Here is a 57,200-nt window from a genome sequence, read left to right on the forward strand (position 1 = left end):
CCGGAAACTTAGCCTGCCAGAGATCGTGCACCTAAACCCCGAGCGGGACCCAGTGCCACAGGCAGCCGGATTTTAAAGAGCGAGAACTATTTCATGTGCCAACTATGTTGACAGACTCCGGTGGCGCTGGCAGCAAAATGAGCCGGCTGTTTACTCGATCCTACCAAAACGCGTAGGTCGCGGGATTTTTCTACAGCCTCAACGCCGCCAACAGTGGCCGAGCTCAGCGTGGTCCAGCGCACGCAGGTGCCAATTCAGGCTCACTGAGCCTGAAGAGCATTGGTAACTAGTTCAAAGTCGAATTCATAGTCAACAAGCGTGGTCGCACCCTTGTACCAAATCTCGACGCTTTCCGGCTGACCATAAAAATAATAAACATCTACCGGCGTTCGTTGTGGCTGATGATTGAAATAGGTTCGTTTCATGATTTCTACCAGGTAGCCCTGGCTGTCCTTTACGAATATCTGATTTCTGCGTTCATTGCGATCATCACGCACCTCTTCCACTTCCCGTGGCTCAAACACAGCATAATCGACAACTAGTTGATTTCCGTTCAGTGTCATGCCTGCCGGGAGCTCGTCTTTGGCAAAACTGTCCTTGATAAGATTCGGCGCGACAATCATCGGTAGCGTACCTTTGACGCGCGCTGGAGTCTCAGTGAATCTCTCAGGACTATAATCCAGTCGCCCAAACATGCGTGGATATACAACGCTTACCCCTCTGTCTCCCGGCTTGTACTCAAAGGCAATCACCTCACTTTCGTTCTCTCTCGGCTCGCGCGCTTCAACTCGCTCACCCTGTGCATCATAAAACTCGAATGTACCGAGCACATGCAGGGCCCCTGCCCGGTCCTCTTTTTCCATGAAAAGATCGCTTTGCACTGGTGGGTAGAACCAACCGATCTGGCCTGAGTGTTCCCTATCCGGGTCCAACCCCTCACCCTTCTCATGCCACTGGCTCATTCTGATCCGCTCTTGCATCAGCGCGTCATCCAACTCAACAGTAGGTAGCCTGTGTTCCTCACGGGTACTATAAACCGGCGCTGTAGGCGGAATTACAGGTAAAGCGTCCAGATTGCCATCATCAATTTTTAGCGGGTGCGGAAAGTTGTGCACGGGCAACTCCAGTTCATGGCTCACCGATTCGCTCTCTTCGGTATAAACCATTAGGGTAATGCGTGCCTTGTCGACAATGCCATTGAACGCGCGGCCCAAAAATAACTTACGGCCCTCCTCTTCATGCAGGGTATCGCGTAGCGCTTCAAGTTCACTACGTGCCTCGTCCTCGTCCAGACTCCCCTGTTCCGCTCGTTGGAAGAGGTCTTCCAACACCTCATCTATGCGTTGAGAGCGGCTCGTCGGTGCCCGCTCAGTTGCGCGCCAGGCAATATAATTGCCATGATCATCAACTGCTTCGGCAAGGATATCCCTATTGCCAAAATTCATAGGCGTGCCTTCCTCGGCATCTACCTCTATCACATAGCGCCCATTTTCGAACTCCAGCAGGGTCACGAAATATCCCCCCTGCTCAGCTGTTTTACCCACATCATCAGCAGTGAATTCAAACTCAAGCAAGTCGCTTGGCAAGTCCGCATGAAATTCGCCAGTCACTTTGAGTGGCTGCGGATCGCCAGCAGTAAAAGGCGCCTTGAAACAAAAACTCTCACCGGTGTACACAACATCGGCGGTTTCCCGCTGCTGGTTCGCAACCTCTGGGATCTCTATCGTGCGGCCATCCTCAAATGTAATCTGCGAAAAGTCCAAATAATGACGAAATGGAAATTCAAATCCCTGACTCAATTTAAAACCATGGTGATCTGAATACCTCATGCATGGGGGGTGGTCATAGCTACTGAACGCCAGCAAACTCTGCACATAAGCGTCCGTCAAATCAGCGATATCTGCGTAGTCCTCCATTCGCAACAACCATGGCTGAGCGTACTCAAATTGACCGGGCCCCATATGGAAAGGAACAAGATCCAACACACTGTAGTAATTGCCACTTTGCGCTTGCCCCAGCAGTTGAGCCAGCGCCTTGTCTTCAAGGTCATCTAAAATCGCAATGCGGGCTTTATGAGCGGCTTCCAACTGATCAAATTTCGCTTTCACGCCAAGTCCTTCCTGGTCTATCTCCTTCTCTCCTGCACAACCAATGACAAACATGACACTGATTAAGACACCAGAAAGCGCAACCAACTTTAATTTTTCCATCTTTGTCGACGTCCTTATCTATTATGTGCTCAACACCTGATCCACTACTTTTGCAAACTTCACACCTACACTTCGCAAAAACCATAACCCGACATACGATCAGACAGGCGGCATCTATCAATTCAAACTGTGCAATACAGGTCACCACCCCAGGTGGGAGCAACTATCCGTCAATACCAATTCTCTCAATTTTAATGGTTATTTCGTAAAATTGCGGATCAAAATTGAGACCATCAAACTTCAGATAGACTTGCTGCGCCGAACAATTTAACCCGCCTAAAACCGGCCATTCCGGAAACCGTACTGGAACAAAAAGGAGAAACGTTCGATGATTAGAGTAACGATACCTCAAGTACTGCCCCTCGCTCTTCATCACATATTTTTCGCCAGCCTCATTAACCTCAAAATAAAAATCGCCCTTAGGCTTTTCCCCAGCCTCCCTGTCAAAAGGAATACCGTCAAACAAAATATATACATTTCTCTCATACAGTCGATTACAATCAACTTTTACCTCAATCTCAAATCCATTCTCCCAGACTTTATCAGGCGACCCTTCAAAGAAAACTTTGCGCGGACTTGCAACTTCCAAGAAAATCAAGCCAACGATATAAACCACAGGTTTCGCAACAACAGAAAATAGTCCAAAAACGATAACAGCGAAGATAGAGTAAAACACCACCTTTCTTCTATTTCTTATCACAAAAACACCTTCTATGGCATCGACCAAAAGCCAGACATCGATTGACATGTAATGCTCGTACTGCGACCACAGCCTTCCCTGTGATATCTTATGGCGATGGTTCGAAACATAGTAAACTGAGGATCTTATTTACTTCATCACCCGACCCCAAACTTATATACACATCACCTCTGGAATCCACTCTATCAACCAGCATTGCGACCCCACCATTGATTTCTATAACCTTCTCCTTAAACCTCCCCCGATACCTCGCATTGAGTACAATTTCTCCACCTCGAAACTCCTTTGAGGTGACAGAGACACCACAAGTGCTCTTTCACCTGTGGCCGAGTGTTCTAACCTAGGAGATTGAGGCTCTGGACTTGACTTGCTTACAAATACCAAACACGGATCAACATTAACAACCACAGGAGATGTGGCTTTATAAAAAACAGCCACAAGGAATGAACACCCAATAACAACAAAAACAAGCACTGTGTGGAGTTCCCCCACTCCAGTGGACACGCATCGATAACTCCCCAACAGGAGAGAACCGATGCCCGAGATGATCACGGGGAAGAAAACGCAACGCTATAGCACCGAGTTCAAAGTCAAAGCGGTGGAGTGGAGCCACCAGGCCCACCGGAGCGTCAAAGGCGTTGCCGAAGCACTGGATATTCACCCCTTCATGCTGTCACGCTGGCGAAAGGAATACCGAGAGGGACAGTTCGCCATGAAACGGGTCAAGAAAGCCCCGCCTGATGCTAAGCAGAAGATCCAGGAGCAGGATGAGGTCGCTCGCCTGAAGCGCCGCGTATCGGAGCTTGAGGAGGAGAATGACATCCTAAAAAAGTTTCAACGTTTTCAGGCAGAGGAACGACGGAAGCGTTCCGGTTCGTCTGGAAGCACCGAGGACAGCACGGGGTAAAGGCGCTGTGTCGCCACCTGAACATCTCTCGGTCTGGCTACTACGCCTGGGCAAACCGGAAGCCCAGCCAGAGAGCCGCTGAAGATGCAGACCTGCTGTTGAAGGTCCGCAGCGTCTACAACGCCAGCAAGGGCCGTTATGGCAGTCCCCGGGTCTATCAGGCCCTGCGCCGAGAAGGTCTTGTGGTGGGTGAGAACCGGGTAGCCAGACTGATGAGGGAATGGGGCATGAAGGCCCGTGTCACGCGAGTCTATCGCCGCTTGAGTAAGCGTCGGGACGACCTCAAAGCCCTGCCAAATTACCGACTAGAGGCCAAAAGGCCGGTTGCGATAAACCAGCAATGGAGTAGCGACGTCACCTACATTAAGCTGGGTAAAAAATACGTGTTTCTGGCGGTGGTGCTGGACCTGTTCTCACGTCGAATCATCAGCTGGCGATTGGGCGAGAGTCTGAGCGCAGACTTTGCCCGAGCCACCCTGCGTGAGGCCTTCATAAGTCGGGATCCAACACCTGATCTGCTGTTCCATACAGATCGCGGCATCGAATACCGGGCTCACAAGACCCAGGCGCTGCTGAATCATCATCGGGTACGGCACAGCATGAACCGCCCGGGACAATGCACCGACAATGCCGAAGTGGAGTCGTTCTTCAAAACGCTGAAGGGAGAATTGCTGCACGCGACCAGCTTCATGACGTTGCGTCAGTTACGAAAACATATCAAGGGCTATATTGAGGGCTACTATAACAGCCATCGACTGCACAGTGGCCTTGGCTACCGGACTCCGATAGAGTTCGAGGAGATGAACTGATGGTGGCGTGTCCACTTTGTCGGGGGAAGTCCAGTGGAAGATTTCATAATTTTAGTCTCTAGCGCCCCTTCTAGCATCTATTCACAAGAGCACCCCCTAAACGTTGGATTCTGGCACACCCTCGTGCTCCAACCAGTCAACATCGTGGGCCTTCCAGATAAAAGATTGGCTTATCATGCTCACTCACCGCCACCGCCGCCACAATCGCCAAAATCCGACCCTGTACCCGAGCCGGAGCCGGAGCCGGAGCCGGAGCCGGAGCCGTCTATGTGAGAAGCTTCCGCCTTATTCCTTTGATCGCCGGCCACCGATAAAGCCCGCCAAAGGAATACAGTTTGCAGGATCACTGGACCTGTCGGCTGCGTTTGCCGTGCGAATTCATACCTCAGTGCAGCAATGATGCTTACCGGCCCGATCAGCGGCACCAGCCAGGCCATCAAGTAGATGGCACGCTTCTGATTTTTTTCAAGCACGTCGGCGCTGTAGGCATAGTAAGTTACGAAGGAGGCCAAATAAACAGCCAGCAGCCCAATAAGGGAAAGGAGAGCCGGGGCTAAATATTGCATGTTCATCCATGACATCAGCAGGTGAGACAAACGAGCCCGAGCTCGACGAATTGTCAGAAACAGCCTAGCCAGTCAAGCTGGAAATGGCTTTCAAAATGGCGCTAACGATGACCATGAACCCTTCTATCAGGGCTTCGAACATGGCCATGAGTATTTCCAGCATGCCGCTCTCACCCATGGCGGCCGGGATGGCGATACCAGCAGCGGCAAAGGCCATTGCCACCACAACGCCAAGCTGATAGCCCGCAAAGAGTAGGTACAGCCCAGCAAGCAGCAATACCATAGCGCACAGTGCATTGAGAGCTTTCAGCCCACCGTGCCGTTCCGTTTTTCTCTTCAGCATTGACGTATCTCGATTCAGGCTGTAACCCTTCTGGCCTGACAGCTGCTGGCGGCATGAGCGATTATAGCGCTCCACGTTTTTTTGCACTGAAAGCGTACCCATCGCAGACCGGTATGTCTGTGGCACTTCTCCGATAAATCTGTAGGAAAAAGCCTACAAAGGCGATCACCGCGACGTGCGACCGCCGAAAAAGACAACCCACCAACGTCAATGAACTAAGCCACTACCCTCGCCATCAGGTGTGCGTCCACATACTGGCCGTTGCGAAAAGCGTAGTTTCGACACGTTCCTTCAACCACAAAGCCATGCTTCTCGTAGAGGCCAATGGCAGCGTGATTGTCTGTGTAGACCTCGATCTCAATACGCGAAACGTTCATCCACTTCTCGCAGGTTTCGATTGCGGCCGCTACCAGCGAAGATCCTACGCCGGCGCCCCGGGCGGATGCCTTGACGCCCATGCCAAATGTGGCGACATGGCGTCTACGAGGAGACTGGAAGACTTCCAATCCCAGCTGCCCCACGACCTGATCGTCTTGAATGGCAACCAGGCAGACGAAACCCGGGCGAGAGTAGTCGAGCCTTTTCGCCCAGGCGGCGACCGGTTGATAAGGGAGCTGCAGCGTATCCAGGTAGGCGTGCGGCTCGGAGTACAGTGCATGCACCTGCGGAATATCGGCAGGCTCCATGTGTCTGATCATGATCGGCTGCATGGCGTCTTGTCGTGGCCTAGGGGTGTACGCACGCTGGTCTACATGCGCATGCTTATTCAGTTTTTCCTTACCCTACGCCAGCGTTGCCGGCAACGCCAACAGACACAGAGACATTTTATTGCCGCCTAACAAAGCCGGGGGCGCCTAAGCGCCCCCGGTTGCTGACCAAGTAAGAAACAGGTACTCAACTCAATGCCACTTCCCTTTGCCACCTCCAACACCAATGACGGTGGAGACTGCCCCCGACTGGAAGTGGCCCAGCAGTTTGCTGTGGCTGTCGAAGAACAGGATGCTCAGGTAGACCGGCGTGCCCTGGAACTCGAAGCTCACGGTATCGCGGTAGAGCCGCTCGAGGTCGCTCGTGTAGACGTGCCCGAAGAGTGCGCCGCCGCCCGGTGAGGAGGCGCCTCCGGCGTTGCCGTCGAAGGTCTTGCCGCCATTGGTGATATTGACCTGGAACTTCAGATAGAAGATCAGACTGGCCACGCTGCCGTTGGCAGGATAGGCCGTTTCGGAAGCGACCAGTGTCTGGGCGACATCGTCGATCTTCTCGGGCTCGAGCTTGCCATGCATGGCGACACGGAAGTCGTGGGCGATCAGCTGCTTGTCGATGGTTTGCGGAGCGTTCATGGGGTGATACCTCGTATGTTGTTCTGGAAATGGCGGTCGGACCCGACCGCGGCTTACTGCCCTAGTCATTCCAGTTGAGGAATCTCATACCGACCGCATCACCTCGGTATCACCACGAACGCCGGTATCAGCCCCGCGAAGCGCAACGGATCACTTCGGTATCACCTCGTCTCACCCCCTTGGTTGCGCCGTGCTGTTGAGGGAAGCTACTCAAAACAACGACTGGGGGCGTCATCATGGACCATGCACCGCTGCGGGTCGCCATCATTGGCGGCGGGGTTTCCGGCCTGTCGCTGGCTTACTACCTACAGAAGTTCGGCAGCGAGGCGGCCCGGCAGATCGAGGTCACCCTGTTCGAGCGCAAGGCCACCCTGGGCGGCAACGCGGAGACGGTGTGGGTCGACCTGGGCAACCGGCGCATGCCGGGCAAGCCCGAGACGCCCTACCGCCGCTGGGCCGACCTGGGGGTGAATGACGTCAACCTGGCCACTTACCACCGCCTGCGCACGATACTCGCCGAGATCGGTGAGCTGGAGCGCATGAAGCCGCTGGAAAACAGCGAGTGCTACTTCAGCCGCGACGGCAGCATGGCCCTCACCGACGACCGGGATCTGGTGCGCGGCGTCAGCGACCCGGCCCATGAGCTGAGCCTGGTCGATGGGGGCCGGCTGGCAGTGCTGATCGCCGTGGTTCACCGCAGCGCCATCAATCTGGTGGAGAGCCGACGCATTACCCCGCGCTATACGGTGGACGACTTCTTCGATGGCTGCGTGGCCGCTCCCGCCGAGATGTTGAACGAAGCGGCGGAGCAGTTGAGCGCCACCATCGACTGGGACGACCCGGAGCTATCGGCCCGGCTGGAGCGCATTCGCCACAGCATCTACTACCCGCGTATCTCGGCCATGTACTTCGCCGACGACCGCGGCCCAGGCGGCATGCCGCTGCAGGCGCCCTTCGAGTACTACCGCATTCAGGAAGGCGGCTCACCGCCGGACCGCCGCTACTTCGAGCACGGCGCCCAGCACTGGCTGGAGGCGCTGGCGGCGCATCTGGTCAATCCGCTGACACCGGGGCCGCAGGTGAAGATCCTGCGCGGTATCGACGTGGAAGCCAGCCTCTCGACCCAGGGCGTGACGCTGACGGAGCGTGCGCCCGGCGAGCGCCGCTGGGAGGCCGACCTGCTGATCATGGCCACCCATGCCGAAGACGCCCTGCCACTGCTGACCTTCGGCGACGGCCTGAGCGAGACCCAGCGGGAGCTGCAGCACATTCTCGGCAAGGTGCGCTACACCCGCAGCTTCGGCGTCTGTCACACCTCCGCCGCTCGGCTGCCGCCCAATCGCAACCTGTGGCGCACCTACAACATCGAAGTGCGCAACCCTGAAGACACCTTCTTCCCCTACCGCATCGACTACGTGGCGAATCGTCATCAGAACGATGCCGAGAACCCCTGCTACGACCGGGCAGGCCTGCCGCAGTACTTCGTCTCCCTGGTGGATGACCTGAACCGGATTCCCCGCAGCGAGATGCTCGACCGGCACCCCGCGCCGCTGGATGCCCCGGTAGCGTTGGCGGGTGTCGCCCCCGGCGAGTCTGGCTACCGCGACCGGCTGCCGCCGATGGAGAGCGCGTTGGAAGCCAAGGCCTGGACCCTGTTCAAACACAACGTGCTGGATGCCGAGTGCCTCGAGGCGCAGGCGGAGATAGAGCGCTACAACCAGAGCACCGCGCGCAAGCGCTTCGAGGGCCGGCAGGACGTCTGCCCGCTGCTGTTCGCCGGCGGCTGGACGCGCGGTGCCGGCCTGCAGGAGCAGTGCCTGGAGCAGTCGGCGCATCTCGTCACGCTGCTGCTGGCGGCACCGGAGCGTCGCGCCAATCCGCTGCGCTTAGCGCCGCCCAGCAGCCAGACAGGGCAGGGTCATCCGCAGACCGGCGGCTTCACCCTGCTGCCAGCAAGCCTCTAGGGCGGCCTGAGCGCTCGACTCGCCGCCCCCCTGGTCATGCTCGCCCCCGCTCTCCAGGCAGGCGGCGTGGGCCTCGATCAGGGCGCGGTGGTGCTCGCCCCAGGCACAGGGCTCCGCCCCCATCAGTTGGGTCAGGCGCCGAGCGTAGTGGCGGGCCGCCTCGGGGCGCCCGTCGAGCAGACTGACCTCCGCCGCCGCGATCAGGAAGCGATAGCCGTTGTGCCCCACGCAGCCGGCATCCAACAGCGCTTCGCCCTCTTGTAGCGTCGCCAGGCGCGTCTCGAGTTCCTCTTCCAGCAGCGCCCGAGTACCCAGCACCCAGGGGCCAATAAAGGCCTTGAGACCGTGCTGCTCGACCAGCTGCCAGGCGCGCTCGATGCTGGCTCGCGCCTCGGCCAGCCGCCCGGTGATCAGCTCGACCCGGGCCCGACTCTCCAGCAGAAACGCCTCGAAGCGACCGGAGCCCAGGCCACGCGCCACCGTCAGCGCCTGTTCGATCTGCTCGTCCGCCGCATGAGGCTCGCCCTGGGAGAGCAGAATCCACCCCGCCGTGAGCCGCGCCACCACCTCGGCACGGCGATTGCCGACCCGCTTGCCCAGCTCGGCGGCATCGAAACAGTCGGCCAGCGCCGCGTCGGTCTGGTTGGCGTAAATGCGCGCGGTACCCAGCATGAACAGGTTGGAAGCCTCCAGATCGGCGTGGCCATGGGTTCGGCACAACGTTACACAGTGATCGAACAGCTCGAGGGTACTGAGCATCTGCCCCTCGGCATAATGGGCATCGCCCAGCCCGCTCAGGGCCTGGATCTCGGTGCGCACGTCGCCGCCACGGCGAGCCTGCTCCAGGGCGCGAGTGTGATAGGCGCGGCTGGTGGCAAAGTCGCCCCGGGGGAAATAGAGATTGCCCTTGAGATAGAGCGCCTCGGCCAGGGGCAAGGGGTCCTCCAGCGCCTCGGCCAGGGGCAGCAGGCCGTCGAGAATCGCCTCCTCTGCCACCAGCGCATCGAGCATGTTCAGCACCCGGGCCAGCCAGAGATCGGCCGTGATGCGCTGCCCCTCCTCCCGTGCGAAGGTACGCGCCGCCTCGAAGTGCTCCCGCGCCGCCTGGATCTGTCCGGTGGCCATCGCCACCTGGCCCTGCAGTAGCATCAGCCGGTACTCATCCTTCGGCGCGTAGTCGATGGCGCGGCAGTCCCTCAGCAGCGCCATGGCTTCCTCGTGCCGGTAGCGGGCCATTTCTGCCGCCACCGCTTGCAGGAAGGCATTCGGCGCCTCCAGCGAGCGCGCCCGATGCAGGTGGCGCGCTCGCAAGCCAGGTTCCGCCTCGCCGTAGAGCGCGGCCAGGCGCAGGTGCAGGCGGTCGCGCTGAATCTTGGGAATGCCCTCGTAGATGCCTTGCAGGATCAGGTCGTGCACGAAGCGGTAGCTGTCCTCTTCCAGCGGACGCACCAGGCTGTAGCGCTGGGGGAGTTCAGGCTGATAATCGGCCTGCCCCAGCACCTCCTGCAGCGAGGCCAGGGAGAAGCGCTGCCCCATCACCGCGGCGATGCACATGGCCCGACGATCCAGATCGGTGAGCTGATCCAGTTTGCTCTGTACCAGATTGGCGAGGCTGGCCGGCAAGCTGCGGTGAGGATGGAACAGCAGCAGTTGCGTCAGGAACAGCGGGTTGCCCTGGGCCTGGGTCACGCAGCGGGCGGCGTGCTCGGCGGGCACCGTGCCGTAGCTGGCCACCAGGGCCTCGGCCTCCTGCGGGCGCAGCGGCGGCAGCTCGATCAGGGTGAGCGGCAGTTCCGGCAGCTGCGGGCGCAGGCGGCTCTCCAGCGGGTCCTGCTCCAGGCGCGAGGTGAACAGCCAGATCACCGGCGCTTCCTGGGTACCCTGCAGCAGCCCGGTGAGCGTGGCCAGCAGCGCCTCGTCGGCCCAGTGCAGGTCCTCCACCACCACCAGTTGCGGGCGATGAATGGAGCGCGCCAGGAGCAGATCGCGCAGTGCCAGTACCAAGCGCTGGCTGCGGGTCGCGGGAGTCATGGCGGCATAGAGCGACTGCGCCTCCTCCGGCTGAGGCAAGCCCAGCAGCGGACGCAGCAGCATGGCGTGATCCATGGGCAGGCGCAGCGCCGAGAGACGGGCCAGCAGATGCGCCTCGGCTAATTCCTCTCCCTTCACCTCACCGGAAGCTTGCAGCAGCGAACGGGCGAGCTGCATCAGCGGGCCTTCATCGGCTCGGGTACCGAAATCCAGCACCTCGGCCTGGTGATGATCGGCATGGGCCGCGGCCATTTCGGCGAACTCGGCGCTGAGGCGCGTCTTGCCGATGCCGGCCACACCGCGAATGTAGATCAGATGACCAGCCTGGTAAGCCTGGGTGCTCTCCAGGATGGCTTGCAGCTGGCCCAACTGCACCCGGCGCCCTACCAGCTCGAAGCGAGCGTCATGAGCCTCGTCCCGGGGTTGGCGATAGCGCAGCCACTCCCCGCCTTCGTCATCGAAAACGAAGCGCTCCGCCAACTGCACCGCCACGCCACGCTCGACCCACACGCCGCTCTGCCCACCCGACATCGAAAGCGGCGTAGCCGTAGGCCAGTGGCCGGCCTGAAGATAAACCCCACGGGCCACCCCCTGCTCCACCAGGGTGGCAGCACACAACAGGCCGCGCTGGGCATCGCTGCGGTAAGCCCGGGGCAGCCCGAACAGCGCCGTGCCCCCTTCCTCCAGGCTACCGCCAAAATGCTGCACCCAGCTCGCCAGCGCCGAGGGGTCGGCCGCTACGGCGTGCAGCTGGATCAGTACGCGAGCGCTCTCCATCTCCTCGATATCGGAAGCGACAACGGCAGCCTCCTCGGCCTCCGCCGACAGCTCCTCGACCTCGACCTCATAGATCTCGGCCAGATGGCGCGCGGTACGATACAGCACCGCCTTGCCACTCTCCGCTCGCTTGATGGAAGCGATGGAGACGCACAAGCGACGATCAAAACAGTACTCGGCCAGCGCCTCCTGACTCAGGCCCAGCCGCTTGCGATGCTGCTTCAAGCGCTCACGATCCAGCCGCAAGCGCCCGTCTTGGGGGATGATCAATTTGGGGTCCTTTGACGGGTGGGTGGAGTATCGTGCTTGATTTCTCTTTTAGTGTTACATTTCCGATTGGAGTGTGTCATGGCACACTGGTTATTTACCGATAGAAAAGCACATCAAGAGATGGCGTGAGCACCAGAGCAATGCTATAGCGCCCTGCCATCTTATACACCAAATATTTTTGCTGCTACGTTGCTTATATTAGACCAAATCCCAGTATTTTTGTGCCACTTTTCTAAATTGTTCACTGCTGCTTTTTCAACAGCCTGATTGTAGTTGAAAGTTTCAATATGGATAGAGGATGAGCCATACCTATCATCTGCATCAGGAAAATCTTCAGCCTCTTCTTTTTGAGAGTAATCTTCAAAATGTTCAATATATCTACCGCAAGAGACGGAGAACTCAGAACTGGAAAGCTTCGAATATTCTTCCCACGCATTCCTTTCGACAAATTGTTCCATCCTATTAAACTCCGCCTCCATCCTCACCCCAATTGCAAAATAGATGGATTGCGGAACTTTTCGGTCTTTTATTTTCTCCTTCCAGCTATACCAGTCCACAGGATTACTGAATGGATACAACATATTAAACCCTATGTAATTCATACGATTCTTCGCAGTATCACCAAGCAACGTTAAGAGCACCTGGGCCTCAATAGCCATTTCGTAGAGCTCGCTGGGCCCAAAAACCCTTTCCGCCTCCTCAGAAACATACAATGGATAACATTCATTGAATTTTTTAAAATATCTCGCATCAAGCTCCTTCAATGAAGCCAAAGCACCTTTTGCTCTGTCCACAAATCAACTCCAAAAAATAATTCTCGGCCACAAAAGCGATTTCTAGACCTGAACCGGCTCTTGCTGAAGCCACTTCTCAAAAGCTCGACTCTCAGGCCTACCTTCCTTTGCTGCATAGTACACAAGACGCAGGTGGCGATCTTCATCAATAGACAATGAAGTATGCTCGAACTCTACTTGCCCAATCGTGGGTATCTGCAAATGGCGAATGCCTTGGCATGGACCATGAATGTCCTGCTGCTGCCACCAGGCCTTGAAATCAGGCGATACGTTTTCTAGCTCCGCCACCAAGTCGGTGATATCGCTATCATGAATGGCACGAACGAAGTCACGACGGAAGCTCGATAAAATCTGTAGCGCTTGCTCATCCCAAGGAGAGAAAAGCTCACGCATGCCGGGGCTAGTAAACAGCATCCATAAAAGATTTCGCCTATCGGCGGGGCGACTTGAAAAACCAAACACCCGGTCTGCGGCTGAATTCCAAATCAACACATCCCAGCGCAGATTAAGTACATAGGAAGGTCGTGAAGGGATGTCATTTATCAACCGATTTATCAACGGTGGAACCACACAAATGGCATGGCCTAGCTCCGGTGGCAGCCGCTGATGAGCTAGCAAGAAAAGGTGACGGCGCTCGGTCTCATCCAACTTGAGCACTCGTGAGAGGTTATCGAGAAAAGCAGAAGATGCCTTAATATCCCGCCCTTGCTCCAGCCACGTGTACCAAGACAAGCCAACCCCAGCCAAGGCTGCCACCTCTTCGCGGCGCAGCCCCGGTGTGCGCCGCCGGCCGCCAGCAGGCAATCCCACCTCTTTCGGTGAGATTCGCTCGCGGCGGCTACGAAGAAATTCAGCCAGCTCTGCCCGGGTGTGCTGGGAGGGTGTCTGAGGTGCGCTCATAGGGTTACCTCAAGTAATAGCATAAACGGTCAAATTGTACCCTTCGAGAAACCGAAGAAGAATACCCATTCCTGGCTGACGAACCTGGGCCAGGACTCTTGCTTGATTAAGAGTTTACACATTGATGTGTCATCAATCTGCAAAGGGGTCAACAGGATGTACCAGTCACTTCTTCGCGATCAGCTAGAGACTCTGAAGTCCTCCAACCAGTATCGAACCTTCACCACCCTCAGCCGTCTCTGCGGCCAGTACCCGTTAGCCAAGCTGAGCGATCATCACCCAGAGCCCGTAGTCATCTGGTGCAGTAACGACTATCTAGGCATGTCCCAGCATCCGTGCGTACTTACCGAGATGCACAGGGCGCTAGGGGTCTATGGCGCCGGCTCAGGCGGGTCACGCAATATTGGTGGGTCTCACGAAGTGTACGCACGCCTGGAGGCAAGCCTCGCCGACTGGCACGGTAAGGAAGCTGCTCTGGTTTTCCCTACCGGCTTCGGCTCCAACGACGCAACCATCCAATGCCTTCTACGCCGCATTCCCAACTGCGTGGTGATCAGCGACGAACTGAATCACGCCTCTATCGTGAACGGCATCCGCTCTACGCCCAACGAGCGCCAGATATTCCGTCATAGCGACGTAGCCCATCTAGAGCAGATACTGTCCAGCTATCAACTGGATCGACCAAAGCTTGTGGTGTTCGAGTCAGTTTATTCGATGGACGGAGACATCGCCCCCATCGAAGAGATCGTCGCCGTTGCCAAGCACTACAACGCGCTCACCTACCTCGACGAAGTACATGCCGTTGGCATGTACGGCCCTCGTGGCGCGGGCATAGCGGCTGAACGCGGCCTTACCGATCAAGTAGATATTATTCAAGGCACCATGGCCAAGGCCATTGGGGTAATTGGTGGCTATATCGCCTCGACTCATGTGCTTGTCGATGCCGTGCGCTCCTTCGCTACCGGCTTCATTTTTACCACCTCGCTTCCTCCGGCAATAACCGCTGGTTGCCTGGCCAGTGTCGAGCATTTGAAGGCCAACAGTGCGGAGCGGGAGCGGTTGCACGCTCAAACGGCCAAGCTGCGCGCATACCTCCAACAACATGACATCCCAGTCATGCCCTGCTCACAGACGCACGTACTACCGGTGCTGGTGGGCGAGGCGAAGCGCTGCAAATCTGCGGCTGAACGCTTACTGCATACCCACGGTGTGTACTTGCAGCCGATCAACTATCCATCGGTACCGGTAGGTACCGAGCGCTTCCGCGTGAATGCCACACCGAACCACAGCGACGCTCAAATCGAGCATTTGGCGGTATCACTACGCGAGACATTCGAACATTTCTCCATTCCGCTTGCGTCCCAAGTGTTCAGCGCGGAGGTGGCCTGATGGATCTGCCCTTCCTTATCGTGCGCCCTGCGATGGTGGCCGACCTGAACAGGCTAGTGGAGCTGCGTGCTTACTTGCTGGATGGCACTGAAGCCATGTATTCGAGCAAGACACCAGAAGACTCAATGCGCTGGCGCGCGGCTTACCGCACTTGGCTGAGCAGCCACTTAAACACAAGCAATTGCGTGCATGTTCTAGCCGCAGAACACAAGGAAACTGGTGAAGTGCTTGGCTGTGCAACCGCGATTATCGATCAACGTGCACCAGCTCCCGGATGCCTTAACGGCTTGTCCGGCTGGGTACAGTCGGTGGTGGTGGAGCCGCAATGGCGTAACCGTGGCATAGCCCGGCAATTGATGCAGAACCTGCTGCGCTGGTTCGCCAGCTGCAGCGTAGGCTCCGTGGTGCTTCAGAGCACCGAGGCTGCCGACAAGCTGTACCAGACACTGGGCTTCGTCATCAGCGACGAGCGCCTGCTGATCCGTCAGGAGGCCTCGGCATGAAAATTCTGATCATCGGTCTAGGTTATGCCGGCAACCGCTACCGACGCGCCTTCGAACATATCGCCGCGAGCACTGGCTTGCCACTGTCGCTGGCCTACGTCGGGCGCCAGCAGAAGCCGACCGAGCTGCCCTATTTCGATAGCGTCGGCCGGGCGCTGCAGGAGTTCGCACCGGATATCGTCGTGGTCAGCGTCAACGATCACAGCCATGCGTCAGTGCTGCAACAGCTGGCCGGTTACCGGAGCTTCGTGATCTGCGAGAAGCCGCTGGTTACGCCGCAGGACAATCTGGACCAGCTGCTAGGCGCACTGGAGCACATCAGTGGCTTTGCCCTGGATCTAGTGGAGCGCTACTCGGACGTCAGCCGGCAATTGCGCGAGTGGGTCGAACGCAACGACTGGCAACTGGTGCGCGCCAGCTTCCACTGGGGCAAGGATCGCATCAACGACTACCGCCCCACCTGCGGTGTGACCAGCGAAGTGATCCATGCACTGGATCTACTCGGCTGGATCTGCCCACGCGCCGGCCAGCTCAAGTTGCATGGCGTACTCGGTGTGCGCTCGGACTTCTCGATCTCCGGCAGCGAGGTGCTCGACACCGTGCAGCTCACCGCCAGTCTGGGTGAGGCGCAGGTCACCGGCTACGCCAGCTTCGTCAACATCGCACGCCAGCGCACGGTGGACTTCAGCTTCGTCGATCGCGATACCCGGCTAATACACGCACGCCTAGTGTTCGACACGCCGCGCTGGGACCACGACCAGCTTCGAATCTGGACACGCAACGCCAATGGAACCGAGGACTTGCTGCACGAGTTCGCAGCCGCCCCTGACAAGCCTGGACTCGACACTCTGCACAAACTCTCGCGTCTATGCCGGCAGGTGGTTCACGCAGTGGCACTCAAGGAGCAACCACCCCAAGTCTTCGCCGATCTCGAAACCGCCATGGAGCTACAGCGCCTGCTTAACGAGCTCGACAACCACGCCCAAACCCCACCACCGGTTCGCTACGTCCATGGCGAAACGCGCGTGCTGCTGGCCGAGGACAGCGACTTGGAAAGCCTTGGATAGCTCACTCACAAGGAGAAAGACTATGTGTGGAATCACTGGATGGCTGTCCTACAGCCAGAACATGGAAACGCAACGCGGCACCCTCCAACGCATGACCGACACTATGGCCCTGCGCGGACCGGATGCCGGTGGGCTGTGGATCGACGGTCCAGTCGGCCTAGGACACCGACGCCTGTCGATCATTGACTTGGAAGGTGGCCGTCAACCAATGACAGCCATGCACGGCGGCCTGCGCGAAGTGGCCGCTATCACCTACAGCGGCGAGGTCTACAACTTCCAAGAGCTGCGCACCGAGCTGCAGCAACTCGGACACCAGTTCGAGACCCGCAGTGATACCGAAGTGGTTCTACGCGCCTATGTGGAATGGGGCGAAGCCTGCGTGGATCGTCTCAATGGCATGTATGCCTTCGCCATTTGGGATCTGCGCATCCAAGAACTACTGCTGATTCGCGATCGCATGGGTGTCAAGCCGCTGTACTACTTCCAAACCTCCGACGGTGTGGTATTCGGCTCCGAGCCCAAGGCTCTGCTGGCCAATCCCCTGGTGCCGCGTAAAGTGCGCGCCGATGGCCTGCGAGAAATTCTGGAAATGGTGAAAACGCCGGGGCATGCCGTATTCGCCGGCATGAACGAAGTGATGCCAGGCGAGGTAGTGCGAATCAACCGCCAAGGCCTATACCGCCGCCACTATTGGAAGCTGGAAGCACGTGAGCATAGCCACTCGTTGGACGAGACCATTCGCCATACCCGCGACCTGCTGGAGGACATCGTCGAGCGCCAGATAATCGCTGACGTACCGCTATGCAGCCTGCTCTCAGGCGGGCTCGACTCTTCAATCATCACCGCGCTGGCTTCGAAGAAACTGCTGGCAGCCGGCAAGGAGAACATTCGCTCCTTTTCCGTCGACTTCGTTGATCACGGCAGCGGCTTCACCAGCGACGCCGTGCGCGGCACGCCGGATGCCCCATTTGTCCGTGATCTAGTGGAGAAGATCCGCTCCAGTCACCAGGAAATTGTCCTCGACAGTCGCGAACTGGCCGACCCAGCGCTACGTGCGCAGATCGTTCGCGCCCTCGACCTGCCTCCGGCCTTCTGGGGGGACATGTGGCCGTCGCTCTACCGCCTGTTCCAGGAGGTGCGCCGGCAATCGACAGTGGCACTGTCCGGGGAAAGCGCGGACGAGGTATTCGGCGGCTACCGCTGGTTCCACGACCCTGAGGCGATCCAGGCCAACACCTTCCCCTGGCTGACCTCGGTCACGGGCAAGTATTTCGACGGTAAGCCTCTGTTCGATCAGGGACTGCTAGCACAGCTGGACATGCAGAATTTCCTGCATGACAGCTACACCCAAGCGATCTCCGAAGCACCGGTACTGCCGACCGAAAATGCGATAGACCAGCGTATGCGTCAAATGAGCTACGTCAACCTGACGCGCTTTGTGCAGACCCTGTTGGATCGCAAGGACCGCATGAGCATGGCCGTCGGTCTCGAGGTTCGGGTGCCCTTCTGTGACCACCGGTTGGTCGAGTATGCCTTCAACATTCCTTGGGCCATGAAAGCCTTCGATGGGCGGGAGAAAAGTATCCTGCGCGCAGCGACTCGAGACCTGCTGCCGGAGTCGATCAGCGAGCGGGTCAAGAGCCCCTACCCCTCGACCCAAGACCCTGCCTACGAACAGACCCTACGCGATGCCCTAGCCGCCATCCAAGCTGATCGAAACGCGCCGGTGACGCCGCTCCTCGACAGAGGCCGAATCCAGCAAACACTTGCCAAGCCGCTCGGTAGTGTCTCGCCCATGTACGAGCGCATGGGCATGGAGTTGGCGGTCGGCCTCAACAGTTGGCTGAACGAGTACGACGTGAGTCTCGAACTCTAGCTCTCACGCGATGTGGTCCCGACTCGGGGCCACATCCCTTCCCTTAAATATTACCTGGAACCCAAGTGAGCAATGAGTATGAATACTCCTAACCAATCTTCCGTTTACCTAATAGCCTTGGGAGCCTTTGCCCTCGGCATGGCCTCCTACGTTACCGCTGGGCTGATTCCTATGATCGAAGCCTCATTCGCGGTATCCGTGTCGATGGCTGCACAATTGGTTACTGCCTTCACCCTCGCCTATGGACTGGGCTCTCCAATTTTTGTTGCCTTGACCCCAGCCCATCGACAGCGTGCCGGCCTGCTCTTGTCTCTAGGCCTGTTCGTCATCGCCAATGCCGCGAGCGCACTGGCCGAAAGCTTCACTGTGCTAATGATCTGGCGCGCCATTGCGGGTGTAGGTGCCGGCGTATACCTGGCCATGGGCATTGGCGCCTCTGCGGCAGTTTCCACCCCAGAACACCGCGGCAAGGCCATTGCAATCATTATGGGAGGCATGGCCAGCGGTGTGGTGCTTGGCGTACCGCTCAGCCTGTTGTTTGCCGAGCAGATGGGATGGCAATCGGCGCTTTGGCTTGTCGCCCTACTCGGCTTGATTGCCTTTGTCGGCTTGCTGCTAAAACTTCCAGCCCTGCCTGTAGCGACAGCCAGCTCGTTAAGACAGAAGCTGACTATTCTCAGCGACGGCCATGTGCTTGTCATTCTTACAGTCTCCCTGCTTGCGGCCATTGCCAGCCTAGGCATGTACACCTTCATCGCTCCGCTATTGGCTGACCCGGCCTATGGCGCCGTGCGCTCAGTCACACCCTATCTCTGGGTCTGGGGCATTGGCGGTGTACTCGGCAGCTTCTTGGTCGGGCCACTGGTAGATCGTCTAAAGGGGCCAAATGTGACCTTTGCCATTATGTTGATTCTTGCAGTATCATTATTTGTTCTACCGCTTACGGCTGCGCTAAGTACTTGGTTGGTGATGCTACCGATCGTTCTTTGGGGAGCCGTTGGTTGGGCCTTGCAAGTGCCACAAAACAACGAACTTATCCGGGCCCGCCAAGCTAAGGGCGACGGCAATCTAGCCATTGCCCTGAACGAATCAGCGCTGTACTTGGGCAGCGCCATTGGTGCAGCAGGCGGAGGCTTCGTACTGCTGCTGCAGCTACCTGTCTGGTCACTGGCAGCATGCGCTGGCGGTGTAGCAGCGCTGGGTGCTCTTCTGCAGATCGTTAATCTGCGCCGGCCGCGAACGCTGGTAGCCGAAACGCAAGTTGGCTCCTGTAATTGAGGTATCGGGAGAGAATAGAGCGCCGGTTGATTATACGTACCTGAAAGCCGGTCTGAAAGTTGGTGGCACGTCGCTTAGCGTCGTCGCTGCCAACTATTGGTGAGATGCCCTAGAAGAGATGCAGCAGGACCAGGACAACTATCTGGCCACCTACAATGCAAAACCCCCGCACCAAGGGCGAAGCATGATGGGGGATGACACCCTATGCCGTTTCAAGAAAGGGTTTCCCAAGACGACAAAGTGGGAAATCAGATAAACGGCACAAAACACTGCTTAACTATAGGGAGCCCACGAGGTGTGGGTCAGACGGAAACCATTACTGCATCCATCTCATGCCTATTGACACATGCATCAATACAGGTACATTGACACATGAGAGGCTTGCTCTCAAACACATAAGGAAAACCACCATGGCTCTTAAACCAGGCCCAAAACCAACTGCCAAATCAACAGGGAAACTTGATCAACGTCGACGTGACAATAAAAACACACCGGGAAATACCCCGGAATTAAAACCTAGCAAATCCTCAAAAAAATAAGTTAGATTGCTCTTTACCGACAAAAGCTACCGTGACGGTAGCTTTTTTATTACTTATCGCACTCAGTGGCCGGCCTGAAGATAAACGCCGCGGGCCACCCCCTGCTCCACCAGGGTAGAGGCACACAACAGGCCGCGCTGCGCATGGGGGTGCGGACAACCTTCACTGACGTTGACATCGATCCTTGCCGCACCCCAAAGTGGACAACCTTCACTGATGTTGACAGCGTTCACGTTCAACAGCCAGGCTCCTAGCAAGGAAGTCGCAGCGGGCGCTCAGGTTGTAGAAATCAATCATGATTTCCAGCCCAGGCAAAACCTTCAACCAGGTTTCGTTCTCTTGGTTTTTTCCGAGACACAGGATCGACCTCCCAGTTGTAGATCTAACGCCCGCAGCATGCGCGGCTTTGGAATGGAAGCGAAGCCGCAATGGAAAAGATGTCACCGTGCCTGCGATTGATAATTTAGATCCGCCTCAAAATTTTGATGCTGCTTTCTACGAGAATTTCTGGCGTGTGCACCTGTCGCGCATTCCAATAGTCGTTTGCCTTGCCGGTTAAAGTCGAAAGATCCTCTCTCGCGGCAAAATCTAGATGTGACAAGCAGCCCCTGTGAATGGGTGCACTTGGGTCCGTTAGCTCTACCTCATAAATGAGGTCCAGCACGCGGTTGTTACTTTGAAGAAAATCCCTTAGGTTTTGTTCAGACTCACAGAGGAAAATGCCTTCGTATCTACTTGGCTTTTGCGGGAAGTTACTTTTTCGGACACTTTCAAAAATCTCTTCCCGAAAAAGCAGCCATGGGTTTCCAAAGCCATCCGTCCGGTATGAAGCGACTATCCTCCCCCAGTTACCGGGGTTGACAACGGACCCTGGCTCCAGCGGGTACGAGCATGAGAAAAAGTAAGTCGGCACGAATGCTCCCTGTATCTTTGAAACTAACGCCGCCAGCACGCGTGGGTTTGTAGCGAAGGCGAAGCCGCAACGAAAAAACCGTTGCCGTGCCTGGCCTTGTTAGTTTAATTACTGGCCAAACCTAAAAATTGCTTTAAAGCCACACTGCACGCGCTTTTGAGTGATTTGGAGTATGCCATTATACAATTCATCAAACTGCTTTTTATGCCGAATGACAGAATCCATATTCTCCATATGGCTTTCAATAAAATGAAACAGCTGATTATTGAGCGCGGAGCTTACTACGCTAACATTATCCAGCAACTTGTTCATGGCCTCATAGTCTTCAGAAAAAACATTTGTTAGTTTTACACTCCAAAATTCTAGTTCGCGGTGTGACTTATATAGATCTCGTCGGGCTTGATATAAGTGACTCCAAACATTATTTAAATGCTCAATACGCTTTACTGATATGCCTTTACTCTCCACCTGCAATCCAGGAACTGGACATATGTGGTTGTACTGAAACAGCAGTTCATGCAAGTGCTCTTCTATTTCATCTATTGAAGCAACGTACTTTTTAGCAGCAAAGTAGGCATCTTCTTTACGCTTGCTACTTAGCCATTGAAAATAAGTGAAGAAACCGAAAGAAAAACCAAAAAAAGTTACAAGAAGCGTGCCTACATCAGTCCACTTTACGTTTGAGAACATGTTTTTATGTTCAGTAGCACCAATAAAATATCCAATTACCAATATACATAGCGCTACAAGCAACCCAATTCCATATTTCATCATTTATTTAACTCGAAGTGTTGCTGCTTTGCTCAAATTAACGCCGCGCACACCGGCGCGAGCTTGCGAGCGTCTGGCAGCCGAAGGCTGTGGACTTCCCCCGACAAAGTGGACACTGGAGTGGGGAACACCACGTCCAACAACATTTTCTTGTTATACATTTAGATCGTACCGCTCTTTAAGCTCACCAAAAGCAGACCACCTTTTTGTTCCAATGCCTATTAAGTTTGCGCCGTAATAGCTAAAAAATGATGAATAGTGGTTTTGCTTAGTAATAGCATCCATACAAGCCCTAACAATAACTTGCCTTTCAATAATAGCCATATCTTTCCCGTATAAGTTTAACATAGGAAGCCAATCATAAAGGGGGCGGCAATTGTCAAATACAAACAAGTCGAGATACATTTCTCTACTTTTTGCTTTATATTTTGCTCTCCAGTGCGCATCCATATTGGCGTGGTGCGCATTACCTAAATGATTAAGAGCGAGTTCTATCCACAGATGTGGCATTGGCACATCACAGAAAACACCTCCATTTTTGTCGGGAAGAGCTGCAATTATTTCTTCAATAGACTTGGATAAATCTTTGGATAGTGTGTCTTTATATGAATATTGTGCGTTTCTAAGCAGATCATAGAGTTGTATGCTTTCTAAATACGACAAAGTCTTTTTATTGGTGGTAAATTGCTGGTACCAATACTTTCCTAAGTTAGTCTTAGAATCTTTAAGCCTTAATATAAAATTCCAAATTGGAAAATCTTCATGGTTTTCATACACTTCACCTCCAGATAACACCTTTAAAGTGTCATCGGATTCAAAATCATCAACGGTATCGTAATCAGGAATCGTAACCATTTTTCTGAGATTGGATTTAATTTCTTGATCATTCATTTTCAGAAACATCCGCTTTAGAGCTGAACTGCTACCAACTCTTAACATCGGCTGTATATAACTTGCGGCAATAGTTGGGTAGTGTGTAGAAAATGCACTATATGCTGATTCAAAGTTAGATTCAATTAGATCTTCAAATATAGAGTCTTCTTCATCAAGTTCATTTTCATCGATTTCACCTTTTCCTATGTATCCGTGACAGTCTGCCCCTTCTACGAAACTTGCGTCTTTGCTATCTCCACTGTATATAGACGCCTCAAGAAAAGCATGACTCCTAAAGTAAGCCGATAATAGTTCTATATTTTCATCCGTTTTATCTGGTAGAGAACTATTTACGACCAAAACACCTAGGTCACTCAGTGAGTGACTTTCAAATACGGAGTTTATCGTGAGTATTGGCTTGGAAGCTTTACTAAACAATGGAGCAGTGAAATCTAGATATATAATATCGAACTTAAATGAAATCACCTTCATTAGTTCAGATATCACTCCTTTAAAAATTTTCAATGAAGGATATTTTTCTTGAGCACTCAACAAGGCTGAAGAGTACATACTTTTATCAGATTCGATAGCCCACACATTTTCAATTTGAACACCGAGCTCAAGCATTATTTCTAAATCATTTTCTGGTTCCGGACCACAAAAATAGGCTATTTTTAATTGTTGTGGCTGCTTGCTTTCATATAAGTTATTAGAAAAGTTTGCCCAAGACTCAATGAACTCTTCATTAGGACTTTCGTAAGGGATTATTTCGTCAAAAGCGTAGTCCCACAACCTTCTAATGTAGTTAGGTTTTAATATCCGCTGCTTGTCTCTTTCAACAGTTAACTTCCTAATAGCTCTAGTCCAAATTTCAATTCGGCTATTTTCTTTTACATCTTGTGTATATGTAACCATGTCTTACCCATGAATAAATGTATAACGCCAGTGGTAATGGGCGCCAACGGAGCGCAGCGTAGTTGGCGTCACTTTGACCACATTGTTAGGCATCATTAAGCACCCGAAAGCTCTGAGGTTGTACTCCAAACGCATTCTTAAAATGAGCCGATGCCCAAGCCTCCAGTTCATCCATTGAAAATTTACTAGTCAACCACCAAAAGTCATAGCTAAAATCCCCATCGTCAATTATCCACTGACGACATAAATTATATGTAGCAACCCAAGCATAGAATTTATCAAATGATGACTGTACTGATTTCTGGTCTTTATCTGCGAATAGCCTTGGATAAATATCTCCATCTGCTTGGTCTTTAAATAAGGCTTCGTGCTCATTAAAAAGACGAACACTCTCTTCTGTGCACTTATTCCCAGCCAAATACACACCGGTCCAACAAAAATATGCAGGGTTAGAGAGCTTGTCTTGCTGATATCTTATAAATCTCGAAAAAATTAATCTAATCGGCTGATTCTCCTCACTGAATTCAAACTTCCTTTCCTCCTCCATCAGTTTTATAAGACTGGGTTCATTCTCAGCCCATCGCGATATTAAAGAGGCAATCTTCATGGGAGATGGACAAACTACAGCTTTCGATAGTAATTCAGATGCCTCGAAATACTCTGAGGAGGAATAGTCTTGAATATAACCTTTAAGCTCAGGATGCTTCAGAGGAACCATACGGCATAAAAAGAAAAACCTAATTCCTGGATCAACAGATTCGATAAATGACTCAAAGTGCATTATATCGAATGGAAAACCATCTCCAGGATTCATTGCCAAGTCAAGTATCAGAAGAAATAGTGCGACTATTGGGCTATCTATTGAATTTGGGCGCTCAGTCTCTGTAAGCTCCAGAAACATCGCAAACGCCTTATAATAAACTCCGTTAAGCATACCTAGCTCTTCGAAATCATCCCAAGTAAGTTTGCCTCCGGACGCAAAGAAAAGATATTGCATTTGCAAAAATCTGGCCTGACCTTCGTAGATTTCTTTTAGGCCCACTGGCGGGACCCCGATACTAGAGCCATGATAATAGCCTTCGACCTTATCATTGCTTAACTTTTCAAAACCTTCTCCCCAATCTTTTGCGTTAGGAAAAAACTTAAGCTCCCGGTCAAAACAAGAAGAAAGGAGATTGATGAAAGATGAATACGCGATATGAAAAGAATGGCCTACTGATTCGAATAGGCTATCATTAGAGAATTTTTTTACAGACTCCGGCACTATAACCCTGAATTTGAAAAACTCAATGTCATGGAAATTATTCAAAATTATATTTATGGTCTTAAATTCATCATCTTCAGGATTAACCTCTTTAGCGTTCAGTTCATTATATTTTTTGATTGACTTAACCGGCCCAACAATATCTAAGTATCGCTTTAGATAAGAATGGTTGATATGAGTCTGCGAAGGATAACTTAAGCTTAAGATCAAACCGGAAATAGAGCCAGAGTGTTGCCACCAATGAATTGTTTCGTGGAAATAAGTAGAGAATGCCTGGATTGTATCGAAATCATAATCGCCTGGCTTTGCGATTCCACTTTCAACTCCGTTAAGGAGAGCGTGGAGATCAGGCCTCAGTCTCAGTACGAATTGCATTGTGTCATATAGGCCCCTCGCATTTAAGCAGCTCTTATAATCTTCCGTATATTCGCTAGACCACTGGTCCCGCAGGATTTCCCTATTAAGCTTCAAGCGGATTCTCCATAATTTGGTTGCATTTACGCCTAGCAGTGATTGGACTGCATGCCCTGATATTTAATGAACACCCTGCGCGTTCAACAATATTAGCCAACACGCTCCATTACTTTCAGCTAATTGATTTGTCCAGCACCTAAGTATAACTCGACCACCTATACAGAATTCGCACACGTACGCGTTTTTCCGGAACCAATACACTGTATGCGCCCAAACTAATAGAAAAGGAGAGAGGCAACTAAGCATTACGAACCATGCCAGTTAACCGAATCCTAAACCAGCCAAAAGCCGCGCGGCCTCACCCGTATAAACAAGCCACCCAACCACCCCACAATTCATCACCACCCCACACCAAAAAATTGCCTGAAATGGCTGCTTCCTGGTTTTGTGCCGAAACAGTCGCTGCGCCACCAGCGCGCCGGGCCAGCCACCGATCAAGCCTGCGAAGAGCAGCGTGGCTTCCGGTGTGCGCCTGCTGCCCTTCCCTGCTGCGGCTTTGTCGATGCCATACATGGCGAAGGTGATCACGCTCAGCAGTGCGTATGCCGCGAGGAGCTGCCATGGCACGTGGCCGGCAGCGCTCGTAGCTGCCAGGAGCGCGAAGAATGCAGCGGCGATGGCGCATGCCAGCATCAGCCCTTTGGAGCGTGGTGATGCGTGGCGTGCCGCTTTCAGGTAGAGCGCCTTCTGCGCTTTCGGTCTGTTCTGGCTATCTTGTGCCAGCTGGTAGGTAATCGGCTCGTTGACTGTTGGGCGGCGCCCACCGCGGGGAAAGGCGCTGATGTGGACGAACACGCGAGGGCCGCCTGCGGCTGGCGTGATGAAGCCGAAGCCCTTGGCGTCGTTCCACTCGGTGAGTTTGCCTTCATGGCGCATGGGTTATCTCTTCTGAGTCAGTCTTTTGCAGAGAATACCATGTGCGAGCGAATCTATTTGAATTCAGTAAGTTACTAGGAAATGTAAATAAGACTTGATTTCGTCAGGCGGGAATAATGGGGAGTCGGGGCACGCTACCGCCCCTGCTGGCAGAATGGATAATGATTCGCATCATCCTAATGCGGCAGTCCCTGAGTACGTCTTGGTTACTTAGCCGTCTACTGCGGCTTTTTACTAACCGTAACCAAGGGAAACGTTTAGGGCAATGCCAACTAAAGCATTAGGTATAATTAAGAGCCCCGAAGGTTGGATAACCAACCTTCGGGGTCTGTTATTTACGACAGGTCCGCGTTACAGCCGCGGACCTGTCGTTCAGCGGTGCAGGTCGAAGCGATCGTTTTCCATGACCTTGACCCACCCTTTCACGAAGCGGTCGATCATGCGCTCCTCACCGCCGTTGGCGGCGTACTCCTCGGCGATGGCGCGTAGCTGGGAGTTGGAGCCGTACACGAGGTCGACGCGGGTGGCGGTCCACTTCTTCTCGCCCGTCTTGCGGTGGCGGCCTTCGAAGCGCTCTTCGCTCTCGTCGAGGGGCTCCCATACGGTGCCCATGTCGATGAGGTTGACGAAGAAGTCGTTGGTCAGCTGGCCGGGGCGGTGGGTGAGGATGCCGTCGTTGTTGTCACCCACGTTGACGCCGATGGCGCGCATGCCACCGAGCAGCGCGGCCATCTGCGGTACGCTGAGGTTGAGCATGAAGGCACGGTCCACCATCAGGTGCTCGGCCGGGATGGAGGTCGCCTGGGGCTGCATGTAGTTGCGGAAGGCGTCGTGCCTCGGCTCCAGGTAGGCGATGGTATCCACCTCGGTCATTTCCTGGGTGGCGTCGGTGCGGCCCGGGGTGAACGGCACGGTGACGTTGTGCCCCGCCGCCTTGGCCGCCATCTCGACCCCGACGCTACCACCCAGCACGATCATGTCCGCCAGGGAGATGTTGGCGTCCGAGGCGTCCTTGATCTGCTCGAGTTTGTCGATCACCTCGAACACGCCGGAGCGCTGGTTGATGTCCCAGCCGGTTTGCGGTTCGAGACAAATGCGCGCGCCGTTGGCGCCGCCGCGGTGGTCGGTCTGGCGGTAGGTGCAGGCCGAGGCCCAGGCGGTGCTCACCAACTGCTTGGCGGTGAGGCCGGAGTCGGCGATCTGCTGCTTGAGGGTGGCGATCTGCTGGTCGTTGACCAGCGGCCCCTGGTGCTCGGGTACCGGGTCCTGCCAGATGAGCTCTTCGTCCGGCACCTGCGGGCCGAGGTAGCGGGCACGCGGGCCCATGTCGCGATGCAGCAGCTTGTACCAGGCGCGGGCGAACTCGTCGGCGAGCACGTCCGGGTTCTGGTGATACTCCTTGGCGATTTCGAGGTAGGCGGGATCGGTGATCATCGCCATGTCGGCGGTGTTCATCACCGGCGGGTTCTTCTTGCCTTCCACGTGGGCGTCGGGCACCCAGTAGCCTTCCTTGACCTCGACCGGCTGCCACTGGTTGGCGCCGGCGGGCGACTTCTTCACCTCCCACTGGTGGGCGAAGATGGTGTTGAGGTAGGAGTTGTCCCACTTGGTTGGGGTCGGGGTCCAGGCGCCTTCGAGGCCGGAAGTCACGGTGTACTCGCCGAGGCCGGTCTCATTGGTGTTGGCCCATCCGAAGCCCTGCTGGTGGATCTTCGAGCCTTCCGGCGCTTCGCCCACGGCATCCGGCGAGCCGTTGCCGTGCATCTTGCCGAACGTGTGGCCGCCTACCGTCAGCGCGACGGTCTCGCGGTCGTTCATGCCCATGCGGGCGAAGGTCTCGCGTACGTCCTGGGCGGACTTCATCGCATCCGGCACGCCGTTGGGGCCTTCCGGGTTGACGTAGATGAGGCCCATCTGTACCGCGGCGAGGGGGTTGTCCAGCGTGCGGCTGCCGTCTTCCCAGCTGCCGGTGTAGCGCTCGTCGTTGGTGGCCAGCCATTCGGTCTCGGGGCCCCAGTAGATGTCGTCCTCCGGTGCCCAGATGTCGGCGCGCCCGTAGCCGAAGCCGAAGGTGCGGAAGCCCATGGTTTCCAGCGCCCGGTTGCCGGCGAGCACCAGCAGGTCGGCCCAGGAGATTTTCTCGCCGTACTTCTGCTTGATCGGCCACAGCAGGCGGCGCGCCTTGTCCAGGTTGCCGTTATCCGGCCAGCTGTTGAGCGGGGCGAAGCGCTGGGCGCCGGTGCCGCCGCCGCCGCGACCGTCCAGCGCGCGGTAGGTGCCGGCCGCATGCCACGACATGCGAATGAAGAACGGGCCGTAGTGGCCCCAGTCGGCGGGCCACCAGTCTTGCGAGTCGGTCATCAAGGCATCGAGGTCGGCGCATAGCTCATCGACATCGAGCTGCGAGAACGCCTCGGCATAGCTGAAGTCGGCACCGAACGGGCTGGCATCGGGGTGCTTCTGATGAAGAATGTTGAGGTTGAGCTGGTCGGGCCACCAGTGCTCGTTGCCCTGCAGACGGGACGTGGTGCGCGCCCCGTACTCCCGGCGTGTAGGCTTTTGATCGGACACGGTCTTCTCCTCGACTGGATGGTGGCCTACAGGACAGTTGGACTGACGATTTTGTATCGCCTCGGATTCAGCACCCTCTGACCGAGCCAGAAGGAAGTGAGGCGTCCTGTAAGCCGTCAAAATACAGTGAAGGAGTCAGGAACGAAGCCGTCAAGCAAGAGGGAGGCTTTCGGCTCGATAGGGGTAGGCTATGGGGCTACTCAGTGAAGCCGCATGCCGTTTCGACGACCGCCGAGAGATGTTGCGCCCACAGCCGGTAACCGGCGAATGTCGCTGCTCCTCCGCTCTCTCCTACGCTCCCTCCCCTCCTGCGCCCCCCCTTCCTAAGCGTCTCTATCCTCCCAGCTGCTACGCCCTCTCTTCATTTCCAGAGGGGGTTCTGACCGATGGTCGGGCAGTGCACCGTTGGCGCTTATCAGCTATTGCGAATCAAGAACAAGCAGGCTCTGGCTGAGGCCGTTAGATGCACCACATCACAAGGATTGGGCAATACAGGAGTACCCAATGATCCCTTTGCATCGCTTTATCGCCACTTCCTCCCTCGGTCTGGGCGCCCTCGGCCTAGGCGCCCTTGGCGCGGCTACGGCGCTACCTACCCAGCAGGCTCATGCCGGTACCTTCGTTCACCTGTTCGAATGGAAATGGACCGACGTGGCACAGGAGTGTGAGAATTTTCTCGCGCCGAAGGGCTTCAGCGCCGTTCAGGTGTCGCCACCACAGGAACACATACAAGGCGACACCTGGTGGACCCGGTATCAGCCGGTGAGCTACCAATTGCACAGCCGCAGTGGCGATGCCAACGAGTTCGCCGACATGGTGCAGCGCTGCAACGCCGTCGGCGTGGATATCTACGTGGACGCGGTAATCAACCACATGGCCGCCGCCGGGGACGGTACCGGTACCGCCGGCTCATCCTATGACTCCGGCTCCCTCGACTATCCCGATTACAGCAGCAATGACTTCCACCCCCACTGCGACATCGAGCCCGAAGACTACCGCAACGATGCCTGGCGGGTGCGGCATTGTCGGCTGGTGGGCCTGCCCGACCTGAACACCTCGGACGATTACGTACAAAGCACTCTTGCCGGCTACCTGAACCACCTGACCTCCCTGGGAGTGAAAGGCATTCGCGTCGATGCGGCCAAGCACATGGCGCCGTCCGACATCAGCGGTATTCTCTCGCGGGTGAACGATCCCCTCTACGTCTTCCAGGAGGTGATCGACCTGGGCGGTGAAGCGGTGAGCGCCGACGAGTACACCGGCCTTTCCGACGTCACGGAGTTTCGCTACAGCGCCTCGATCGGCGATGTCTTCAAGAATCAGCGCCTTGCCAACCTGAGCAATTTCGGCGAGGCCTGGGGATTCCTCTCCAGCCAAGATGCGGTGGTGTTCACCGATAACCACGACAATCAGCGCGGCCACGGCGCTGGCGGCGACAATATACTGACCTATCAGGACGGCAGCCTATACAACCTCGCCAATGTATTCATGCTGGCCTGGCCCTATGGTTATCCGAAGGTGATGTCGAGCTTCAGTTTCACCGACAGCGAACACGGGCCGCCTGCCGAGCACGTCTACCAGAATGGTAGTGCACAGTGCGGTGGCGCCTGGGTTTGTGAGCACCGCTGGAGCTCCATCGCCAATATGGTCGAGTTCCGCAACGTCACCGCTGGCACCGAGGTAACCGGCTGGTGGGACAACGGTAATAACCAGATTGCCTTCAACCGGGGCAGCGAGGGCTTCGTCGCCATCAACCGGGAAGGCGCCTCCCTCTCACGCACCTTCGATACCACGCTTCCAGATGGTGATTACCGCAACATCGCCGGAGACGGGAGCTGCGTCAGCGTGCAGGGTGGCCAGGTCGCGCTGAACGTTCCCTCGATGGAGGCCGCGGCGCTGCACGTGGGTGCGCTCTGCAATGGCGATGGTGACGGTAACGGCAATGACGATCCGCCCAGCGATGAGAACGTAAGCGTGTCTTTTACCTGTGCGAACGGCACCACGGAACTTGGCCAGAGTGTCTATGTGACCGGCAGCAACCAGGCACTAGGCAACTGGTCGCCCGCCGAGGCGCTCAAGCTCGAGCCAGTGAACTACCCGACCTGGAGCGGCACCTTCAACATGCCGGAGAATGCCAATATCGAATGGAAGTGCATCAAGCGCAGCGAGACCGAGCCTGAGAGCATGCTGGAGTGGCAACCCGGGAACAACAACCTGCTTGAAACCGGGCAAGCCGGCTCTACGGTGAGCACTTCAGGAAGCTTCTGATTCTATGGCTCAGGCCATCATGCGTCGTGTACTGCCGGGCCGTTTTCCGGCAGTACCGAATTGCACCGGAAGCTCGAAGCCACCGTGACCTCCCCCCTGGCTTAGCTCCGCTCTTCAGCGTGCACGCAGCCCCAGCACTGCCCGCTGCGGTTGGGGAAGCGCAGGAAAGCGCCCCATGGGCGGCACCGCTGCGAAGACGACAGGTACTGAGCCGCAACGCTCGCGCACTGCCGAGACCAGCTCGAGCAGCTCCCACGCCAGCGGCCGTTGATTCGCCGATCAGCAGGAGGTTGAGAGTTGGAGAAGAAGTGAGAGTGGGAGAAGCGCCCGGCACCAGCCCGGTGCAAGGACCGCTCGCCTCCGGCAAGCGCGGGATGGTGCGCCGTAGCCGTCGCCCCTGGAACATGAGAATCGGACCGAGCACCAGGCTCAGATTCGTTGCACTGCGCAGCGCCGGCTCACCCATCGCCCTACTCCGGATAAGTTACCAGCGATAAATATGGGCGACTCGGCTGAGTCGGACAACTATAGATCGAGCATGCCTTCCAGCTCACTCTCGCTGACGCCGAGCATCTGCAGGATATTGCGCTGGGCGGCGTTGAGGATGTGCTGTCGTTCCTGCTCACCGGGCAGGCTCTTGGCGATGGCCACGGCGCCGACCAGGGAAGCGAGAATGGCGCGGGACTTGTCGGCGATGACCTCGCGGTCGGCTTCGAAGGGCAGCTTCTTCAGGCGGCTCAAGGCGATGAGCCGGGTTTCCAGCATCTTTCTCATGCTCAGGTAGGAGGCTTCGAATAGCGTGCGGACCTCGGCGTTCTCGTTGCCGATCTCGTTGAACAGCACGGTTTCCGGCCCCGGCTTGTGCTTGCGCTCCAGCTCCTGGAGATTCCAGCAGTTGGCTACCAGCTCGGTCAGGTGCTTCACCGAGAGCGGCCCCTTGACCAGCCTGGCCGCGCGGCTGCTCTCGAGGGTTTCCCGCACCGAGGCGTGGTAGAGCGCTTCCTTCGAGGCGAAGTGGGCGTAGAAAGCGCCGTGGGTCATCTTGGCCAGCTTCATGATCTGGGCGATGGAGACCTTCTCGAAGCCCTTGCGGCTGAACAGCTCGATGGCCGACTTGAGAATACGCTCGCGCGATTTGGCCTTGTGGTTCGTCGAGTAGGGCATGGCAACTCACACTCCCACGGTGAATATTATGTTGATCATATCAACCTGACTGTTAGCGTGGCACAACCCCAAGCTGTTCAGGAAATTACCATGCAATCACCGCTCGTCATCACCGGCATGGGCATGATCAGTCCCCTTGGTTGCGGCGTCAAGGCAGGCTGGGAGCGCCTTCTCGCCGGCCGTTCCGGCATCTCTCCGATCACCCGCATCGATACCGGCGAACTGCCGGTCAAGGTGGCAGGCGCGGTACCCGGCATTGAGGACGATCCTGAAGCCGGTTTAGATCCGGACCGCGTGCTGGACGCCAAGGAGCGTCGCAAGCTGGAGCTGTTCAGCCTCTATGCCATGGCCGCCGCCGAAGAGGCGCTGACCCAGGCCAATTGGTTCCCCGAGAGCGATGAGGACCGGCTGGCCACCGCCACCATCATCGGCTCTGGCATCGGCGGCTTCCCTACCATCACACAGGCGCAGAACACCCTGACGACCCGCGGCCACCGCCGGCTCTCCCCTTTCACCGTGCCGGCTTTCCTGGCCAATCTGGCGGCAGGTAACGTCTCGATTCGCTATGGCCTGCGCGGACCGCTTGGCTGCCCGGTCACGGCCTGTGCCGCCGGCGTGCAGGCCATCGGCGACGGCATGCGCATGATCCGCAGCGGCGAGGCCGAGGTGGCCCTGGTGGGCGGCGCCGAGGCCTGTATCGACCCGCTCTCGCTTGCCAGTTTCCACGCCATGAAGGCGCTCTCCACCGAACAGGACGACCCCAGCAAGGCGTCACGCCCCTTCGACCAGGGCCGCAACGGCTTCGTGATGGGTGAAGGCGCAGGGCTGCTGGTGATCGAAACCCTGGCCCATGCCGAGGCGCGCGGGGCAACGCCGCTGGCCATTCTCAGCGGCTACGGTACCAGCGCCGATGCTCACCACATCACCGCCGGCCCGGAAGATGGCGGCGGTGCCGCGGCAGCCATTCGGGCCGCGCTACGAATGGCGGGGCTCGCTCCCTCAGATATCGATCACATCAACGCTCACGCCACCTCGACCCCGGTGGGCGACCGGGCCGAGATCGCCGCCCTGCGCAACGCCTTCGGCGACGCCCTGGGTGGCATTCCGATCTCCGCCACCAAGTCCTCGACCGGGCATCTGCTGGGTGCCGCCGGCGGCGTGGAGAGCATCTTCTCTGCCTTGGCAGCCATGCACGACCGCCTGCCCCCGACCCTGAATCTGGAGAACCGCGACGAGGATCTGCACGATCTGGATATCGTCGGTGAGGCGCGGGAGCACGCCACTCAGCACGTGCTGTGCAACGGGTTCGGCTTCGGTGGGGTGAATGCCGCGCTGATCGTGAGCAAGGTGTAGGTGGGAAGTGTGCCGGTAGCAAACGCTACCGGCACATGAGCGAGGCGCCTGTTCAGTGCGCCAGCATTTCCTGCACGATACCTTCGGCATCCAGCTGTGACGGATAGTAGGTGGGCCAGTTGGTGAGCTCTTCCAGCAGCGCTTCCCGATCGTCTCCCCAATACAGGTGGAAGTGGTGGGCATCGGTCGGAAAAATGGCGTGGTCGCTGAACTGGATGTATTGCGGCATGTCCTCGTCGCCTTCTTCGCGCTCGAAGATGAACCTGACGCCTCGGTTCCCGGCGTCGTACGTCAGGATTTCATACCCGTCATAGACGTACTGACCGGTCCTCTCCTGGTCGTCCTCGTAGAAGGTGACGGAATCGCCTTCGATGACGATACGATCGACGTCCGTCCGGTAGCCCGTCTCATAGTATTGCTTGTACTCCTCGGCGGTTCTCTCGTCGCTTTGCTCTGCCTTGTGAGCAAACACTTCATCGAGAGTGCCATCCTGCAGGTAGGGGTAGACGGACTGCCAGTCTCCTTCCCAATCGGAAAGGGACCGATCCTCGATCTGACTGTCTTCGAAATAGCCCGCGTAGATGTCCTCGTCGTGGCTATGGTCGTGATCGTGGCCGTTGTCATGGTCGTGACCGTTGTCATGGTCGTGATCGTGACCGTTGTCATGGTCGTGATCGTGCTCGTGCTCGTGATCGTGCTCGTGACTATGATCGTGATTGCCGGCACTCTCTTCGGCAGAGGCGGAATCTCCGCTCTGTGCGATGGCCAGCGGCGTCCCTGCCACAATCAGAAGGCTGACGGCTACGGCGCTCATCTGTTTGGGTAATGTCAGTTCCATTGGTACACACTCCTTCCATTTCTTGGCTCGGGTTTCATCATCCAGACGAATGGCAAAATGCTATGCTATAACGTTGCTTTCACAGTCAAGCACACTTCAGTAACTGAGACTACCTCTCGATGCGGGTGTAGCCGGTAGATCTCACTAGTGGCGATGGCCGTGGCCGCGGTGGTGGACATACCGCCGAACCTGTTCGTCATCGAGCACCGTGAGCATGACCAGGTGGTATTCGAGGTGAACCGCTCGTAGCTGCCCCCAGCGCCGAGCCGTCTGATCGGTGAGGCGCTCGATTTCTTCGAGCGTTGCGCGTTGCTTGGCAAAGAGTTGATCGAGTTCGCGCTCGCTTTCGATCACTTGCTCGCCAAGCTCACTGGCACGTTCACGCATGCGCTCAAAGGCTTGTTCGGTGCGCTCCCGCTGCTCTTCCGTCAGGTTCAGTGTGTCGGCCAGCTCCAGCACGTGCATGGGGCCTGGGTAGCCGTTCAACTCCGCCGGCAGGGCCAGCCCCATCCCTCTACCCTGCTGGAGCCCTTCCACGTCGCTGGCGGAGAGCGCCTTGATCTCGCGTGAATGGAACCCGGCGTAGGAGCCGTGCCCTGCCGCTTCCCCCTGGGCCGCCCCGGTGGTGAGAACTAACAGCACAAAAGCCAGCAGACGTGTCATTGAAATGCCCTCTCTCGGTTTCGGTTGCATCTAGAGTGGGCCCGGCAGCATCATTTGGATATGAGCGAGATCATATCCAGTCCGTTACCGGGCATCGCCTCGACCCTGGAGACGCTAGCCGGCCGCCCTGGCCATCGGCGCCGGCTTGCTTCCGGGGAGATGCTGTTCCGCGCCGGGGAGCCTGTCGCCTCGGTGTACGTGGTCCTGTCCGGCCAGATGCGGATGATGAGGATGAATCCGGCGGGAGCGGAAGTGACCGTTGACCGCGCCGGCCCCGCCCGCTGGTTGGCCGAGGCTTCGTTGTTCGCAGCTCGCTACCATTGCGATGCAATGGCCGACACCGAGGCTTGTCTGCTCAGCTTGCCCAAGGTCGCCGTAGTCGAAGGCATGCAGCGGCAACCGACGCTGGCGACCGAGCTCATGATCGACCTGGCCCGGCGGCTGCATGAGGCGCGCCTGCGCATCGAGATTCTCAACATATCCAGCGCCCAAGAGCGCCTGCTCACCTATCTACAAGCGCACGCCAGCGGAGAGAACGCGGAGTTCACGCTGCCGGGTAGCTGGAAGGCTTTGGCCGGAGAGATCGGGCTGACGCATGAATCGGTCTATCGCGCGCTGGCGCAGCTTGAGCGTGAGGGAAGAGTTCGGCGCGATGGCCGGCAAGTCTGGCTAGCGCCTTTGCAGAACTGAGGATGTGGCCTACGCCCTTCACTTCAGCCGTTCAAGCCGGCCCTTGCGTTTGACGATGTTTCGGTAATCCCACTGGATGTCGCGGGCTTTACCGAGCCAGCGCTTGAGGTCTTCAACGTTGACCTGCTCGGCGGCGGTGTAGCGGGCTTCCGCGGCCTTGAAGCTACCCTCTTTCTGCAAGCTTTCCTCTTCGAAGGACTGGCCGCTCCAGAACAGTAGCCGCACGCAGTGCTTGAGCTTCTTGTAGCCGACTATCGGGTTGTCATCGAGGAACCATACGGGATGGGCATGCCACACTTTGCCCTCGGCCTCGGGCAGGTGCCGTTCGATGGTTTCGGCCAGGAGGTCGCAGATGGCTTGGTCGCTGGGCTCCTGCCGTTGGTTGTAGTCGAGGATGTCAGGATGCATCGCGCCCCCTCCTTTGGCTGATGCAGCGCTCGTAGCGAATGGATAGCTTCTCGCAGATTTCCTCCAGACACTCTTCGAAAACCGGCTCCATATCACTGTAGGCGAATGCGAGTTGGTTCATGATCTCCATACACAATAAGCCGTACAAGCGGATCCAGCACCATAGGAAGACATGGACAGCTTCAGGCGGCAATAGCCCATCAATAGCTTCGGAGTAATCTTGGAGTTGCCTTAGCAGAGAAGGATCCAGCTCATCCAACGCCGGGACGGCGAACGGCTTGGTCTCCCACACTTCCACCAATTGGTCCAAGAACGTCTTACCGAACGCCACCCCCGCTTGGTGCCTGGAGGACTCCGGGTTGCGTATATCGACCGCCGGCACCGGGCTGGCAAACACCCAGCCGAACTCGGCAGGGTGCCTAACGGCCCAGGTACGCATGGCACGTGCCATCGCTATCAGGCGTTGCCCCGGTGTGCCGGATGTCGCCGCTCCCGCGGCCTTCATGTCAGCGGTCAGTTCCTCGTAGAATTCGGCAGTGAGTGCGCTCACCAAGTCATCGTGACTCTCATAGTAGCGGTACACCGCCGGCCCGCTCATGCCCACTTCTCGGGCGATGGCGTTGATGGTTACCGCAGCCGTGCCTTTATAAATCAATAGATTGCGCGCCGCCTCGCGTATCTCTGCCAAGGTAGCCTGCCTCAACCTCTCGCGTCTGCTCACCTGCGTCGCCATTGAATGCTCCCTGTCAATTTGCTTGACATGTTACACCCATTACTGTCAGTTATACCCTCTAACTAAGCTGACGGGAACCATGGACATGACGTCATCACAGCACCGGCCTCTGCCTTCGCAGCGGGCATCTCGCAATCCATTGGCACGACTACTGGCCAAGCACTTCTCTCACGGCGTGGTCACCGAGGTGGAAGACGTTACCCCCTCGATGCGCCGGATTCGCATAGCATCCGAAGCGCTGGGTGAGCTCTCGTACATCCCGGGCCAACACGTTCGGATCGAGATTAACGATCCGCTTTCCCTTTATGGGATCTTGCGCCCTGCCGAGACGCTGCGCACCTACACGATCTGGCACTATTCCCGCGAGGACCAATACATCGACCTATGTGTCCATCTCTACCGTGGTGATGGCATTGGCGTGGAATGGGCGAAACGTACTAGCCCCGGAGAAACCGTGACTTTCTGGGGGCCGCAGGGTGACTTCGTACCGCAGGCGGCCGACTACCATTTGTTCATTGGCGAAGAAACGGCTACGGTCGCCTTCGCAGCGATGATCGCCGCCATGCCCGCCGAAGCTCGGCTCTATGGCGTACTCGAAAGCGCCAACGCGGGAGAGGAGTTGCCGCTGCCTGACAGTGGGGCGTTGCTTAGAGTGCACCGAAACGGGGGTTCACCCGTAGCATCTACCACCCTGTTGGTAGCACTAGCGGAACTGGATCTCCCGGGCCAGCCTGGCTTCGCCTACATTGCCGGTGAAGCACGCACTTGCCAGCTGGCCCGACATCACCTGATCGAGGAGCGCGGCTGGCCCCGGGATGCGATCAGGACGAAGCCCTTCTGGGCACTGGGCAAGCGAGGCTTACATTAATGCGCCACATCTGCTCTTTCATCGAACCGGACAGCGGCTCCGCAAATCGATCTCATCACCCCTCATATGTCGAGACGATCATCCATTTGCCTGAGCTTGATGCGTGCCTTGATCCTGCTGAGGGCAACGGGCGTAACCCGGACGTAGCCTGCTATGTCCCGATCCGTCACTCGCTCGGCGATATGCGGGTATTCTTCGATGAAACGCTGATAGCGTTCCTCCGCAGAGAGTGTGAGCAGGTCGCGCTCACGCGCTTCCTTGCGAAAACCGTAGAGCTCGAAACCTTTCCGCAGGGCACGCTGCCACTGTGGGTGCTTGTCGCCTAGCTGATCCAGCAGGTGGTATGGCAGCGATTCGACCGAGGCCGAACAAGCGGCAACGGCGCTGAAGCTGGTAACGCCACCGGGTGATAGCCCGGCAATACTGGCAAAGAACCTACCTTCGGCAGCAAATGCCTTGACCCAGGCATCGCCGTCGTAGGTTTCGTAGACCATCTTGATGACGCCGCTTTTCACGAAATAGACGACTGGATGGGCAACTCCCACCAGGAATAAGCACTCACCAGATGCCAGTGTCTTACGCCGTAGCGCAGACTCAACAAGGTGCCAGTCCGGTAGCGAATCGCCCGCCAGCCGCTCGAGAATTTCCTTTGCCGCGCTCACTATCCTTCACCGCTCATTAACCTAGGTTAACGCTGACCGTACATCACCAAGGGATGCTGCCGCCAATATCCCCCTTAGGAGACTCATCATGCGTTGGCTCATCCTGCCGCCCAGTGCGCTACTTTTCACCGCTGTCATCATGGTTCTGCTGGATCTTTACGCTCCACTCGTGCGCCTATGGGAGACGCCGTACCGCTGGGGTGGCATTGCGGTGCTGCTCGTTGGTCTCGGCATCGCCCAGTGGCATGCACACCTGTTCCGTCGGTTGGAAACCAACATCGACACCTTCGGTGAACCCGGTTCGCTGACCCGGCAAGGCCTTTTCGCGGTAACGCGCAATCCCATGTATCTCGGCTTCGTCATCGCTCTGACGGGCCTTGCCATCTGCCTTGGCTCAGCAGCCCCTTTCCTGGCAGCGCTCTGCTTCGCCCTGCTGGTCAACTTCTGGTACATCCCGGTCGAGGAGCGCAACATGCAGCAAAAGTTCGGCCAAGCCTACCTCGATTACAAGGCAGCGGTGCGCCGCTGGCTCTAGGCTTGCCGGCCTCAACCGAGCTGAGCGGGCCTGTCACTCCCCAACGATACGGTCCCGCCCGCTCTGCTTGGCCTGATAGAGCCTCCGGTCCGCCTGTTCGATCAGGCTGGCCGGGATCCCCCCTTCCGCTGGGGTAGCGGTTGCCACGCCCATGCTGACGGTGACGAGGTGTGAGACGTCGGAAGCGCGATGAGGTATGGCTGCATCACAAAGGGCGGCTCGACAGCGCTCTGCCACCTGACAGGCGGCCTCAAGGTCCGTTTCCGGCAATACGAGAGCGAACTCTTCGCCACCGAAGCGTGCCAGCAAGTCGCGAGGTCGTGCGGCCGAGGTACTGACGATGTGCGCCACCCGGCGCAGGCAATCGTCACCGGCGAGATGGCCGTAGTAGTCGTTGTAGAGTTTGAAGCAGTCGATATCGAGCATGATGAACGAGAGGGCTTGGCCGGCGCGCTTGGCGCTGGCCCACTCCGATTCCAGTACGGAATCGAGCAGGCGCCGGTTGGCGACACCGGTGAGGCCATCCTGATACGAGAGCTCCTCGAGTTCCCGTTGCAGCCGCATCAGCTTCTCTTCGCTCTTCTTGCGCTCGCTGATGTCGAACATGAAGCCGACCAGCGCTTCCGCTTCGCCGGCTTCGTTGCGTAGCACGTGCACGACGTCACGTATCCACACGTAGCTGCCGTCGGTCTTCAGGGCACGGTAGTCCGCCTCGTGATCGATGCCATTCCTGGACTGTTCGATACAGAAGCTGACCACCCGCTCACGATCCTCCGAGTGCATGCGCTCGACCCAGTCGTCGACGGTGACCCAACTGCACGGCGACCAGCCCAGCAGCCGCTCGATCTGCGGCCCGATGTAGGAGAAGCGCATGGTCTGGAGGTCGATTCTCCAGGGGATGGCCTGGGTAGACTCCAGCAGTGTTTTGTAGACAGCGGTATCTACGCTCAACGGCGCGGCATCGTCACTCATAGTGCGTGGGCTCCACTAGGCTGCTATGCGCGTCCGTGCCGGATCGAACCTGCTAATGCTCCAGTGTGCCACAGGGTGGATGGAATCAGGCTAATAAAGCCATTAATGGAGCCGATAGTTTTCGTTATCGATGAGGCTGGCAGCCCCTCTCTTCGGAATCTATTCGTAATGGCTCCAGAGCCTGAGCACCTTTACGATTCGCTCGCCTTCGAGCACTTGGTAAACCAAGCGATGCTGGATATTGATCCGCCGTGAGTAGGCACCCGCCAGATCACCGACGAGTTTTTCAAAGGGTGGCGGTTTGCGGTAGGGATCTTGCGAAATCAATTCCAGCAGTTCTTGAGCCTTGGGCTTCAGGCCGCTTGCGGCCAGTTTTTTTGCATCCTTCTGTGCCTGCTTGGTGTAAACCAATCTCCATGTCACCAGTCAAGCTCCCCATCACACTCATCGACGGGTGTCTCCATCCCCTCGCGGATGGACTCCCGCATGCCGGGAACCGAGAGCAGGTACAGTGTTTCTTGTATGGCAGCCCAATCTTCTTCTGACACCAACACGGCCTTGTTCCGTTTGCCCATGATGACAATCGGCTGGTGAGATTCGGCAGTTTCATCTATCAACCGGTACAGGTTGCTGCGAGCTTCCGTAGCGGTAATTCCGGTCATGACGCACCTCTGCATTCACTACTACACTATTCAGTAGTGTACGCCTTCCGGTACGTACGTCAACACGCACGCATCATGACGGATATCAGCTCGCTCTTGCTGCGCTTCTTCTGAGTACCATATGGGTCACCTTTTCGGTCGCCACCCGCTTTACGCAGCGATAGCCGAGCGCGCGCATGTCGAGGCCGGTGAACAGGTGCTCCCCGGTGCCAAGCAAGACCGGTGTGACGGCTAGGTGAAGCTCATCGACGAGCTGCGCACGCAGGTACTGCTGCACGGTCGATATACCGCCGCCGAGACGCACGTCCCTGTCGCCTGCGGCTTCGCGGGCACGCTCCAGAGCTGCATGAATGCCTTCGGTGACGAAGTAGAACGTCGTGCCGTCCGGCATCTCGACGGGAGGACGAGGGTGATGGGTCAATACGAAGGCCGACATGTGAAACGGCGGGTTGTCGCCCCACCACCCCCTCCAGCTTTCATCCGGCCAAGGGCCACGCACGGGGCCGAACATGTTGCGCCCCATGATCCAGGCGCCGACGTTATCGAAGCCGCGGGCCACGAAATCATCGTCGGTGCCGGTTTCTCCACCCGCCTGACCCAGCACCCTTCGCTGGAAGGTCGCAGTCGCAAACTGCCAGCCCTGATTCTCCAGGCCATTGATGCCCATCGGATTCTCCAGGCTCTGCTCGGCGCCGGCAGCGAAGCCATCCAGCGACAGGCTGAAGCATGACACACGTAGCTGACTCATCGTGGCCTCCTGAACGGATGCATCGCATGGTCAGTAGTCGAACGGTCTGCATGAGATTCGACATCCCACCGGCCAGCCCGGCCCCCTCTAAGACAGCAGGAGCCTCTCATCGATGGGCTTAAACTCGTTGGCGGCGCTCATCAGAGAATTAGCCGTCAACTGCGGTACGCCATAGACCTCCGCCACCTTCCCATGGACTTGCCGGATCTTGTCTACCAGCAAGGCGAAATCCCCATCGCCCGAGACCAGCACGATGATGTCCGCCTGCTCGGCGTATTCGATGGCATCGAGGGTGATGCCGACATCCCAATCGCCTTTGGCGGAGCCATCCGCTCTTTGAATGTAGGGTTTCAGCTTCACCTCGAAGCCGATGGCGCGAAGGATGTTCTGAAACTCTTGCTGCTTACGGTCGCCTCTGTCGATGGCGTAGGCGATGGCCTTGACGACCACCCTGCCGGCAGTGGCTTCGGCCCAGAACTTGTTGTAATCGAAATTGCGCTTATACGCTTGTCGCACCGTGTAGTAGACGTTCTGGACGTCGACGAAAATGGCCACTTTATCCATTGGATAGCCTCATTTTTATAGCTCTAGTGACACCAAGCGCAGCGCCCCGAGCCAGTATGAACCGACCCGGGGCGCTTGTGTGCTGCCGGTGTTGATGCTCGTTCGGCTTACACCGCCACGCCTGCCCGCTTGGCGCGGTGCGCATGCAGCTTCTTGTAGCTCTCGATCAGGCGCTGGTGCTTCTCCAGGCCTTCGAGCTGCATGTTGGTGGGCGTGAGGCCATGGAAGCGCACCTCGCCAGTCACCGAGCCGACCACCGCGGCCATGGTCTTCTCGCCGAACATGCGGGTGAGGTTGTGCAGGTAGTCGTCGAGTTCCAGCTCGTCGTCGAGCACGATCTCCAGCACCGCGGCCATGGCCTGGTAGAACAGCCCGCGCTCCACGGTGTTGTCGTTGTACTGCTGGAACATCTCGACCCGCTCCAGGGCCTCTTCGTGCTGCCCAAGCGCCAGGTGGATCAGCAGCTTCAGCTCGAGGATGGTGAGCTGGCCCCACACGGTGTTCTCGTCGAACTCGATACCGATCAGGGTGATGATGTCCATGTGCTCGTCGAGCTGGCTCTCCTCCAGGCGCTCAAGCAACCCGGCGAGCTGCTCGTCGCTCAGGGCGTGGAGGTTGAGGATGTCCTCGCGGTAGTCCAGCGCCATGTTGGTGTTGTCCCAGATCAGGTCCTCCACCGGGTACACCTCGGAGTAGCCCGGCACCAGGATGCGGCACACCGGCGCGCCCAGGTCCTCGTGCACGGCCATGTAGGCCTCGAGCCCCAGCTCTTCTAGAATGCCGAACAGTGTGGCCGCTTCTTCCTCGTTCGCCCCGGAGAAGTCCCAATCGGCGAACTCGAACTCGCTCCTGGCACTGAAGAAGCGCCAGGAGACCAGGCCCGAGGAGTCGATGAAGTGCTCGACGAAGTTGTTCGACTCGGAGACGGCCTGGGAGTTGAAGGTCGGCGGCAGGAAGTCGTTCAGCCCCTCGAAGCTGCGGCCCTGCAGCAGCTCGGTAAGGCTGCGCTCCAGCGCCACCTCGAAGCTGGGGTGGGCACCGAAAGAGGCGAACACGCCGCCGGTGCGCGGGTTCATCAGAGTCACGCACATCACCGGGAACTGGCCGCCCAGCGAGGCGTCCTTGACCAGGATCGGGTAGCCCTGGGCCTCCAGCGCCTGGATGCCTTCAAGGATGCCCGGGTAGCGCTCGAGCACTTCCATGGGCACGTCCGGCAGCGCCAGTTCCTGTTCGAGGATCTCGCGCTTCACCGCCCGCTCGAAGATCTCGGAGAGGCACTGCACCTGCGCTTCAGGCAGCGTATTGCCGGCACTCATGCCGTTGCTGAGGTAGAGGTTCTCGATCAGGTTGGAGGGGAAGTAGACCGTCTCGCCGTCCGACTGGCGCACGAAGGGCAAGGCGACGATGCCCCGTTCCCGCTTGCCGGAGTTGGTGTCGATCAGGTGCGAGCCGCGCAGCTCGCCCTCCGGGTCGTAGATCTCGCGGGTGTAGTCGTCGAGGATGCCTGCGGGCAGCTCGTCGTTGGGCCCGGGCTTGAACCACTCCTCGTTGGGATAGTGCACGAAGGCGCTATTGGCTATCTCTTCGCCGAAGTACTGGTCGTTGTAGAAGAAGTTGCAGCTCAGGCGCTCGATGAACTCGCCCAGCGCCGAGCACAGCGCGCTCTCCTTGGTGGCGCCCTTGCCGTTGGTGAAGCACATCGGCGAGGCGGCATCGCGAATGTGCAGCGACCACACGTGGGGCACGATGTTGCGCCAGGAGGCGATCTCGATCTTCATGCCCAGCTCCGCCAGCATGGCGGACATGTTGGCGATGGTCTGCTCCAGCGGCAGGTCCTTGCCCTCGATCCAGGTGTAGGCGTCCTCGTCGGGCTTGGCTATCAACAGGGCCTGGGCGTCCTCGTCGAGGTTCTCCACCGTCTCGATCTGGAACTCGGGGCCGGTCTGCACCACCTTCTTGACGGTGCAGCGGTCAATGGAGCGCAGGATGCCCTCGCGGTCTTTCTCGGAGATGTCTTCCGGCAGCTCGACCTGGATCTTGAAGATCTGGTTGTAGCGGTTCTCCGGGTCGACGATGTTGTTCTGCGAGAGGCGGATGTTCTCGGTGGGGATGTTGCGCGCCAGACAGTAGACCCGCACGAAGTAGGCCGCACACAGCGCGGAAGACGCCAGGAAGTAGTCGAACGGGCTTGGCGCCGAGCCGTCGCCCTTGTAGCGGATGGGCTGGTCGGTGATGACGGTGAAATCGTCAAACTTGGCTTCAAGCCTGAGATTTTCGAGAAAATTGACTTTGATTTCCATGACGGGCTACCGATGGGGAAGTGTTGCTGGCGCAGGCCGAGGCGCGCAGTCTATCACACCGCCCGGGTGCTTTCGGTAACCGACGGCAAGGGGGAAGGCTCGGCGATACGCCGCGAGTCGGCAGTTGAGCCGTAGGGTGGCTGTCGGTAGGGAGTCCGGCGGTAGGGCAAACAAGAATCTACCCGGCAAACTGGTTACCGGGTAGTTCCCTGCATACTTGTGTTTTTTCGTCAGAGCCGTCTCTGCGGCTTTGTTTACGCAAATTAACGTTGAGTAACGCTGAAAGCAACATAGACATTAGGCTAAAGCATGGCCGCTCTCAGGCCGTCTTACTTGGCGCTCTCACTATGGTGCACTCCTTCATGTTGCAGTGCTTCGAGCACTCTCCGGCCCCGCGGAGAGAGCCGATAGCCCGTGCCCAGGCTCTCTGTCAGGCCCAGATTCTTGAGCTTGCGCACGTTGAGCTTGAAGGCTTCCTTCTCCAGATCCATCATCTCGCACAGCTCCCCTGCGCGGACACCGGGACGGTTCCCTATCACTTCCAGCGTCTTTCGGGTCCACGGCCCATGTGCGGCTCGCTCATCCAGCCGCCGCAAACGCTCGTGCAAGCCACGGATTTCTTCTTTCGTCAGCTCCGTCGATTCGCGAAGGGCTATCCGAGGATCGGGGCGTAACGCGCCCAGCTCGATTTTGTAGAACTCGCCTTCACTACGCCGGGAGAGTTCGCGCAGCAACGACTCGCGGGATTCATAGCCAGCCTGCATCGCATCCTGCTCGGAGATCTCCTCGAGCGCGACCTGGGTCACCGACACGATGGGCAGCTCGCCCACAGCGGTGAGCAGCGTACCTCCTGACTTTACGGTGGGCCGCTGCCAGCGTCGGAAGGCCAGCGTCGCACGGCCATCACGGATCTTTTCGAGAAACGCCTTCTTGAACAGCACGGCTATTGCCTCCCTTCTCTGCTGATGCCAGCGCTACCTTCCGCCGCTATCTTCCTCCAGTTACGTCCAGCAGCGTGCCGGTAGAGTACGAGGCTTCATCCGAGAGCAGCCAGAGGATGGCGCGGGCAACTTCTTCCGGCTGGCCGCCACGCTGCATGGGCACGCCCACCTTCACTCGTTCGACCCTGTCTGGCTCGCCGCCGCTGGCATGAATTTCGGTGTAGATCACCCCAGGGCGCACGGCGTTGACCCGAATGCCCTCGCCCGCGACCTCCTTGGCCAGGCCGATGGTGAAGCTGTCGATAGCGCCCTTGGCAGCGGCGTAGTCGACGTACTCATCCGGCGCGCCGAGCCGCGAGGCAATGGAGGAGACGTTGACGATCGCCCCGCCCTGCCCGCCGTGCCGGGTCGACATGCGCCGTACGGCCTCCCGGGCGCAGAGAAAGCTGCCGACCACGTTGGTAGTCAGTACCCGGCTCAGGCGCGCGGCGTCCATCTCCTCGACCCGCATCTGCCTTTCCAGAATGCCGGCATTGTTGACCAGCGCCGTGACCGGGCCGAGCTTCTCATCGACTTCGGCGAACAGGCGCATCACCTCGCCCTCGTTACCGACATCCCCCGCTATGGCAATCGCCTCGCCGCCGGCATGGGCGATCTCCTCGACCACGGCCAGCGCCGCCGCCTCGTTGTGACGGTAGTTGATGCACACAGCGTAGCCGCCAGCGGCAGCCAGGCGGGCGGTGGCCGCTCCGATGCCCCGGCTGCCGCCGGTAACCACCAGGACCTTTTTCAATGCGATGCCTCCCTTGCCACTACCCCATACCGCAACTCGACCATACCGGCACCCATCTGGCGTACCGATTCGAGACGCAGGGTTGGGCTCAGTACTCGACGTGGAAAGACCGGTTTGCCCTTGCCCAGGGTAACGGAGCCAATCTGGACGATGAGTTCATCGAGCAGGCCGGCATCGTGAAACTGCCCCGCCAGGTCGCCGCCACCGACGACCCAAAGGTTTTTTCCTCCCGCGGCTACACGCATCTCTTCATGGATAGGCCCCACCCCCCCCTGCACGAAACGGACGTCCGCTCCTTCGGGAATCGCCAGGTTACGATGGGTGAACACCCAGGTCGGCTGGGTGTAGGGCCATGGCGAGCCGGTTTCGGCCGCCACGGTATCGGCATTGCGCAGAATCCACTCGTAGGTGGAAGCCCCCATGGCCAGGGCGCCCACCTCGGCGATGAATACCGGGTAGCTGGAGTCGCTCAGGTCGCCCAGAGTGAACAGCCATTCCAGAGAATTATCTTCCGTGGCAATGAAGCCATCGAGACTGGCTGCGGTGTAGTACTGGGTTTTCATGATTGCCCATCTGCAAGAAAAGCTTCATGGAAGGTAACGCTACCCTGCGGAACATGATCGCCGAAGGGCAAAGCGAAGAAATACTCCGGCGGCACTCCCTCGTAGACGAGCCCAGGTACATTACGGAACCCGAACTTGACGTAATACTCAGGGTGGCCGACGAGACAGCAGCCTTGGGCGCCTATGGCTTGCAACCGGGCCAAGCCCTCTTCGATCAGTGCCTTGCCGATGCCCTGCCGCTGGTATTCCGGCAGTACGGAAACCGGCCCCAAGCCATACCAACCCATGGTGTCGTCTGAGATGCTTACCGGCGAGAAAGCGATATGCCCCACTACCCGACCTTCCCTCTCCACCACCAGCGATACTGCCAAGGCGCCAGCGGCGCGCAATTCGGCGACGATGAACTGCTCGGTATAGCTACTGTGTTCCATTTCTCGAAAAGCCGCGACGGTTACGTCGTGTATGGCATCGATATCGGCAGTTGTTTCTTCACGTATGTCGATGTTTGCTTCCATTTCAGGTACTGACTGCATTAGTGAAGGTTAGCCGGTTGCCGAACGGATCGGCCAGCGTCATGTCCTGGCTGCCCCAAGGCATCGCTTCTATGTTCGGCTTGGCAAACCCATATCCAGCGGCATTGAGCTGCTGATGGAACGCCTCGAGCTCATCGGTCTCGATCCGTAGTGCAGCGCCCGGGCTGCAATCGCCATGATGCTCGGAGAGATGCAACACGCAGCCATCCTTGGAAACCTGCATGTACAGCGGCATGCCTTCCGCGAAGCGATGCTCCCAATCCACCGTGAAGCCGAGAAATTCAATGTAGAACTCCTTGGCCTTGGCTTCGTCGAAAATGCGCAGTATTGGCGTCGTCTTGCCGAAGCTCATGCTATGAATCTCCTGTTTGGGTCGGGAGTAGCCCGCAAGGTTGTACGATATACCGTGAGCTTCTTCAGACAACCACCTTTACAGCCAACTCAGCACCATCAGGATGAATACCGTCGGATAGCCCACGATGGCGGGAGTCATGGTCAGCACCATGCCCAGCGCGCGCCCTTCCACGCCTTGCCGGTAGCCACGCAGAAACAGCACGCGGCCGACAACGAAGAACGCCACGCTGACGGGAATGAGTGAGAGCCACGCTCCTGCCACCAGGCTGGCGTAGGCAACATAGAACCCGACCGCCAATACCGCCTGTTCCAGGGTGTTCTGCAGAAACGCCACATAGATGGCGAGTTTCTCGCTCGGCGCCCCGGCAGCCGAGCCGCCGATGTCCTCAGGCGAGAACCGGCGAGCAGTGGAGACCAGGCCGACGGCCACCAGCACACAGAACAGCACCACGGCGCCGGCACGCACGGCAAAGGCCAGACGTTCCCCGAGCTCAACGGGAAAAACGATGAGCGCAGGCAAGAGCCAGTAGGCTGCACCCACCGCTATGCCGAAAAGCACGAAGCCGAGCGTGCCCGCAGAGCGGATCTTGCGTTCGGCGCGCTGCATGTCGATCTGGTCTGGGGGTGTCTTGTAGTTCTGGCTCATGCCGCTCTCCTCCTGAATAAAAGCGTAGAACGCCTCAAGCGACAGGCTTACCAGACATACTCGAGCTGTGCAGCCACCGTGGTGGCTGTGCGCATACCATAGCGCTGCTGGATGTCCGCCAGGGCCTGTTCGAGCGCAGCGGCCGGCGGTTCAGTGAGCGGCTCCAGCAACTCGGCACCGGCATGGCCGGGCACCGCCTCGACAAGCAGACCTCGCTTGGTGCGTATGAGCGTCTCGCTGTCATGGGTTGCTGCGAAAGAGGCGCGAAGGGTGCGCGACCAGGCGTCGGCCGTCAGCGCCAGAGCGATTTCATCGATTCCGTCATCGACCGGCAGCTCCAGACGCTCACGATTCCAGAAAGCCGCCCAGTTGTACGCCATGTTCAGGAGCAGACCCGCACTCAAACCGAAAGCGGACGAATCATGGCTCGCACCTGTATCGGACACTCCCAGCGTCAGGGCGAGACGTTCGGCCTCGGGCGTTCCTGCCACCGCTTCGACCAGCGCCAGGGAAACGGGCAAGGAAGCGGATACGCCCGTGGTGGTGACCCTCTGGCCATCGACCACATAACGACGGTCACGTACCCAGGTCGTATCCCGATAGCGTCGGTTCAGCTTGCCCAGTGAAAACCAGTGCCCGGTCGCCATCTTGTCCTGCAAGAGGCCGGCATGGGCCAGAGTCAGCACCCCATCGCAGATCCCCACTAACAGAGCCCCGGACTGCGCTTGCTGCTGCAGCCATCGAACTGCCCTCGGATCATCGTGATGATGCAGTGCCGGCACGATGACGATATCGGCCCCTTCGGGCCGCTGGGCGTCGAATTCCGCCATCGTTTGTTCCGCCCACACCTTGAGAGCGGGATGGAGTTCTACGGCACCCGGCCGGGTGGAGACCGTGACCACCTCCATGTGGCCCGACGCCTCGAGCACACCGAAGGGAACCATGAAGTCCGTCGTCTCGGTGCCTTCGTTGGCCGCCATGATCGCCACGACATGCCGCTCGCGCCCACCCTTGGGCGGAGCCAGCTCGAGCGCTTCATGATGCGGTGAGGTGAGTGGCGAGGTGCGCTCTGCGCTACACCCGCCTGCGAAGACTGTCGCCAGCGCCAGCAAGGCTGTGCCCAGCGACCGAGAAGCGGCTGAATTACGCATGTTCGTGTCTCCAGTGAAAAACTCCGCTCATGCTCTGCCATGCCGGCAACTGGCGTAAATGACAAAGATATCGCAAAATCAGCCAATGCAGACTTCATCCCCGACGCTTCGCACCATCGTCATCCTGGGCTTCGACGGCATTCAGGCCCTCGATCTCGTTGGCCCCATGGAAGTTTTTTCCAAGGCCAACACCTATTGCCCTGCCGGATCGCCCGCCTACCGGGTGCTGCTGGCGTCACCGCGAGGCGGAGATATCGTTTCCAACGCAGGATTGCGCATCGCCGGAACCGAGCCCTTGGCGGCACTGCCCAGCTCTGTGGATACGCTGATCGTTGCCGGCGGCGACGAAGCGGGATTGCGCAAGGTTGCGGCAGAAGGCGAACTACTCGAATGGTTGCAGCAGCGAGCCGGTTCGGTTCGCCGGCTGGCCAGCGTTTGTACCGGCGCTTTCGTCCTTGCGGCAGCCGGCTTGCTGAAGGGCCGGCGGGCGGCAACGCATTGGTCGGCATGCGATACGCTGCAAGCGATGTGGCCGGATATCGAAGTGGACCGCGACGCCATCTACACAGCCGAACCGCCCTTCTATACCTCTGCCGGCGTTACCACGGGGCTGGACCTCTGCCTGGCCCTGGTCGAGGATGATTGCGGCGCCCAGGTAGCACTGAACGTGGCGCGCGATCTCGTACTGTTCATGCGCCGCCCTGGTACGCAGGCCCAGTTCAGCGTGGCACTGCGAGCACAGGGCGCCGCCAGCTCACGCCTGGCTCCACTCGTTGCACAGATCATCGACGATCCTAGAGGCGATCTCAGCGTGCCCGCCATGTCGGCACGGGTCGGCATGAGCGAACGTACCTTCGTGCGCAGGTTTCGTGCCGAGCTCGGGGAAACCCCTGCTCAATTCGTCAAGCAGGTGCGTGTGGAGCGTGCCAAGACGCTGCTCGAGACGACCCTCTGGCCCTTGGCTCGCATTGCCGACCGGTCGGGATTCTCCGGCCTGGATGCCCTGCATCGCACCTTCCTCAAGCATGTCGGAGTGACGCCGGCAGCGTACCGTAGCTATTTTGGAATTCAGCACTAGGCAAGCTGCGTATTGGCACGCAGCGCCTTAATCCTAAGAAAGGAATAGCAAGATGCCGTCAGCGGATGATTCGAATGTGCCGGCCCCCGCGAACCGCCGCCTGCGCCTGGTGTACGACGGCGAGTGCCCGATGTGCCGGCGTTACGTACGCTGGCAGCGCATTCGCCATGACGTCGGCGAACTCGAACTGATCGATGCCAGGCAAGACAGTGAGGCGCGCCGCGAACTCACCGCCATGGGCTTCGATCTGGACGAAGGTTTTGCCCTGCAGATAGGCGAACGCTGGTATCACGGCAGCGAAGCTCTGCACCGCCTTACGCTGCTCGGGACCCGCAGCGGCCTTTTCAATCGCCTGATGTACCGGCTGTTTGCCAGCCCCGAGCGCACGGCACGGCTCTATCCTCTGTTCAGAGCGTGCCGCACCGGCCTGCTGAAGGTGCTGAGAAAAGGCCGCATCGACAACCTGGGGCGAAAGTGAGCCTGCCTGACCGAAACGCTCAAGGCGTTTCCAACCCTCGGCGCTGATGCCACTCGGCGATACTCTCCTCGGGATAGCCGGCGAAGCACTGGTCGCCTTGCTTCGTCTCGACTTCCACCCAGGCGGCTTTGCTGTCCAGCAACAGATGGACCCGCTCCGGCGGCACTGGCAGCTCGGTGTCGATAGCCGACGCGAACGGATGCACCAGCTCGGGCCAGTCGGGATCGAAAACCCATAGCGCCGAGGCGCACTTCTTGCAGAAGTGGCGCTCGCCGGAGCTCTCATGACCCTCGATCACGGCATGATAAACGCCCTGATGCTCTGTCCCCTCGACCTGCAACGTGTCGGCGAGCCCGCTCAGGTTGATGGCGTAGCCGCCCCCGCCAGCGGTCTTGCGACAGATGGAGCAGTAACAGCGCTGATAAGGATACGGATGCGGCGATTCGACGCTGAAACGAACCGCACCACAGTGGCAGGAACCTTCGAGCAACATGTTTTCCTCCTTGGCTGCATGTCGGGTCCACTGGCGTTTACAGGTTCTGGTCTCCGAAGCGAGCCAGATAGTGCCAGACTTTTTTCAACTTCTGAGCATCCATGACTTCCTCGTTAACCGCCCTTCCTATGATTTCTGGTGTCAGCCAGCCATCGACTGCGATTTCCTGGCCCGCCTTGACTATCTCATGCCCTCGAAAGCCAGGATGCTGGCTCATGGCGTCAGTCGACAATCGAAATCCTGCGTGCCACGAGGTTGCAAACGGCAACTCATTGGCCAACTTCTGCACCTCGGTATTCTTGTAACTCGGGTCCAAGACCACCGCCTGGACATCTTCATGGATATCAATCACTCCATGAACATGCGCTTCGATATAGTGATCGAGAGGATCTCTTTCATCAGAATCCGCCATTTCAATCAAGTGTCCTACATGGCGTCCCGCCCCGTAGCCTCTGGGGCCAAAAAAGCTTTCCGGGTAACAGAATGTCACCCTATCCAGTAATGTCGGTCTGAGCTTGAAATACGAGGAGCCGAAGCGAGGAGAGCCTCCAGAAGCAAGCTTCTTGTAGTTCAAAGCGCCATATTTCGGACGAGCGGAAGGCTCACAGCTATCGTAAGCGCCTTTGAATGCACAGCTTTCCCATATCCACCGCGCACCACCAGGAAAAGCAGTGAGACCTCCATTACTGGTGCGTGTTTCGAACTGAGATTTCAGCACACCATCAAGGTTAATCGCTGCCAGCAAAGGCATGCCTGTTGACGTCAAACGATCAGGATGGAAGTTGATCGTCACTTCCAAGGTATCAGCCACGACTCTTCCGCAGCCGTTTTTCCTAAAGAAATCAATACACTTTGATTGGGGCTCGCTCAGAGCACCAAGGGTGTTGTTGGTATCCATTTCATCAGCCATTAGGGAACCTTGAATCCGACAGCCTGCGACACCATTGACAGCCGTGCGGAGCGAGGGCAACGCCTCTTTGGTCATTACCGCATGCTATTAGGCTCGCGACGATAGACACGCTACGCTCCTGTATAGCCTTTTAAACCACCATGGACCCGGTTGCCCACCGGCATCAAGTAAAGGAGAGCCTCATGAGCCCACGCATTCTGATGGTCCTGACCTCCCACGACCGCCTCGGCGATACCGGCGAGCCCACCGGCTTCTGGCTGGAGGAGCTGGCAGCCCCCTACTATGTCTGCGTGGATGCCGGCGCCGAGGTAGTACTGGCATCGCCCAAGGGCGGCAAGCCGCCGCTGGACCCGAAGAGCGACGCCGAGGAGAGCCAGACCGAAGCGACCCGTCGTTTCCAGCAGGACGACAAGGCCCAGCAGGCCCTGGCCAATACGCACAAGCTGAGCGAGGTCAGCGCCGATGACTTCGACGCCATCTTTTACCCCGGCGGCCACGGCCCGCTCTGGGATCTGGTCGACGATGCGGACTCGATCCGCCTGGTCGAGACCTTCTGGGCGCAGCAGAAGCCGGTGGCTGCCGTTTGCCACGCGCCCATCGTGCTGATCCATGCCCGCGATCCCGATGGCAACCCGATCATCCGTGGCCGTCAGGTCACCGGCTTCAGCAACGACGAGGAAGCGGCAGTCGGCCTTACCGAGGTCGTACCACATCTGGTGGAGAACGCCCTCAAGGAGGGTGGCGCTCACTACTCCAAGGCGGATGTGTTCACCCCATATGCCCGCCAGGACGGCAAGTTGATCACCGGGCAGAACCCGCCCTCGTCGGAGCCTACGGCCAAGCTGTTGTTGGAGGCCATTTGAGCGAAATGCAAAGCTTCGAACCTTGCTGACGGGACACCCCATGCAGGCCCGGGCGGCCTGCATCAGCGGTGCGGCGTACGCCCGGCAACAGCAACGTTTTCGGATGCCCTGAAGCGTTCTCGATACTGCTGCGGCGTGACGCCGGTGTAGCGTTTGAACAGTCGCCGGAAGTGGCTCACGTCATCGTAGCCGACCGCATTGCAGACGGCCTGTACCGATTGCCATTCGTTCTCCAACAGGTGGCGTGCCGCATTGATACGTACCCGGTGCAGATACTGTCGCGGTGTCTCACCGGTGGCGGCCTTGAAGCGGCGTTCGAGAGTGCGGGCACTCATGCCAATGAATCCGGCGAGTTTGCCCAGCGGCGCCGCCTCGGTGAAGTTGCGAAACAGCCACTCCTGCACGTTGCGGATGCCGCGGTCCTCGTGGGAGCACTCCGGCGGTTCGGTACCGTAACCCGTCTGCCAGGCACGTGGCGTTTCCAGCACCAGTGCACGTGCCGTTTCCATCGCCGCCTTGTGGCCGCACAGCTTCTCGACCAGATAAAGGCTGAGATCTACCGAGGCGTATACCCCACCGCTGCACAGCACGTTATCCGACTCGGTCAGGATACGCTCGGGCTGCCAGCACACCCGCGGATACCGCCGCCGACAGGCATCGACGACTGCCCAGTGAGTCGTGGCCGGACGGTCGTCGAGCAGTCCCGCCTCCGCCACCAGCGCGGCACCGGCGCAAACGCCTGCGATCATCACGCCGCGAGCGTGCCAGGCACGCAACCAAGGGTAGAGGTCCGCATTCAGCGGGCAGGCGGCCTCCAGGTCGGCACCGATGGCCGACACGACGATGAGTTCAGTGAACTCGACCTCGTCGATGGCGCAGTCCGGCTGCAGAGTCAGTGGAACGGCCGTGCGCACGGGCTGGCCGTCCTGGGTCACGGTACGCACGCGAAACAGCGGCTCGGCCGGTTTGCTGCACATCATGTTCCACAGCACACCTGCGGTGCTGAATACCTCGACCGGGGCCACCGCCGTGGAAGGCATACCGCCCTTGACCAGCACCACCGTCACGTCATGCATGACTCCCCCTTGGTCATCTTATCGTTGTAGTAACTGCACTATAGCCGCTGAGGGCCGATAGCCGTCGGACGCGACTTGACGCAAACGCCTCGCTGATTTGCCGCTTTCGCCGCTCCGCCACTCGACTGGCCGTCGATAGACTTTTTCTCACGGAGCGAAGGATCCGTCCCGTATTCGCACGATAACAATCACATCGCACGGGAGAACGGCCATGAACGATACGGCTATCGAAGCACTTAATACGGCCCTGGGTGGCCACCTGATTCGTCCGGACGACCCACAGTACGACCGGGCACGCCAGGTATGGAATGGCATGATCGACAGGCGGCCAGCGCTCATCGCCCGCTGTCGAGGAACGGCGGATGTACTGGCTGCGGTAAGATTCGCCCGCGAGCACGGCCTGCCGATCTCCGTACGCGGCGGCGGCCATAACGTGGCCGGCACGGCAGTGGGAGACGGCGCCATGGCGATAGATCTCTCGCCGATGCGCGGCGTGATCGTGGATGCCGACAAACGCCTAGCACGTGTCCAGGGCGGCGCACTGTTGGAAGATGTGGATCGTGAGGCACAGGTACACGGCCTTGCCACGCCAACCGGCGTGGTGTCGCAGACGGGGGTGGCCGGGCTCTGCCTGAGCGGCGGTCTCGGTTGGCTTCGCCGCCGCCACGGGCTCACCTGTGACAACCTGGTTCGTGCCGAAGTGGTCACCGGCAGCGGCGAAGTGGTGTATGCCAGCGAAAGCGAGAACCCCGAGCTGCTTTGGGGCCTGCGAGGCGGCGGTGGCAACTTCGGCGTGGTGACCACCTTCGAGTTCCAACTGCACCCTGTCGGGCCGGAGGTCTTTTTCACCTTCGTGGCTTATCCAGCCGAAGAGCGCAAGGCGTGTTATCAGGCGTACCGTGACTTCACCGCCCAGACTTGCGATGAGGTATCGACCCTGGTCACCTCGATGACGGTACCCGATGTCGCGGATTTCCCGGTCGCGGCAGCCCGTGGCAAACCGGCCATCGCTTTTCTCGGTGCGTATGCGGGCGCTCCGGCCGAAGGCGAGGAAGCATTGCGGCCATTGCGAACCGTCTCTGAGCCGCTGTTCGACTTCAGCGGTACGATGCGCTGGACGGATATTCAATCCATGCTCGACCCAGGCTTTCCCCAGGGTAATCTCTACTACTGGAAGGGCCGCACCGTGACCGAGGAAGCCCTGAGCGATGAGGCAATCGAGCTGCTCCTGGAGCATGCCGCCGCCCGTCCCTCGCCGCTGACGACGCTGGTGCTATGGCACATGGGTGGCGCGGTAGCACGTGTGGACGAGCACGATACCGCTTTCGGCGGGCGTAATGCCGCCTACCTGCTCGCTGCCGAATCCGTATGGACCGATCACGCCGACGATGAGCCCAATATCGCCTGGGCACGCAATGCCGTGGCGGATTTTGCACGCTACTCATGCGGCGGCTTCTACCTCAATTACCCGGGTTTTCTGGAAAACCAGAATGAAATCACTAGGGCTACATTCGGCAGCAAGTACGAACGATTGCAGGCACTGAAGAGAACCTGGGACCCGGACAATCTGTTCCGCTTCAATGCGAACATTCCTCCCGCCTGAACGGCGCAGGGAAGATTCGTACATCAATTTCCTTCAATACCGCACCGCGCCGCAGCGGCAGACTCAGGCCATTGCCACCCAGGAGGATGACGATGAGCCTTGCCATGATTCTGCCGATGTCGGCGTTTGCCCTTGCGGCTTCGATCTCGCCCGGGCCGGTAAACCTGGTATGCCTGAGCAGCGGTACGCGCTATCCGCTTTCCCAGGGGTTGGTGTTCGTCACTGGCGCCACCCTGGGCTTCATTGTGCTCTTCGTTGCCGTGGGCCTGGGCCTCTATTCGGCACTGGCACTGGTGCCGGGTCTCACCCAGGCGCTGCGTTGGGCCGGCGTGGCGTTTCTGCTCTACCTGAGCTGGCGGCTGTTTCGCGACGATGGCCGCTTGCCCGAGAACGAGGCCCAGCGGGCACCGGGATTCATGACGGGAGCCCTGATGCAGTGGCTCAACCCCAAGGCGTGGCTGGCGTCGGCGTCGGGCATCGGCGCCTACACCAGCGGCAGCGATCTGAACCAGGTGTTGCTGTTCGCCGCCCTCTATCTGCCGATCTGCTGGCTGTCGCTGGGCAGTTGGGTCTATGCCGGCGCCTTTCTGCGCCGCTACGTGCATCGCCCGACGGTACTGGTGACGATCAACCGTACCCTCGCGCTGCTGCTTGCTGCCAGCTGCCTCTATCTTTTGCTTGAGTGAGGGCTATTCATCGAGTGAGAACCTATTGCTCGAGTGAGGACTGCCGATACTGCTGCGGCGTGGCGGCGACCATGCGCTTGAAGGTGCGCTGAAAGTGCGGCTGGTCGGCAAAGCCCGCATTCAGTGCCGCTTCGGCAATGGGAGTGCCGTTCTTCAAGGCATGCTGGCCGAGCTGGATGCGCCGATTGACCAGATAGGCGTGAGGCGTGAACCCAAAATGACGCTTGAAGGCGCGTATCAGATGGCCGGCGCTGTAGCCGCTGCGCTCGCACAAGTCGTCCAGCGATATGTCCTCGCTTGCGTGCTCGTCCAGATAAGCGGCCAAAGCCTTCAGCGTGGCCGGCGCCCGGGCTATCGGTCGCGCCGGTTGGCCGGCTAGTCGGTGCATCAACGCTGAGAGGTATTCCACCACTTCGGTCTGCTTGTCGAGCAGGTCGCGGTTCGTATCCAGCAGGCAGGCCGCCATGCGGCAGTACCCCATGTACCACTCGTTCTCGTCGATCACCGCGGTAGCGATGTCCTGCCAGTGCTGTGCCTCCAGCAACCCTGCCTGGTAACGCAACGCGGTCAGCCACTCGGCATCCACGTAGAGCATCAGGTAGCCCCAGGGTCGGTCCTCGATGGCGCTGCAGGCGTGCATCCAGCCGGGGTTCATCATGACCAGGGTGCCGGCCCGCACGTGAT

The 57,200-nt window shown here is 58.2% G+C and carries 55 protein-coding genes (1 of these 55 running past the window's edge); 17 read left to right on the forward strand and 38 right to left on the reverse strand.

Annotated features, from left to right (window positions below; all coding sequences use genetic code 11):
* Positions 1–260 precede the first annotated feature (260 nt).
* Entirely contained in the window at positions 261–2,210 is a 1,950-nt protein-coding gene (locus HOP58_RS12445) for a hypothetical protein (protein WP_234260447.1), read from the reverse strand.
* A gap of 163 nt (positions 2,211–2,373) precedes the next feature.
* Positions 2,374–2,958, reverse strand: coding sequence for a hypothetical protein (locus tag HOP58_RS12450; RefSeq protein WP_234260448.1), 585 nt, complete (start codon positions 2,956–2,958; stop codon positions 2,374–2,376).
* A 487-nt stretch (positions 2,959–3,445) separates the two neighbouring features.
* Between HOP58_RS12450 and HOP58_RS12455 the strand changes: the two genes are divergently transcribed.
* Positions 3,446–4,626, forward strand: a protein-coding gene (locus tag HOP58_RS12455) for an IS3 family transposase (protein ID WP_234260449.1) whose coding sequence is annotated in 2 segments (ribosomal slippage) — positions 3,446–3,742 and positions 3,745–4,626 — 1,179 coding nt in all. Because the reading frame shifts where the segments join, the coding sequence is not laid out codon by codon here.
* Between the two features lie 179 nt (positions 4,627–4,805).
* Here HOP58_RS12455 and HOP58_RS12460 read toward each other — a convergent pair.
* The 4 genes from HOP58_RS12460 to HOP58_RS12475 all read right to left on the reverse strand — a co-directional run bounded on the left by HOP58_RS12460 (position 4,806) and on the right by HOP58_RS12475 (position 6,875).
* Complete coding sequence (locus tag HOP58_RS12460; RefSeq protein ID WP_234260450.1) at positions 4,806–5,198, reverse strand: hypothetical protein; 393 nt, start codon at positions 5,196–5,198, stop codon at positions 4,806–4,808.
* Positions 5,199–5,256: 58 nt separating this feature from the next.
* Positions 5,257–5,535: a hypothetical protein gene (locus HOP58_RS12465; protein WP_234260451.1), complete on the reverse strand. Its 279-nt coding sequence runs from the start codon at positions 5,533–5,535 to the stop codon at positions 5,257–5,259.
* 215 nt (positions 5,536–5,750) lie between these two features.
* The gene (locus HOP58_RS12470; protein WP_234260452.1) at positions 5,751–6,245 is read right to left on the reverse strand and encodes a GNAT family N-acetyltransferase; all 495 of its coding nucleotides are present in this window, start codon (positions 6,243–6,245) and stop codon (positions 5,751–5,753) included.
* Positions 6,246–6,434: 189 nt separating this feature from the next.
* On the reverse strand, positions 6,435–6,875 hold the full coding sequence (locus HOP58_RS12475) for a VapA/VapB family virulence-associated protein (RefSeq protein ID WP_276574762.1): 441 nt from the start codon (positions 6,873–6,875) through the stop codon (positions 6,435–6,437).
* Between the two features lie 236 nt (positions 6,876–7,111).
* Between HOP58_RS12475 and HOP58_RS12480 the strand changes: the two genes are divergently transcribed.
* Positions 7,112–8,839, forward strand: coding sequence for an FAD-dependent oxidoreductase (locus tag HOP58_RS12480; protein WP_234260453.1), 1,728 nt, complete (start codon positions 7,112–7,114; stop codon positions 8,837–8,839).
* On the opposite strand, the gene HOP58_RS12485 is transcribed toward HOP58_RS12480, so the two are convergent.
* The 3 genes from HOP58_RS12485 to HOP58_RS12495 form a co-directional block, all read right to left on the reverse strand.
* Complete coding sequence (locus tag HOP58_RS12485; protein WP_234260454.1) at positions 8,762–11,917, reverse strand: AAA family ATPase; 3,156 nt, start codon at positions 11,915–11,917, stop codon at positions 8,762–8,764. The two genes, HOP58_RS12480 and HOP58_RS12485, sit on opposite strands and share 78 nt — an antisense overlap.
* Positions 11,918–12,078: 161 nt before the next feature.
* A complete protein-coding gene (locus HOP58_RS12490) occupies positions 12,079–12,711 on the reverse strand; it encodes a hypothetical protein (protein ID WP_234260455.1) in 633 nt (210 codons plus the stop codon).
* Positions 12,712–12,753: 42 nt separating this feature from the next.
* Positions 12,754–13,611 (reverse strand): helix-turn-helix transcriptional regulator, encoded by an 858-nt coding sequence (locus HOP58_RS12495; protein WP_191224576.1) that lies wholly within the window; start codon positions 13,609–13,611, stop codon positions 12,754–12,756.
* Between the two features lie 156 nt (positions 13,612–13,767).
* Here HOP58_RS12495 and hemA point away from each other — a divergent pair, with 156 nt between their 5' ends.
* From hemA to HOP58_RS12520, 5 genes are all read left to right on the forward strand, one after another.
* Entirely contained in the window at positions 13,768–15,000 is a 1,233-nt protein-coding gene (hemA, locus tag HOP58_RS12500) for a 5-aminolevulinate synthase (protein WP_234260456.1), read from the forward strand.
* Positions 15,000–15,503, forward strand: coding sequence for a GNAT family N-acetyltransferase (locus HOP58_RS12505; protein WP_234246956.1), 504 nt, complete (start codon positions 15,000–15,002; stop codon positions 15,501–15,503). The genes hemA and HOP58_RS12505 overlap by 1 nt, the downstream gene beginning before the upstream one ends.
* Positions 15,500–16,570 (forward strand): Gfo/Idh/MocA family oxidoreductase, encoded by a 1,071-nt coding sequence (locus HOP58_RS12510; protein ID WP_234260457.1) that lies wholly within the window; start codon positions 15,500–15,502, stop codon positions 16,568–16,570. The genes HOP58_RS12505 and HOP58_RS12510 overlap by 4 nt, the downstream gene beginning before the upstream one ends.
* Before the next feature lie 22 nt (positions 16,571–16,592).
* The gene (asnB, locus tag HOP58_RS12515) at positions 16,593–18,446 is read left to right on the forward strand and encodes an asparagine synthase (glutamine-hydrolyzing) (RefSeq protein WP_234260458.1); all 1,854 of its coding nucleotides are present in this window, start codon (positions 16,593–16,595) and stop codon (positions 18,444–18,446) included.
* 78 nt (positions 18,447–18,524) lie between these two features.
* Complete coding sequence (locus tag HOP58_RS12520; RefSeq protein WP_234260459.1) at positions 18,525–19,724, forward strand: MFS transporter; 1,200 nt, start codon at positions 18,525–18,527, stop codon at positions 19,722–19,724.
* A 601-nt stretch (positions 19,725–20,325) separates the two neighbouring features.
* Here HOP58_RS12520 and HOP58_RS12525 read toward each other — a convergent pair.
* From HOP58_RS12525 to katG, 6 genes are all read right to left on the reverse strand, one after another.
* The gene (locus tag HOP58_RS12525) at positions 20,326–20,502 is read right to left on the reverse strand and encodes a hypothetical protein (RefSeq protein WP_234260460.1); all 177 of its coding nucleotides are present in this window, start codon (positions 20,500–20,502) and stop codon (positions 20,326–20,328) included.
* Between the two features lie 782 nt (positions 20,503–21,284).
* Complete coding sequence (locus tag HOP58_RS12530) at positions 21,285–21,950, reverse strand: hypothetical protein (RefSeq protein WP_234260461.1); 666 nt, start codon at positions 21,948–21,950, stop codon at positions 21,285–21,287.
* 150 nt (positions 21,951–22,100) lie between these two features.
* Entirely contained in the window at positions 22,101–23,735 is a 1,635-nt protein-coding gene (locus HOP58_RS12535; protein ID WP_234260462.1) for a hypothetical protein, read from the reverse strand.
* Positions 23,736–23,820: 85 nt separating this feature from the next.
* Positions 23,821–25,374, reverse strand: coding sequence for a hypothetical protein (locus HOP58_RS12540; protein WP_234260463.1), 1,554 nt, complete (start codon positions 25,372–25,374; stop codon positions 23,821–23,823).
* A gap of 360 nt (positions 25,375–25,734) precedes the next feature.
* Positions 25,735–26,349: a DUF1294 domain-containing protein gene (locus HOP58_RS12545; protein ID WP_234260464.1), complete on the reverse strand. Its 615-nt coding sequence runs from the start codon at positions 26,347–26,349 to the stop codon at positions 25,735–25,737.
* Positions 26,350–26,721: 372 nt separating this feature from the next.
* Positions 26,722–28,920 (reverse strand): catalase/peroxidase HPI, encoded by a 2,199-nt coding sequence (gene katG, locus HOP58_RS12550; protein WP_234260465.1) that lies wholly within the window; start codon positions 28,918–28,920, stop codon positions 26,722–26,724.
* Between the two features lie 504 nt (positions 28,921–29,424).
* Here katG and HOP58_RS12555 point away from each other — a divergent pair.
* Positions 29,425–31,188 (forward strand): carbohydrate-binding module family 20 domain-containing protein, encoded by a 1,764-nt coding sequence (locus HOP58_RS12555; RefSeq protein ID WP_234260466.1) that lies wholly within the window; start codon positions 29,425–29,427, stop codon positions 31,186–31,188.
* Positions 31,189–31,713: 525 nt separating this feature from the next.
* Here HOP58_RS12555 and HOP58_RS12560 read toward each other — a convergent pair.
* Positions 31,714–32,352, reverse strand: a complete 639-nt coding sequence (locus HOP58_RS12560) for a TetR/AcrR family transcriptional regulator (RefSeq protein WP_234260467.1) — start codon at positions 32,350–32,352, stop codon at positions 31,714–31,716.
* A gap of 90 nt (positions 32,353–32,442) precedes the next feature.
* On the opposite strand from HOP58_RS12560, the gene fabF reads away from it, so the two are divergent.
* A complete protein-coding gene (gene fabF / locus HOP58_RS12565; RefSeq protein ID WP_010628162.1) occupies positions 32,443–33,705 on the forward strand; it encodes a beta-ketoacyl-ACP synthase II in 1,263 nt (420 codons plus the stop codon).
* Between the two features lie 52 nt (positions 33,706–33,757).
* Here the strand turns inward: fabF and HOP58_RS12570 are convergent, their stop codons facing one another.
* Both HOP58_RS12570 and HOP58_RS12575 read right to left on the reverse strand, forming a co-directional pair.
* A complete protein-coding gene (locus HOP58_RS12570) occupies positions 33,758–34,543 on the reverse strand; it encodes a metal-binding protein ZinT (RefSeq protein ID WP_234260468.1) in 786 nt (261 codons plus the stop codon).
* A 144-nt stretch (positions 34,544–34,687) separates the two neighbouring features.
* The gene (locus HOP58_RS12575) at positions 34,688–35,206 is read right to left on the reverse strand and encodes a Spy/CpxP family protein refolding chaperone (RefSeq protein ID WP_234260469.1); all 519 of its coding nucleotides are present in this window, start codon (positions 35,204–35,206) and stop codon (positions 34,688–34,690) included.
* A gap of 60 nt (positions 35,207–35,266) precedes the next feature.
* Here HOP58_RS12575 and HOP58_RS12580 point away from each other — a divergent pair, with 60 nt between their 5' ends.
* Positions 35,267–35,896 (forward strand): Crp/Fnr family transcriptional regulator, encoded by a 630-nt coding sequence (locus HOP58_RS12580; RefSeq protein ID WP_234260470.1) that lies wholly within the window; start codon positions 35,267–35,269, stop codon positions 35,894–35,896.
* 18 nt (positions 35,897–35,914) lie between these two features.
* On the opposite strand, the gene HOP58_RS12585 is transcribed toward HOP58_RS12580, so the two are convergent.
* Both HOP58_RS12585 and HOP58_RS12590 read right to left on the reverse strand, forming a co-directional pair.
* Entirely contained in the window at positions 35,915–36,304 is a 390-nt protein-coding gene (locus tag HOP58_RS12585) for a DUF1801 domain-containing protein (protein ID WP_234260471.1), read from the reverse strand.
* Entirely contained in the window at positions 36,294–37,037 is a 744-nt protein-coding gene (locus tag HOP58_RS12590; RefSeq protein WP_234260472.1) for a TetR/AcrR family transcriptional regulator, read from the reverse strand. Before HOP58_RS12590 ends, HOP58_RS12585 begins: the two co-directional genes overlap by 11 nt.
* An 85-nt stretch (positions 37,038–37,122) precedes the next feature.
* Between HOP58_RS12590 and HOP58_RS12595 the strand changes: the two genes are divergently transcribed.
* The gene (locus HOP58_RS12595; protein ID WP_051004634.1) at positions 37,123–37,905 is read left to right on the forward strand and encodes a siderophore-interacting protein; all 783 of its coding nucleotides are present in this window, start codon (positions 37,123–37,125) and stop codon (positions 37,903–37,905) included.
* Positions 37,906–37,967: 62 nt separating this feature from the next.
* On the opposite strand, the gene HOP58_RS12600 is transcribed toward HOP58_RS12595, so the two are convergent.
* Positions 37,968–38,567, reverse strand: coding sequence for a Crp/Fnr family transcriptional regulator (locus tag HOP58_RS12600; protein WP_202949084.1), 600 nt, complete (start codon positions 38,565–38,567; stop codon positions 37,968–37,970).
* 88 nt (positions 38,568–38,655) lie between these two features.
* On the opposite strand from HOP58_RS12600, the gene HOP58_RS12605 reads away from it, so the two are divergent.
* Entirely contained in the window at positions 38,656–39,102 is a 447-nt protein-coding gene (locus HOP58_RS12605; protein ID WP_234254691.1) for an isoprenylcysteine carboxylmethyltransferase family protein, read from the forward strand.
* Positions 39,103–39,135: 33 nt separating this feature from the next.
* Here the strand turns inward: HOP58_RS12605 and HOP58_RS12610 are convergent, their stop codons facing one another.
* The 13 genes from HOP58_RS12610 to HOP58_RS12670 form a co-directional block, all read right to left on the reverse strand.
* Positions 39,136–40,074, reverse strand: coding sequence for a sensor domain-containing diguanylate cyclase (locus HOP58_RS12610; RefSeq protein WP_234254692.1), 939 nt, complete (start codon positions 40,072–40,074; stop codon positions 39,136–39,138).
* 159 nt (positions 40,075–40,233) lie between these two features.
* Positions 40,234–40,497, reverse strand: a complete 264-nt coding sequence (locus HOP58_RS12615; RefSeq protein WP_234260473.1) for a Txe/YoeB family addiction module toxin — start codon at positions 40,495–40,497, stop codon at positions 40,234–40,236.
* A complete protein-coding gene (locus tag HOP58_RS12620) occupies positions 40,494–40,736 on the reverse strand; it encodes a type II toxin-antitoxin system Phd/YefM family antitoxin (RefSeq protein ID WP_103968938.1) in 243 nt (80 codons plus the stop codon). Before HOP58_RS12620 ends, HOP58_RS12615 begins: the two co-directional genes overlap by 4 nt.
* A gap of 85 nt (positions 40,737–40,821) precedes the next feature.
* Positions 40,822–41,484: a dihydrofolate reductase family protein gene (locus HOP58_RS12625; RefSeq protein WP_234260474.1), complete on the reverse strand. Its 663-nt coding sequence runs from the start codon at positions 41,482–41,484 to the stop codon at positions 40,822–40,824.
* Between the two features lie 87 nt (positions 41,485–41,571).
* Complete coding sequence (locus tag HOP58_RS12630; RefSeq protein ID WP_234260475.1) at positions 41,572–42,048, reverse strand: NYN domain-containing protein; 477 nt, start codon at positions 42,046–42,048, stop codon at positions 41,572–41,574.
* A 107-nt stretch (positions 42,049–42,155) separates the two neighbouring features.
* Positions 42,156–44,348: an OsmC domain/YcaO domain-containing protein gene (locus HOP58_RS12635; RefSeq protein WP_234260476.1), complete on the reverse strand. Its 2,193-nt coding sequence runs from the start codon at positions 44,346–44,348 to the stop codon at positions 42,156–42,158.
* 329 nt (positions 44,349–44,677) lie between these two features.
* The gene (locus HOP58_RS12640) at positions 44,678–45,289 is read right to left on the reverse strand and encodes a hypothetical protein (RefSeq protein ID WP_234260477.1); all 612 of its coding nucleotides are present in this window, start codon (positions 45,287–45,289) and stop codon (positions 44,678–44,680) included.
* A gap of 46 nt (positions 45,290–45,335) precedes the next feature.
* Positions 45,336–46,082 carry an SDR family oxidoreductase gene (locus HOP58_RS12645; protein ID WP_234260478.1) on the reverse strand — a complete coding sequence of 249 codons (747 nt, stop codon included), beginning with the start codon at positions 46,080–46,082 and terminating at the stop codon, positions 45,336–45,338.
* Positions 46,079–46,645: a dihydrofolate reductase family protein gene (locus tag HOP58_RS12650; RefSeq protein WP_234260479.1), complete on the reverse strand. Its 567-nt coding sequence runs from the start codon at positions 46,643–46,645 to the stop codon at positions 46,079–46,081. The genes HOP58_RS12645 and HOP58_RS12650 overlap by 4 nt, the downstream gene beginning before the upstream one ends.
* Entirely contained in the window at positions 46,642–47,160 is a 519-nt protein-coding gene (locus HOP58_RS12655; RefSeq protein ID WP_234260480.1) for an N-acetyltransferase, read from the reverse strand. The genes HOP58_RS12650 and HOP58_RS12655 overlap by 4 nt, the downstream gene beginning before the upstream one ends.
* Position 47,161: 1 nt before the next feature.
* Complete coding sequence (locus HOP58_RS12660) at positions 47,162–47,602, reverse strand: glyoxalase superfamily protein (protein WP_267963426.1); 441 nt, start codon at positions 47,600–47,602, stop codon at positions 47,162–47,164.
* Positions 47,603–47,608: 6 nt separating this feature from the next.
* A complete protein-coding gene (locus HOP58_RS12665; RefSeq protein WP_234260482.1) occupies positions 47,609–48,178 on the reverse strand; it encodes a hypothetical protein in 570 nt (189 codons plus the stop codon).
* Between the two features lie 47 nt (positions 48,179–48,225).
* The gene (locus tag HOP58_RS12670; protein ID WP_234260483.1) at positions 48,226–49,329 is read right to left on the reverse strand and encodes a DJ-1/PfpI family protein; all 1,104 of its coding nucleotides are present in this window, start codon (positions 49,327–49,329) and stop codon (positions 48,226–48,228) included.
* Positions 49,330–49,414: 85 nt separating this feature from the next.
* Between HOP58_RS12670 and HOP58_RS12675 the strand changes: the two genes are divergently transcribed.
* A complete protein-coding gene (locus HOP58_RS12675) occupies positions 49,415–50,407 on the forward strand; it encodes a helix-turn-helix domain-containing protein (protein ID WP_234260484.1) in 993 nt (330 codons plus the stop codon).
* 52 nt (positions 50,408–50,459) lie between these two features.
* Positions 50,460–50,885, forward strand: coding sequence for a DCC1-like thiol-disulfide oxidoreductase family protein (locus HOP58_RS12680; RefSeq protein ID WP_234260485.1), 426 nt, complete (start codon positions 50,460–50,462; stop codon positions 50,883–50,885).
* A gap of 19 nt (positions 50,886–50,904) precedes the next feature.
* Here the strand turns inward: HOP58_RS12680 and HOP58_RS12685 are convergent, their stop codons facing one another.
* Both HOP58_RS12685 and HOP58_RS12690 read right to left on the reverse strand, forming a co-directional pair.
* Positions 50,905–51,378: a GFA family protein gene (locus HOP58_RS12685; protein ID WP_234260486.1), complete on the reverse strand. Its 474-nt coding sequence runs from the start codon at positions 51,376–51,378 to the stop codon at positions 50,905–50,907.
* A gap of 37 nt (positions 51,379–51,415) precedes the next feature.
* Positions 51,416–52,363, reverse strand: a complete 948-nt coding sequence (locus HOP58_RS12690) for a DUF3626 domain-containing protein (protein ID WP_234255434.1) — start codon at positions 52,361–52,363, stop codon at positions 51,416–51,418.
* Positions 52,364–52,470: 107 nt separating this feature from the next.
* On the opposite strand from HOP58_RS12690, the gene HOP58_RS12695 reads away from it, so the two are divergent.
* Positions 52,471–53,151 (forward strand): type 1 glutamine amidotransferase domain-containing protein, encoded by a 681-nt coding sequence (locus tag HOP58_RS12695; protein WP_234260487.1) that lies wholly within the window; start codon positions 52,471–52,473, stop codon positions 53,149–53,151.
* Positions 53,152–53,213: 62 nt separating this feature from the next.
* Here the strand turns inward: HOP58_RS12695 and HOP58_RS12700 are convergent, their stop codons facing one another.
* A complete protein-coding gene (locus HOP58_RS12700) occupies positions 53,214–54,227 on the reverse strand; it encodes a helix-turn-helix domain-containing protein (RefSeq protein WP_234260488.1) in 1,014 nt (337 codons plus the stop codon).
* A gap of 211 nt (positions 54,228–54,438) precedes the next feature.
* On the opposite strand from HOP58_RS12700, the gene HOP58_RS12705 reads away from it, so the two are divergent.
* Complete coding sequence (locus HOP58_RS12705) at positions 54,439–55,830, forward strand: FAD-binding oxidoreductase (RefSeq protein WP_234260489.1); 1,392 nt, start codon at positions 54,439–54,441, stop codon at positions 55,828–55,830.
* 92 nt (positions 55,831–55,922) lie between these two features.
* The gene (locus HOP58_RS12710; protein ID WP_010628132.1) at positions 55,923–56,516 is read left to right on the forward strand and encodes a LysE family translocator; all 594 of its coding nucleotides are present in this window, start codon (positions 55,923–55,925) and stop codon (positions 56,514–56,516) included.
* Between the two features lie 22 nt (positions 56,517–56,538).
* On the opposite strand, the gene HOP58_RS12715 is transcribed toward HOP58_RS12710, so the two are convergent.
* Positions 56,539–57,200, reverse strand: the 3' portion of a protein-coding gene (locus HOP58_RS12715) for an AraC family transcriptional regulator (RefSeq protein ID WP_010628131.1). The gene runs 172 nt beyond the window's last position; the window shows 662 of its 834 coding nt (coding positions 173–834); its start codon lies off the right edge, out of view — the gene reads right to left on this strand; the stop codon is at positions 56,539–56,541.

This window comes from Halomonas sp. MCCC 1A11062, from assembly GCF_021404355.1.
Taxonomy (GTDB): domain Bacteria; phylum Pseudomonadota; class Gammaproteobacteria; order Pseudomonadales; family Halomonadaceae; genus Halomonas; species Halomonas aerodenitrificans.

Coding starts and splice junctions, on each gene's coding strand:
- HOP58_RS12445 (WP_234260447.1), bottom strand. CDS start 2,210: ATGGAAAAATTAAAGTTGGTTGCGCTTTCTGGTGTCTTAATCAGTGTC.
- HOP58_RS12450 (WP_234260448.1), bottom strand. CDS start 2,958: ATGTCAATCGATGTCTGGCTTTTGGTCGATGCCATAGAAGGTGTTTTT.
- HOP58_RS12460 (WP_234260450.1), bottom strand. CDS start 5,198: ATGAACATGCAATATTTAGCCCCGGCTCTCCTTTCCCTTATTGGGCTG.
- HOP58_RS12465 (WP_234260451.1), bottom strand. CDS start 5,535: ATGCTGAAGAGAAAAACGGAACGGCACGGTGGGCTGAAAGCTCTCAAT.
- HOP58_RS12470 (WP_234260452.1), bottom strand. CDS start 6,245: ATGCAGCCGATCATGATCAGACACATGGAGCCTGCCGATATTCCGCAG.
- HOP58_RS12475 (WP_276574762.1), bottom strand. CDS start 6,875: ATGAACGCTCCGCAAACCATCGACAAGCAGCTGATCGCCCACGACTTC.
- HOP58_RS12480 (WP_234260453.1), top strand. CDS start 7,112: ATGGACCATGCACCGCTGCGGGTCGCCATCATTGGCGGCGGGGTTTCC.
- HOP58_RS12495 (WP_191224576.1), bottom strand. CDS start 13,611: ATGAGCGCACCTCAGACACCCTCCCAGCACACCCGGGCAGAGCTGGCT.
- hemA (WP_234260456.1), top strand. CDS start 13,768: ATGTACCAGTCACTTCTTCGCGATCAGCTAGAGACTCTGAAGTCCTCC.
- HOP58_RS12505 (WP_234246956.1), top strand. CDS start 15,000: ATGGATCTGCCCTTCCTTATCGTGCGCCCTGCGATGGTGGCCGACCTG.
- HOP58_RS12510 (WP_234260457.1), top strand. CDS start 15,500: ATGAAAATTCTGATCATCGGTCTAGGTTATGCCGGCAACCGCTACCGA.
- asnB (WP_234260458.1), top strand. CDS start 16,593: ATGTGTGGAATCACTGGATGGCTGTCCTACAGCCAGAACATGGAAACG.
- HOP58_RS12520 (WP_234260459.1), top strand. CDS start 18,525: ATGAATACTCCTAACCAATCTTCCGTTTACCTAATAGCCTTGGGAGCC.
- HOP58_RS12530 (WP_234260461.1), bottom strand. CDS start 21,950: ATGATGAAATATGGAATTGGGTTGCTTGTAGCGCTATGTATATTGGTA.
- HOP58_RS12535 (WP_234260462.1), bottom strand. CDS start 23,735: ATGGTTACATATACACAAGATGTAAAAGAAAATAGCCGAATTGAAATT.
- HOP58_RS12540 (WP_234260463.1), bottom strand. CDS start 25,374: ATGCAATTCGTACTGAGACTGAGGCCTGATCTCCACGCTCTCCTTAAC.
- HOP58_RS12545 (WP_234260464.1), bottom strand. CDS start 26,349: ATGCGCCATGAAGGCAAACTCACCGAGTGGAACGACGCCAAGGGCTTC.
- HOP58_RS12555 (WP_234260466.1), top strand. CDS start 29,425: ATGATCCCTTTGCATCGCTTTATCGCCACTTCCTCCCTCGGTCTGGGC.
- HOP58_RS12560 (WP_234260467.1), bottom strand. CDS start 32,352: ATGCCCTACTCGACGAACCACAAGGCCAAATCGCGCGAGCGTATTCTC.
- fabF (WP_010628162.1), top strand. CDS start 32,443: ATGCAATCACCGCTCGTCATCACCGGCATGGGCATGATCAGTCCCCTT.
- HOP58_RS12570 (WP_234260468.1), bottom strand. CDS start 34,543: ATGGAACTGACATTACCCAAACAGATGAGCGCCGTAGCCGTCAGCCTT.
- HOP58_RS12575 (WP_234260469.1), bottom strand. CDS start 35,206: ATGACACGTCTGCTGGCTTTTGTGCTGTTAGTTCTCACCACCGGGGCG.
- HOP58_RS12580 (WP_234260470.1), top strand. CDS start 35,267: ATGAGCGAGATCATATCCAGTCCGTTACCGGGCATCGCCTCGACCCTG.
- HOP58_RS12585 (WP_234260471.1), bottom strand. CDS start 36,304: ATGCATCCTGACATCCTCGACTACAACCAACGGCAGGAGCCCAGCGAC.
- HOP58_RS12590 (WP_234260472.1), bottom strand. CDS start 37,037: ATGGCGACGCAGGTGAGCAGACGCGAGAGGTTGAGGCAGGCTACCTTG.
- HOP58_RS12595 (WP_051004634.1), top strand. CDS start 37,123: ATGACGTCATCACAGCACCGGCCTCTGCCTTCGCAGCGGGCATCTCGC.
- HOP58_RS12605 (WP_234254691.1), top strand. CDS start 38,656: ATGCGTTGGCTCATCCTGCCGCCCAGTGCGCTACTTTTCACCGCTGTC.
- HOP58_RS12610 (WP_234254692.1), bottom strand. CDS start 40,074: ATGAGTGACGATGCCGCGCCGTTGAGCGTAGATACCGCTGTCTACAAA.
- HOP58_RS12620 (WP_103968938.1), bottom strand. CDS start 40,736: ATGACCGGAATTACCGCTACGGAAGCTCGCAGCAACCTGTACCGGTTG.
- HOP58_RS12625 (WP_234260474.1), bottom strand. CDS start 41,484: ATGAGTCAGCTACGTGTGTCATGCTTCAGCCTGTCGCTGGATGGCTTC.
- HOP58_RS12630 (WP_234260475.1), bottom strand. CDS start 42,048: ATGGATAAAGTGGCCATTTTCGTCGACGTCCAGAACGTCTACTACACG.
- HOP58_RS12635 (WP_234260476.1), bottom strand. CDS start 44,348: ATGGAAATCAAAGTCAATTTTCTCGAAAATCTCAGGCTTGAAGCCAAG.
- HOP58_RS12650 (WP_234260479.1), bottom strand. CDS start 46,645: ATGAAAACCCAGTACTACACCGCAGCCAGTCTCGATGGCTTCATTGCC.
- HOP58_RS12655 (WP_234260480.1), bottom strand. CDS start 47,160: ATGGAAGCAAACATCGACATACGTGAAGAAACAACTGCCGATATCGAT.
- HOP58_RS12665 (WP_234260482.1), bottom strand. CDS start 48,178: ATGAGCCAGAACTACAAGACACCCCCAGACCAGATCGACATGCAGCGC.
- HOP58_RS12670 (WP_234260483.1), bottom strand. CDS start 49,329: ATGCGTAATTCAGCCGCTTCTCGGTCGCTGGGCACAGCCTTGCTGGCG.
- HOP58_RS12675 (WP_234260484.1), top strand. CDS start 49,415: ATGCAGACTTCATCCCCGACGCTTCGCACCATCGTCATCCTGGGCTTC.
- HOP58_RS12680 (WP_234260485.1), top strand. CDS start 50,460: ATGCCGTCAGCGGATGATTCGAATGTGCCGGCCCCCGCGAACCGCCGC.
- HOP58_RS12685 (WP_234260486.1), bottom strand. CDS start 51,378: ATGTTGCTCGAAGGTTCCTGCCACTGTGGTGCGGTTCGTTTCAGCGTC.
- HOP58_RS12690 (WP_234255434.1), bottom strand. CDS start 52,363: ATGACCAAAGAGGCGTTGCCCTCGCTCCGCACGGCTGTCAATGGTGTC.
- HOP58_RS12695 (WP_234260487.1), top strand. CDS start 52,471: ATGAGCCCACGCATTCTGATGGTCCTGACCTCCCACGACCGCCTCGGC.
- HOP58_RS12700 (WP_234260488.1), bottom strand. CDS start 54,227: ATGCATGACGTGACGGTGGTGCTGGTCAAGGGCGGTATGCCTTCCACG.
- HOP58_RS12705 (WP_234260489.1), top strand. CDS start 54,439: ATGAACGATACGGCTATCGAAGCACTTAATACGGCCCTGGGTGGCCAC.
- HOP58_RS12710 (WP_010628132.1), top strand. CDS start 55,923: ATGAGCCTTGCCATGATTCTGCCGATGTCGGCGTTTGCCCTTGCGGCT.